General features: G+C 36.2%; 58 protein-coding genes, 1 tRNA gene and 1 pseudogene. 31 read left to right on the top strand and 29 right to left on the bottom strand.

Annotated features, from left to right (window positions below):
* The 3 genes and pseudogenes from C4E06_RS24495 to C4E06_RS24485 all read right to left on the bottom strand — a co-directional run.
* Window positions 1–275: pseudogene (locus tag C4E06_RS24495) on the bottom strand (hypothetical protein); the annotation flags it as partial.
* On the bottom strand, window positions 262–1,260 hold the full coding sequence (locus C4E06_RS24490) for a hypothetical protein (RefSeq protein ID WP_107670983.1): 999 nt from the start codon (window positions 1,258–1,260) through the stop codon (window positions 262–264). The pseudogene C4E06_RS24495 and the gene C4E06_RS24490, both read right to left, overlap by 14 nt.
* A 132-nt stretch (window positions 1,261–1,392) precedes the next feature.
* Complete coding sequence (locus C4E06_RS24485; RefSeq protein ID WP_107670982.1) at window positions 1,393–2,022, bottom strand: cobalt-precorrin-8X methylmutase; 630 nt, start codon at window positions 2,020–2,022, stop codon at window positions 1,393–1,395.
* Between the two features lie 173 nt (window positions 2,023–2,195).
* On the opposite strand from C4E06_RS24485, the gene C4E06_RS24480 reads away from it, so the two are divergent.
* Window positions 2,196–4,499, top strand: coding sequence for a hypothetical protein (locus C4E06_RS24480; RefSeq protein ID WP_107670981.1), 2,304 nt, complete (start codon window positions 2,196–2,198; stop codon window positions 4,497–4,499).
* On the opposite strand, the gene C4E06_RS24475 is transcribed toward C4E06_RS24480, so the two are convergent.
* Complete coding sequence (locus C4E06_RS24475; RefSeq protein WP_107670980.1) at window positions 4,489–5,025, bottom strand: Ycf51 family protein; 537 nt, start codon at window positions 5,023–5,025, stop codon at window positions 4,489–4,491. The two genes, C4E06_RS24480 and C4E06_RS24475, sit on opposite strands and share 11 nt — an antisense overlap.
* Window positions 5,026–5,085: 60 nt before the next feature.
* On the bottom strand, window positions 5,086–5,289 hold the full coding sequence (locus C4E06_RS24470) for a hypothetical protein (protein ID WP_107670979.1): 204 nt from the start codon (window positions 5,287–5,289) through the stop codon (window positions 5,086–5,088).
* Window positions 5,290–5,736: 447 nt separating this feature from the next.
* Between C4E06_RS24470 and C4E06_RS24465 the strand changes: the two genes are divergently transcribed.
* Window positions 5,737–6,102, top strand: a complete 366-nt coding sequence (locus C4E06_RS24465; protein ID WP_107670985.1) for a DUF1815 family protein — start codon at window positions 5,737–5,739, stop codon at window positions 6,100–6,102.
* A 138-nt stretch (window positions 6,103–6,240) separates the two neighbouring features.
* Here the strand turns inward: C4E06_RS24465 and C4E06_RS24460 are convergent, their stop codons facing one another.
* Entirely contained in the window at window positions 6,241–6,690 is a 450-nt protein-coding gene (locus tag C4E06_RS24460) for a photosystem I reaction center subunit XI (protein ID WP_107670978.1), read from the bottom strand.
* Window positions 6,691–6,917: 227 nt separating this feature from the next.
* On the opposite strand from C4E06_RS24460, the gene C4E06_RS24455 reads away from it, so the two are divergent.
* The 3 genes from C4E06_RS24455 to C4E06_RS24445 all read left to right on the top strand — a co-directional run bounded on the left by C4E06_RS24455 (window position 6,918) and on the right by C4E06_RS24445 (window position 8,078).
* Window positions 6,918–7,409 carry a photosystem I reaction center protein subunit XI gene (locus C4E06_RS24455; RefSeq protein WP_107670977.1) on the top strand — a complete coding sequence of 164 codons (492 nt, stop codon included), beginning with the start codon at window positions 6,918–6,920 and terminating at the stop codon, window positions 7,407–7,409.
* Between the two features lie 97 nt (window positions 7,410–7,506).
* A complete protein-coding gene (locus C4E06_RS24450; RefSeq protein ID WP_107670976.1) occupies window positions 7,507–7,623 on the top strand; it encodes a photosystem I reaction center subunit VIII in 117 nt (38 codons plus the stop codon).
* A 209-nt stretch (window positions 7,624–7,832) separates the two neighbouring features.
* Complete coding sequence (locus tag C4E06_RS24445; RefSeq protein ID WP_107670975.1) at window positions 7,833–8,078, top strand: HypC/HybG/HupF family hydrogenase formation chaperone; 246 nt, start codon at window positions 7,833–7,835, stop codon at window positions 8,076–8,078.
* A gap of 4 nt (window positions 8,079–8,082) precedes the next feature.
* Here the strand turns inward: C4E06_RS24445 and C4E06_RS24440 are convergent, their stop codons facing one another.
* Entirely contained in the window at window positions 8,083–8,841 is a 759-nt protein-coding gene (locus tag C4E06_RS24440; RefSeq protein WP_107670974.1) for a response regulator transcription factor, read from the bottom strand.
* 96 nt (window positions 8,842–8,937) lie between these two features.
* On the opposite strand from C4E06_RS24440, the gene C4E06_RS24435 reads away from it, so the two are divergent.
* Window positions 8,938–9,684, top strand: coding sequence for a creatininase family protein (locus C4E06_RS24435; RefSeq protein WP_107670973.1), 747 nt, complete (start codon window positions 8,938–8,940; stop codon window positions 9,682–9,684).
* Window positions 9,685–9,726: 42 nt separating this feature from the next.
* Here the strand turns inward: C4E06_RS24435 and C4E06_RS24430 are convergent, their stop codons facing one another.
* Window positions 9,727–11,511 carry a hypothetical protein gene (locus C4E06_RS24430; RefSeq protein WP_157951235.1) on the bottom strand — a complete coding sequence of 595 codons (1,785 nt, stop codon included), beginning with the start codon at window positions 11,509–11,511 and terminating at the stop codon, window positions 9,727–9,729.
* 266 nt (window positions 11,512–11,777) lie between these two features.
* The gene (locus tag C4E06_RS24425) at window positions 11,778–12,758 is read right to left on the bottom strand and encodes a glycosyltransferase family 2 protein (protein WP_107670971.1); all 981 of its coding nucleotides are present in this window, start codon (window positions 12,756–12,758) and stop codon (window positions 11,778–11,780) included.
* 167 nt (window positions 12,759–12,925) lie between these two features.
* Here C4E06_RS24425 and purM point away from each other — a divergent pair, with 167 nt between their 5' ends.
* Window positions 12,926–13,948: a phosphoribosylformylglycinamidine cyclo-ligase gene (purM, locus tag C4E06_RS24420; protein WP_107670970.1), complete on the top strand. Its 1,023-nt coding sequence runs from the start codon at window positions 12,926–12,928 to the stop codon at window positions 13,946–13,948.
* A gap of 84 nt (window positions 13,949–14,032) precedes the next feature.
* Here the strand turns inward: purM and C4E06_RS24415 are convergent, their stop codons facing one another.
* The 7 genes from C4E06_RS24415 to C4E06_RS24390 all read right to left on the bottom strand — a co-directional run bounded on the left by C4E06_RS24415 (window position 14,033) and on the right by C4E06_RS24390 (window position 19,166).
* The gene (locus tag C4E06_RS24415; protein ID WP_107670969.1) at window positions 14,033–14,242 is read right to left on the bottom strand and encodes a type II toxin-antitoxin system HicB family antitoxin; all 210 of its coding nucleotides are present in this window, start codon (window positions 14,240–14,242) and stop codon (window positions 14,033–14,035) included.
* A gap of 179 nt (window positions 14,243–14,421) precedes the next feature.
* Window positions 14,422–14,775, bottom strand: a complete 354-nt coding sequence (locus C4E06_RS28455) for an LppP/LprE family lipoprotein (protein WP_255412192.1) — start codon at window positions 14,773–14,775, stop codon at window positions 14,422–14,424.
* A gap of 224 nt (window positions 14,776–14,999) precedes the next feature.
* Window positions 15,000–15,110 carry a DUF4377 domain-containing protein gene (locus C4E06_RS29745; protein ID WP_370051357.1) on the bottom strand — a complete coding sequence of 37 codons (111 nt, stop codon included), beginning with the start codon at window positions 15,108–15,110 and terminating at the stop codon, window positions 15,000–15,002.
* A gap of 92 nt (window positions 15,111–15,202) precedes the next feature.
* Window positions 15,203–15,685, bottom strand: a complete 483-nt coding sequence (locus tag C4E06_RS28445; protein WP_232826362.1) for an META domain-containing protein — start codon at window positions 15,683–15,685, stop codon at window positions 15,203–15,205.
* Window positions 15,686–15,796: 111 nt separating this feature from the next.
* Complete coding sequence (locus C4E06_RS29075) at window positions 15,797–17,335, bottom strand: glycine betaine ABC transporter substrate-binding protein (protein ID WP_107670967.1); 1,539 nt, start codon at window positions 17,333–17,335, stop codon at window positions 15,797–15,799.
* 41 nt (window positions 17,336–17,376) lie between these two features.
* Entirely contained in the window at window positions 17,377–18,357 is a 981-nt protein-coding gene (thiL, locus tag C4E06_RS24395) for a thiamine-phosphate kinase (protein ID WP_107670966.1), read from the bottom strand.
* Window positions 18,354–19,166, bottom strand: a complete 813-nt coding sequence (locus tag C4E06_RS24390; protein WP_370051356.1) for an ABC transporter permease — start codon at window positions 19,164–19,166, stop codon at window positions 18,354–18,356. The genes thiL and C4E06_RS24390 overlap by 4 nt, the downstream gene beginning before the upstream one ends.
* A 218-nt stretch (window positions 19,167–19,384) precedes the next feature.
* Here C4E06_RS24390 and cutA point away from each other — a divergent pair, with 218 nt between their 5' ends.
* Both cutA and C4E06_RS24380 read left to right on the top strand, forming a co-directional pair.
* A complete protein-coding gene (gene cutA, locus C4E06_RS24385) occupies window positions 19,385–19,705 on the top strand; it encodes a divalent-cation tolerance protein CutA (RefSeq protein ID WP_107670964.1) in 321 nt (106 codons plus the stop codon).
* 162 nt (window positions 19,706–19,867) lie between these two features.
* Window positions 19,868–21,031 carry a glycosyltransferase family 4 protein gene (locus C4E06_RS24380; RefSeq protein ID WP_107670963.1) on the top strand — a complete coding sequence of 388 codons (1,164 nt, stop codon included), beginning with the start codon at window positions 19,868–19,870 and terminating at the stop codon, window positions 21,029–21,031.
* 82 nt (window positions 21,032–21,113) lie between these two features.
* Here C4E06_RS24380 and C4E06_RS24375 read toward each other — a convergent pair whose 3' ends face one another.
* Window positions 21,114–21,797, bottom strand: coding sequence for a sugar transferase (locus tag C4E06_RS24375; RefSeq protein ID WP_107670962.1), 684 nt, complete (start codon window positions 21,795–21,797; stop codon window positions 21,114–21,116).
* 165 nt (window positions 21,798–21,962) lie between these two features.
* Here C4E06_RS24375 and C4E06_RS28430 point away from each other — a divergent pair, with 165 nt between their 5' ends.
* From C4E06_RS28430 to C4E06_RS24350, 6 genes are all read left to right on the top strand, one after another.
* A complete protein-coding gene (locus C4E06_RS28430; RefSeq protein ID WP_198649002.1) occupies window positions 21,963–22,139 on the top strand; it encodes a hypothetical protein in 177 nt (58 codons plus the stop codon).
* Complete coding sequence (locus C4E06_RS24370) at window positions 22,140–23,192, top strand: DUF3326 domain-containing protein (RefSeq protein WP_107670961.1); 1,053 nt, start codon at window positions 22,140–22,142, stop codon at window positions 23,190–23,192.
* The gene (locus C4E06_RS24365) at window positions 23,185–23,778 is read left to right on the top strand and encodes a CPBP family intramembrane glutamic endopeptidase (RefSeq protein ID WP_107670960.1); all 594 of its coding nucleotides are present in this window, start codon (window positions 23,185–23,187) and stop codon (window positions 23,776–23,778) included. The genes C4E06_RS24370 and C4E06_RS24365 overlap by 8 nt, the downstream gene beginning before the upstream one ends.
* 30 nt (window positions 23,779–23,808) lie before the next feature.
* Window positions 23,809–24,258, top strand: coding sequence for a DUF3531 family protein (locus C4E06_RS24360; protein WP_107670959.1), 450 nt, complete (start codon window positions 23,809–23,811; stop codon window positions 24,256–24,258).
* A gap of 91 nt (window positions 24,259–24,349) precedes the next feature.
* A complete protein-coding gene (gene glcD, locus C4E06_RS24355) occupies window positions 24,350–25,807 on the top strand; it encodes a glycolate oxidase subunit GlcD (RefSeq protein WP_107670958.1) in 1,458 nt (485 codons plus the stop codon).
* A 120-nt stretch (window positions 25,808–25,927) separates the two neighbouring features.
* A complete protein-coding gene (locus tag C4E06_RS24350) occupies window positions 25,928–26,914 on the top strand; it encodes a permease (RefSeq protein ID WP_107670957.1) in 987 nt (328 codons plus the stop codon).
* Between the two features lie 15 nt (window positions 26,915–26,929).
* On the opposite strand, the gene C4E06_RS24345 is transcribed toward C4E06_RS24350, so the two are convergent.
* The 8 genes from C4E06_RS24345 to lgt form a co-directional block, all read right to left on the bottom strand.
* A complete protein-coding gene (locus C4E06_RS24345; protein ID WP_107670956.1) occupies window positions 26,930–27,139 on the bottom strand; it encodes a prevent-host-death protein in 210 nt (69 codons plus the stop codon).
* A 433-nt stretch (window positions 27,140–27,572) separates the two neighbouring features.
* Window positions 27,573–27,731 carry a hypothetical protein gene (locus C4E06_RS24340; RefSeq protein WP_198649001.1) on the bottom strand — a complete coding sequence of 53 codons (159 nt, stop codon included), beginning with the start codon at window positions 27,729–27,731 and terminating at the stop codon, window positions 27,573–27,575.
* Window positions 27,715–28,029: a BrnT family toxin gene (locus C4E06_RS24335; RefSeq protein WP_107670954.1), complete on the bottom strand. Its 315-nt coding sequence runs from the start codon at window positions 28,027–28,029 to the stop codon at window positions 27,715–27,717. The genes C4E06_RS24340 and C4E06_RS24335 overlap by 17 nt, the downstream gene beginning before the upstream one ends.
* Before the next feature lie 104 nt (window positions 28,030–28,133).
* On the bottom strand, window positions 28,134–28,421 hold the full coding sequence (locus C4E06_RS24330) for a hypothetical protein (protein WP_009543140.1): 288 nt from the start codon (window positions 28,419–28,421) through the stop codon (window positions 28,134–28,136).
* A gap of 157 nt (window positions 28,422–28,578) precedes the next feature.
* Window positions 28,579–29,919, bottom strand: a complete 1,341-nt coding sequence (locus tag C4E06_RS24325) for a DUF3754 domain-containing protein (protein WP_107670953.1) — start codon at window positions 29,917–29,919, stop codon at window positions 28,579–28,581.
* Between the two features lie 127 nt (window positions 29,920–30,046).
* On the bottom strand, window positions 30,047–31,207 hold the full coding sequence (locus C4E06_RS24320) for an S-layer homology domain-containing protein (protein ID WP_107670952.1): 1,161 nt from the start codon (window positions 31,205–31,207) through the stop codon (window positions 30,047–30,049).
* A 118-nt stretch (window positions 31,208–31,325) separates the two neighbouring features.
* Window positions 31,326–33,776 carry an HD family phosphohydrolase gene (locus tag C4E06_RS24315; protein WP_107670951.1) on the bottom strand — a complete coding sequence of 817 codons (2,451 nt, stop codon included), beginning with the start codon at window positions 33,774–33,776 and terminating at the stop codon, window positions 31,326–31,328.
* A 109-nt stretch (window positions 33,777–33,885) separates the two neighbouring features.
* A complete protein-coding gene (lgt, locus tag C4E06_RS24310) occupies window positions 33,886–34,716 on the bottom strand; it encodes a prolipoprotein diacylglyceryl transferase (protein WP_107670950.1) in 831 nt (276 codons plus the stop codon).
* Between the two features lie 239 nt (window positions 34,717–34,955).
* Here lgt and C4E06_RS24305 point away from each other — a divergent pair, with 239 nt between their 5' ends.
* From C4E06_RS24305 to C4E06_RS24285, 5 genes are all read left to right on the top strand, one after another.
* Window positions 34,956–36,161 (top strand): tyrosine-type recombinase/integrase, encoded by a 1,206-nt coding sequence (locus C4E06_RS24305; RefSeq protein WP_107670949.1) that lies wholly within the window; start codon window positions 34,956–34,958, stop codon window positions 36,159–36,161.
* A gap of 30 nt (window positions 36,162–36,191) precedes the next feature.
* The gene (locus C4E06_RS24300; protein ID WP_107670948.1) at window positions 36,192–36,761 is read left to right on the top strand and encodes a hypothetical protein; all 570 of its coding nucleotides are present in this window, start codon (window positions 36,192–36,194) and stop codon (window positions 36,759–36,761) included.
* Window positions 36,762–37,057: 296 nt separating this feature from the next.
* Window positions 37,058–39,142: a DUF5906 domain-containing protein gene (locus C4E06_RS24295; protein WP_107670947.1), complete on the top strand. Its 2,085-nt coding sequence runs from the start codon at window positions 37,058–37,060 to the stop codon at window positions 39,140–39,142.
* The gene (locus C4E06_RS24290) at window positions 39,127–40,170 is read left to right on the top strand and encodes a hypothetical protein (protein WP_107670946.1); all 1,044 of its coding nucleotides are present in this window, start codon (window positions 39,127–39,129) and stop codon (window positions 40,168–40,170) included. Before C4E06_RS24295 ends, C4E06_RS24290 begins: the two co-directional genes overlap by 16 nt.
* A 144-nt stretch (window positions 40,171–40,314) precedes the next feature.
* On the top strand, window positions 40,315–40,680 hold the full coding sequence (locus C4E06_RS24285; protein WP_107670945.1) for a hypothetical protein: 366 nt from the start codon (window positions 40,315–40,317) through the stop codon (window positions 40,678–40,680).
* Window positions 40,681–40,881: 201 nt separating this feature from the next.
* Here the strand turns inward: C4E06_RS24285 and C4E06_RS24280 are convergent.
* From C4E06_RS24280 to C4E06_RS24265, 4 genes are all read right to left on the bottom strand, one after another.
* A tRNA-Gly gene (locus tag C4E06_RS24280) sits at window positions 40,882–40,952 on the bottom strand.
* Window positions 40,953–41,031: 79 nt separating this feature from the next.
* On the bottom strand, window positions 41,032–41,985 hold the full coding sequence (locus tag C4E06_RS24275; RefSeq protein ID WP_107670944.1) for an alpha/beta hydrolase: 954 nt from the start codon (window positions 41,983–41,985) through the stop codon (window positions 41,032–41,034).
* 50 nt (window positions 41,986–42,035) lie between these two features.
* Window positions 42,036–42,422 (bottom strand): DUF1499 domain-containing protein, encoded by a 387-nt coding sequence (locus C4E06_RS24270; protein ID WP_107670943.1) that lies wholly within the window; start codon window positions 42,420–42,422, stop codon window positions 42,036–42,038.
* A 268-nt stretch (window positions 42,423–42,690) separates the two neighbouring features.
* Window positions 42,691–43,377 (bottom strand): Uma2 family endonuclease, encoded by a 687-nt coding sequence (locus C4E06_RS24265; protein ID WP_107670942.1) that lies wholly within the window; start codon window positions 43,375–43,377, stop codon window positions 42,691–42,693.
* A 167-nt stretch (window positions 43,378–43,544) separates the two neighbouring features.
* Here C4E06_RS24265 and C4E06_RS24260 point away from each other — a divergent pair, with 167 nt between their 5' ends.
* The 11 genes from C4E06_RS24260 to C4E06_RS24210 all read left to right on the top strand — a co-directional run.
* Window positions 43,545–43,781, top strand: coding sequence for a type II toxin-antitoxin system ParD family antitoxin (locus C4E06_RS24260; RefSeq protein ID WP_107670941.1), 237 nt, complete (start codon window positions 43,545–43,547; stop codon window positions 43,779–43,781).
* 172 nt (window positions 43,782–43,953) lie between these two features.
* Window positions 43,954–44,880 (top strand): NAD-dependent epimerase/dehydratase family protein, encoded by a 927-nt coding sequence (locus C4E06_RS24255; RefSeq protein ID WP_107670940.1) that lies wholly within the window; start codon window positions 43,954–43,956, stop codon window positions 44,878–44,880.
* Between the two features lie 21 nt (window positions 44,881–44,901).
* Window positions 44,902–45,492, top strand: coding sequence for a D-sedoheptulose 7-phosphate isomerase (gmhA, locus tag C4E06_RS24250; protein ID WP_107670939.1), 591 nt, complete (start codon window positions 44,902–44,904; stop codon window positions 45,490–45,492).
* Between the two features lie 10 nt (window positions 45,493–45,502).
* Window positions 45,503–46,072: an HAD-IIIA family hydrolase gene (locus C4E06_RS24245; protein WP_107670938.1), complete on the top strand. Its 570-nt coding sequence runs from the start codon at window positions 45,503–45,505 to the stop codon at window positions 46,070–46,072.
* A gap of 55 nt (window positions 46,073–46,127) precedes the next feature.
* Complete coding sequence (locus tag C4E06_RS24240) at window positions 46,128–47,300, top strand: hypothetical protein (protein WP_107670937.1); 1,173 nt, start codon at window positions 46,128–46,130, stop codon at window positions 47,298–47,300.
* Window positions 47,301–47,304: 4 nt separating this feature from the next.
* On the top strand, window positions 47,305–48,462 hold the full coding sequence (locus tag C4E06_RS24235) for a glycosyltransferase family 1 protein (protein ID WP_107670936.1): 1,158 nt from the start codon (window positions 47,305–47,307) through the stop codon (window positions 48,460–48,462).
* A gap of 2 nt (window positions 48,463–48,464) precedes the next feature.
* Window positions 48,465–49,559 (top strand): glycosyltransferase family 1 protein, encoded by a 1,095-nt coding sequence (locus tag C4E06_RS24230; RefSeq protein ID WP_107670935.1) that lies wholly within the window; start codon window positions 48,465–48,467, stop codon window positions 49,557–49,559.
* A gap of 69 nt (window positions 49,560–49,628) precedes the next feature.
* Entirely contained in the window at window positions 49,629–50,159 is a 531-nt protein-coding gene (locus C4E06_RS24225; protein ID WP_107670934.1) for a hypothetical protein, read from the top strand.
* A gap of 13 nt (window positions 50,160–50,172) precedes the next feature.
* Window positions 50,173–50,508, top strand: coding sequence for a 2Fe-2S iron-sulfur cluster-binding protein (locus tag C4E06_RS24220; protein ID WP_107670933.1), 336 nt, complete (start codon window positions 50,173–50,175; stop codon window positions 50,506–50,508).
* A 291-nt stretch (window positions 50,509–50,799) separates the two neighbouring features.
* On the top strand, window positions 50,800–51,933 hold the full coding sequence (locus tag C4E06_RS24215; RefSeq protein ID WP_107670932.1) for a hypothetical protein: 1,134 nt from the start codon (window positions 50,800–50,802) through the stop codon (window positions 51,931–51,933).
* Between the two features lie 70 nt (window positions 51,934–52,003).
* Window positions 52,004–52,585, top strand: a 582-nt coding sequence (locus tag C4E06_RS24210; RefSeq protein ID WP_198649000.1) for a Uma2 family endonuclease, incomplete at its 3' end; no start/stop codon positions are given.

Here is a 52,585-nt window from a genome sequence, read left to right as displayed (position 1 = left end):
TTATTAAACCAAGTTTCAACTTCTTGAGAAAGTTGTTCAATATCTTGTTCGCTTGTTTTTACTTTTGTTTGCGCGCGGTGAGCAAGGGTAATCATACTATTTTGTAAACTTTTAGGAAGTTTCTCGACAACATATTTTATTTGTTTTTGGACTTGTTCATTTTTCTTTTTTTCCTCCTCATTATTAAACTGTTCTCTAAATTTATTAAAAATAACAGTGTTTTCCCATTCTTCTTCATTATTTGTTTTCTGCTTATTATGATTAGTTTTTTTCAAATTCTCCTCTTTTTATTTCTGAACCATCTAGCTCTAAAAATTGAGCAATATAAATTAGATTTAGCTTCAGTTCGTGACAAAGAATTTCAAAGTTTTTTCCTTCAAAAAATGTGTTTTTTATACTCTTCAAATTTTGGCGAGTTGTCTCGTCATTATCATTATCTAGAATTAATTCATTTAATCTAGCTTTTACTCTTAAAAGACTAACCTCTAATTTATATTTTTGATCAGAAAAATCATCATATATTTCTTTTGTTTCTTTGATGAACTTCTCAAGATTTCTTGAGTCGAGATTCTCTAATTCACTGAGCTTTTTAATCAGTCTCTTTATCACACCTTTGAATTTATCAGAACTGTAACAATGAGTCAGTTGAGGAATTTGTAAGCTTTCTAATAAAGTCGTCGCAAATGTCTCACTAGGAATATAAGAGGGTAAGGTTTTATTTTCTAATAGTTCTGTTCTTATTTTAACTAATTTTTGTCTATTGGTTTGATTACTTTGTTTAAGTAATAATTGATTAAATTTTTGTTTAAACTTGAGTTGAATTACATCCAGAGAATTTTCCTGAATTTTCTTATTGTTAAGAATTTCTTCCATCTCATTTTTAAACTCTGTTAAATCGATATCTTTGACTTGATTGAGTCGTTTAAGTAATTGATTTTTAACCTTAGTTGGTGTATCAACTCTCCATGGATTGGTTGTTTTTACCCAATATGATAGGTTTCCCTGACTTTGATGGTTTAAGTTTTTAATCAAAGGATTATCATATAATTCATCTATTAATTGTTTCGTTTGTTTGATTTCATTGACACTATCTATATCACTTCCCATTAAAAGATACTGAATAGAAGTCTTTAGATGTTTGGCTCTAAATTCTAATAGTGTGCTAATAATTTCTTGAATTTCTGAAGCAATTAAGCTAAGACTAATATAAATAAAAACTAAACCAATTGCAATATCTAACACCAAAGGAAGAATAAGCATTGTTTTATTTTCACCATTTTTTGCTCTAAAGCATCACTCTCTTAAGTGTATTTATTATTCTTGAAAAATCTAAAATACTTGCTAGTAATAATAATCAAGTTTTCAAAAATTATTCATTTATTTTAAATTATTTTAAGGTTTAACGTCATTTTCCCAAGCTAAAACGAGCAAAGCATTAATAATAGCAGCAGCAACGGATGAACCTCCTTTTCTACCTTCTACACGAATTTGAGGCACATCAATTTGTTCTAAGGTCTTTTTTGATTCTAATACAGAAACAAAGCCAACAGGTACACCAATAATTAAACTGGGTTTAAGCTTTTTTTCTTTAATTTGTTGACACAAAGCAAGTAAGGCAGTGGGAGCATTACCAATGACATAAATTCCGTGGGGATATTGTTGATAACATTCTAATAAACCGGTTTCGGTTCGGGTTTTTCCAGGAAGGGGATAAGTGGCTTTTTCTATAGCTGTAATCAGAGGATTTTTGAAAGTTTTACCGACTAAATTAACAATCCCCTGTTTTACCATTGTTACGTCTGTAATAATAGGGGTTTGATGTCTCAAAGCATCAACGGCAATATTAATGGAATTAGGACTAAATTTAAGTAGCTTAATAAACTCAAAATCCGCCGTTGAATGGATAACTCTCCGAGCAATTTGATATTCTAATAAATTCAGATTATGTTGACCAATTTCTCGATCAATAATTTTAAAACTTTCTTCAACAATAGGATGATTTAATGATGATTGTTGATTCATAAATGACCTAATAATATCTAAGCTGCTCAGAACAACTATCAATCTGCTCTATAATATGATCAAAATTCTCTATACTTAGGGTATAGATAACTATAATCTATTGTACCGTTTTTGTACACCCTCTACTATCTATTTTATTGTTTTCCAACTTTTTCTTGCCCTTCCCAAATTCAATGAAACAACGTTATTTAATCCTATTACCGTTTATCCTTTTCTTATTGAAAGGTTCTAACGCTCCTATTTTACATTCTTTTGACATTAAAAAACTTTCTGGTAATATTCATTTAACTTTAAAACATGGGGTTTGGAAATTATGGGAAGAAAAACCTGTTTATCAAAATATTACCCTGGATTTAGTCTGTAATCAAGGTAAATGTGAACCTGAAGTTTGGGGATATGCAAAAAAATTTAATCAAGATGTTGATCATCAAGGAAGCATAGAAAAAAATAACTTAGAACAATTAACAATTAAGGAGATTAAAACTAAAACCTCTCAGGAAGCATGGCAATTAAAAATCACCATGAATATTCGCTCTCATCCTTGGGATACAAAAATATCACCAGCAGTTTATCAGATTGATTTAGTTCCTCATAAAGACAAAATTATTGGCAGTTATCAAGGAAAATATAATCAAAAATTTTTACAAGGTAGTGTCACTGGTAACATTCAACCCTTTTGGCCAGTTCCTATTAATAATCATCAACCTGTAACGGTTCAAGAACATCCGCGTCTTGTCTTTCGTAAGCATCAATTACCATCGGTAAAAGAAGCCGTTAAAACCCCAGAAGGACAAGCTATTATCAAACAACTAAAAGATAATTTAGAAAAGCCTATTTATTATAATGGATATGTGCCAACTGGTGGTTATCATGGTTCTGGATACTGTTTTTTAGCTTTAATTAATAATGATCAAGAACTCGCTGAAAAGGGATGGAAAATAGTAAAAAAATCGATAGAAAATCCTGGCAAAAGATTATTAGAACAGTCTCCTATTGTAACAGGTGTTGCTTTAGCTTATGACTTTTGTTATCCTCTCTGGGATCAAGAAAAAATAACCACTGTAACCCGTTGGTTAGCAGCCCAAACGGAACAATTAGTTAAAGGAGATTCTCCTAATAATGGTTGGAATAGTAATGCCGGCAGTAACTGGAATGCAAGAGCAAGAAGTGCCGCCGGATTAGCTGCTTTAGCTATTTTAAATGAACCCAATCTATCTAATGATGAAATATATCATTATATGAGGACTGCCGAACGTAATATTAAACGATATTTTACCACTGCTTTGGGTAATTATGGTTTCGGAAGTGAAGGGGATCACTACACAACAGAACCCTTAATTTTAACAGTATTTCCTTTTTTACAAGCTTATAAGAATATAATGGGAAAAGACTTAGTTAAAGGTTCACCGGCTCAATGGATTTTACCCCATTATTTAATGCGAATGATCCCTGATAATAATAAGTTAAAGATTACTGCTTATGGAAGACATCGTCACTATGCAGGATCGGCTATTTTTGCCGCAGGTTTAGTTACTCTTCCTCAAGAATTTCTGCCAGGAATTGTTCCAATTTTTGAACAATATTCAGGATTAAAAGGTGATCAAACTTTCGGGATTACTCTACCTCATTATGCTCCTTTTATCTTGACTTTTTATAGTAAAAATAAGGATAATAATCCTCAAAATCCTATTAAACTCTTTAACTATAATTTTGTTGATCAGAAAAAAGGTTTCTATAATTTTAGAAATCAATGGAAAAATGAAGATGATTTTGTCGCTAATATTTACTTAAAAAAAGAACAAATCGGAGGGACTTGGCATTTCCCTGATGTGGGAAGTTTTCGCATTTCTGGATTAGGAGAAACTTGGGCAAAAGCGGGTGAATCTACCACAAAATGGCAAGAAGAAAATGTAGTTATTTTACCTAAAAGTTCCCCGTGGAAAACCGCTAAACCCCTCTTTTTTGTTTCTAATCCTGATGGATCAGGAATTGTTACCCTACAAACTAATACCAATTGGCGCAAAAATAGCAAACCCCCCGTCGGAATTGCTGGTTTACGTTCTTTTGCTGTAGATTATAGTAATGCTTCAGGAGTTCCTGGTTTATTTGTGTTAGTTGATCGTTTTATTGGTAACAATCAAGCTGAAGAGTTTAAAGAAAAAGTATGGATAATGCACACCCCAGGAAAGGTAACCGTTGATAATAATAGTTTTCTGATCCAAGGTGAAACTCAAGCAACCCTGAAAGGAACCTTTATTGTCCCCAAATCGGTCAATATTACGACAGAAAAAACTGAAGAAGGCACTAAAATTATCGCCAGAGGAGGAGAAGAATTTTTTGTTATTATGACAGTGCAAAAAAAATCCCCACCCTCGTTAAACATTACAGGATCGGGGATGACAGCCAAGGTTGAAATCGGAGAACAAAAGATTACTTTTGATCAAGATAGAATTCGCTTATCTACCATTAACCCTTAACAGTGTCTTGATATTTAGATAACTCTTGCATTTGCTTTTTATCAATATCAATGTCCATATTTTCATCCTCTCTCATGGATAGCGATCGCTTGACTTGGCCGATATATAAAGGTAAACTTTTACCCGATTCTGGATGGACTAATGTCCGGGCCCGAATGGTTAATTGATTATCTGCTCCTGCTGTTCTTCCATAGGAAAAATAATCATTAGCCGCTTGTTTTAACGTCGCTTCTAATTCGGTTTCTGTAATAGAAGGTTTAACCACAATGACAACTTGATTCCCTCCATTATCATAGACACGAGAAAAACGAACCGCTCCAGGAATTTCTGTGCGTTCAAATAAACCTAATCCCAAGCCAAATAATCCTACGGTTAGGACGATCATAAAACCAGTAATTCCTACTAATCGAAACCGAATTCCCCACTTAAAGATAAAACCAACAATAGCTAATAAGAAAAAGACAACAGTGGCAATAATAGACCATTGTGTATAGGTTGAAAAACCAAGGGATGTTAATGTTTCCATCAGTAATAAATGATTGATTACATCCCCATATTTTAGCTCAAATTAAGGGCTTATTCTGTTTTAAGGTTGAGAAGACTTCCCCACGGGCCAATCTTGACGGGGAGGAAACGATTGTTCAGAATGGAATATCGTTGCTCCCGGTTCTTCTGGTTTGTTTAAACGTAATGCTGCACCAAACCCCACACCGGCCGCTATGGCGATCGCATTGGTGAGCAAGAGAAACTCTAGGATAAATAACCAAGGACGAGAATTAGATACTTTCATGAACGCCTCCACACCACACAAAGGATTCTGTTATATTTTTGACTAATTACCGATAGAGCTTAGCAAGAGACGCTAAATTTGCCAAGTGATTAAGGAAAGGTTAATTGAACAATTATCTTCATCAATCTTAATTATAAGAATAATAAATGTAAACTTTTTGGCGGAGATGTTACGATAAAAATTCTTGTTAAATTTTTTGAAAACTTAGGTATGAAGCGACTTAGAGAAAAAAATTGCTATTACTTCAAATCTAAAGAGATTAGGACAATTTTCATAGTGTAACTCTTGATACTAGGCAATTAAGAAAAACTAGGTTAGCCTAGTTGATGATGAGTCCAGCTTATCAATTGTTCTTCCTTATATTAAATTGCATCTTTAATCGCTAAATTACAATCTTAAAAAAGTATTAAAGTTTTATAATGAGGAGTGTTATCAGGAGGAAAAGACGTGTTTACTCGATTAGCTCAACAGCATCGTGATTTTGTTAAGGATTTAGTAATGAACCTACAAGCATTAGCTATTGTCCTAGAAAATCGCGGTTATTTAGCTTCTTGCTATACCTGTGGTGGGGAAATGAACAGTGCCTCATTTATGGTAAGTTTAGGCAAAGATCACTTGATCCGATTTCTAGTATCTGACTATGGGATTACCTGGACTGAAATGCGAGACGATCGCGAATTAATGAAATTAGAAGGAGCAGAAGCCATCAGTCAATTACAGGAATTAGCGAACTTGATCAAATATCAAGACCAAAATGAACCTTCAAGCATCATTGATAGCTTATCCTCACAAGAACTTCAAAATATGGCTTAAATGTTGCGAATACAGTTAACCTTACCATTCAACAAAACATCCCCATATCCTTGCTTAAAATCAACAGTGTTGTCCGAACTGTTGATTTTTGTTTAGGGATTCACCCCTAAACAAAACGTGAAACCTAAGATTTTTGCACTAGGTCAAAAATGGGAGTTTAACGAGAAGATAGGCAAAAACCACTCCCCCTAAACCACCAATAAAGAAACCATTAGCAAATTCCCCCCAACCCACAGAGGTGGCGAACTCTTCAGGAACCTCCGGAGTGGTTAAGGTTTCTACTGGTTTGCTTACGTCCACCGAAGCATATAAAGATAAAGCAATCGTTAAAATAGAGATGAGCGCAACGGCCGATAATAAACCCGCCGTGCTTGCGTAGTCAGTGTTACGCAAAGGACCGAGAAGAGCAAACGGTCCATAGAGAAAGTAACCGTGAGCCATCCCCACTTCTAACCCACGACGATGAGGGGATAATCCTTGGCGATAAGCTGGTAAATTTCTGATAAACGCCAGAGACAACCTCGAAGAATTAACGGGAGTGGCTAAATTGCCGATTTGAGGATCTCCACCCGGTTTAATAATATCCATTATGATCAATTGTTTGATTGTGATGATTGCTTACCAGTTCTTAACTTTACCGCTTTTCTTGTTCCTTTTCAGGTCAAAATGTAAAGAATCTTTACTTAGATACAAAAATTAATGAATTTTTTTTACGTTAAAGGCAAAATTAACCTTCCCTTGTCCCTTACTTGCCTAAAATGTAATCTTACAAGTCAAGCTATCTTATTCACCCAAATTAGGAGGACTCAAGAACAATGGCAGAAACTGGATACACCCAGATGGTTAAAGCCTACAAAGATGACCCCTTTGTTGGTCATTTGTCAACCCCTATCTCTGACTCTGGCTTTACAAGAGCTTTCATCAACAATCTACCCATTTATCGTAAAGGACTTTCTCCTCTTGCACGGGGTTTAGAAGTTGGCCTGGCTCATGGTTATTTCTTAGTTGGGCCTGAAGTGGTTTTCGGGACTAACCGTGATTTTCCGGCCGATCCCTATTTAGCTGCCTTCTTAACAGCAGTTGCCATCGTTATTATCGGAACCATCGGACTCAATGCTCATGGTTTAGTTTCTCTCAAGAGTGCCAATGAATGTGCCCCTGGAACCGATGCCATGCAAACCTCTGAAGGTTGGAGTCTCTTTGCGAGTGGCTTTTTCTTAGGTGGCACAGGCAGTGCTTTTATGGCTTATTTCTTGCTGGATAAGTTTTCTAGTATTGATGCAATTTTCCGTGGCTTAGTTAACTAACCATCGCTGAAAACGGTTTAATTCGATTTTCAGAATTTCAAATTTTCGCAAAAGTGCTTGACTCAATTCACAAAACAACTGACAGGAGAAAAATCACATGAATGGTGCTTACGCAGCTTCTTACTTGCCCTGGATTTTAATTCCCGTTGTCACTTGGCTCATGCCAATCGTGGTCATGGGACTTTTATTTATCTATATTGAACAAGAGGGTTAACTTGAGAGAAAATGGAGAATAAGGCATTTTTGATCCTTTAAAATAGTTTTTTCCATTTTCTAGAAGGCTCTACTAAAAATAAGTAGAGCCTTCTTGTTTAAAAACTTATTAAGAATAAGATATTAGAGCCTTTAATTACAGTTTTTTTTGAAAACCTGTGTTACAAGAAAAGTGTTAAGGTTTAATGTTCAATTGAACGAGACAAAAAAATGTGTTTAGCTGTTCCTGGAAAAGTAGTTAGTATTAGCGAAGATGAGCCTTTATTAAGAAAGGGAAAAGTAAGCTTTGGGGGAGTGATTAAAGAAGTCAGTTTAGCTTATGTTCCTGAGGTGAAAATCGATGACTATGTCATTGTTCATGTCGGATTTGCCCTAAGTATTTTAGACCAAGAAGCAGCGGAAAAAAGTCTGGCAGAATTTCAGGAAATGGAAGCTATTTTATCAAGGGAGCAATAATCAACTAACCAAACCGATAACCAAACCCCCGAACGGTAATTAAATATTCTGGTTGACTGGGATCTTTTTCTAATTTTTCCCGTAACCAACGAATATGAACATCAACGGTTTTAGTATCCCCTAAAAAATCAGGTCCCCAAATCTCTTCAATTAATTGTTCTCGTGACCAAACCCGACGGGGATAACTCATAAACAGTTCGAGTAAGCGATATTCTTTAGGAGAAAGGCTAATTTCTTGCTCTCCCACGGTGACCCGACATTCTTGGGTATAAAGGGTAATATCGCGAAATTGTTTTACCGAACTAGCAGAAGAATTGGTTAAGTTTTGACGGCGAATCAAAGCCCGACAACGAGCCACTAATTCTCGCATACTGAAAGGTTTGGTTAAATAGTCATCAGCCCCCACTTCTAAGCCTAAGACACGGTCCGTTTCACTGGCTTTGGCACTGAGGATCAAAATGGGGATAATATTGCCCCGATAACGCAATAAACGGCAGATATCTAACCCGTTGACTTGGGGTAACATCAAATCTAGAATTAATAGATCAAATTCTGTTTCCGTTGTCTTGGAATTTTTGTTTTCTTCTTGTAATAAATTTAAGGCACTGCGTCCATCACTCACGGCGGTGATCTCGTAGCCTTCATCTTCTAAAGCCAAAACGATCATATCGCGAATGACATCTTCATCTTCTACCACAAGGATGCGGTGAGTATTAACAACAGAGGGGTTAGAGGGAATTTGAGGGGTATCGAAAGACAACATAATTAATCTGATTTTTGATTCTATGCCAAGATAGACAACACAACGAAACCGCTAGGATTAAAAATATCCTCATCATTGTTATACCATTGAATCTCCATGTTGCTACATTTAATGACCTGGCCCGAAGTCGAAGACTATTTACAAACCAATACTGGGATCATTCTTCCCATTGGTTCCACTGAACAACACGGACCCACTGGATTGATTGGCACCGACGCGATTTGTGCTGAGGCGATCGCCAAAGGAGTGGGAGAACAAACCCAAACCATTGTTGGTCCGACCATCAACGTCGGAATGGCCTTACACCATACTGCTTTTCCTGGCAGCATGAGTCTGCGGCCCAGTACCCTCATTCAAGTGATCCTTGATTATCTAACCCATTTGACTCAAGCCGGATTTACTCGCTACTTTTTTATTAATGGTCATGGGGGTAATATTTCTCCTTTAAAAGCTGCTTTTTCGGAAACCTATTACCATTTATCGAGTCTCAATATTCCCCAAGCTGAGCAAGTTCGCGCTACAGTAGGCAATTGGTTTATGTGTCGATCTGTCTATCAAAAAGCCAAAGAACTCTATGGCGATCAAGAAGGATCTCACGCCACCCCCTCAGAAGTAGCGGTGACTCAATTTGTTTATCCTGACTCCATTAAAAAAGCAGATTTATCTCCCGATGTTAATTCCGGTTATCCTATCTATGGAGCCAAAGATTTCCGCGCCCATTATCCTGATGGCAGAATGGGGTCTAATCCTGCTTTAGCCACCCCTGAACACGGTCAACAATTGTATGAGTTAGCGGTTAAAGAGTTGAGTGAAAGTTATTTAAAATTTCTGCAAGCTGATTAAATTTCTAATCCTATAGTAGACATGGCTATAGGATTAGAAATATTAAGTAAATTTTTTAAATATATTAGTATTAGATTCTCGGAATCCTTTGCTCAGTAAAAATAGCAAAGACACTATACTAATAAGGCTGACAATTATCCCTAAACGTTCTGCCATCGTGCCTTGATACCAAATTTTAACTTGATAGTTTCCTGGGGGAAGTTGTAGTTGCATTAAACCATTTTCAGAGGGTAAGAAAAAATCTCTTTGTTCTATATCTTTGAGGGGTGGTGTCACCTGAATAGACCATCCTGGATAATAAAATGTTTTGAGATTCACAATAATGTTGGTAGAGTTACTAATACTAACTTCTCTTTTTCCCGGAGTCCAAGATTGTACAGAAACTTGACCCTTTCCTTCCATTAATTTAACCTTTTTATCATAAATTGGTGGAAGTTTCCGACCTCTACCTTTTTCTCCTGGATCAACCCAATTATCTTGAGATACAGTTTTTGGTAGGTATTCTCCGACATCAGTTTGAATATATTGAAAATCGTTATTAAGATAAAATTTTCTTCTGTCCAGACTTATAAAATAATAATTAACCTCTTGATCATACTCTTTTTTAGCTAATAATTCCTGAGAAATTTCTGTCCTATTTACGATTAAATTATCCACATTGTTTAAACTGGTTAAATCAAATTTTAGTAAGTAAAGATTAGCACTTTTATAAACAACTATAAAAAGAGCCGTGCAAAAAGCGAGGATAATTACTTTCTTTTTTAAGATAGGAAATTTTTCGGTAGCCGTTTCAACCGTATAACCAAACAAATAAGGACAAAGGGAAGAACTGACCGCTAAGAAACGCCAAGGAAACTGAATTTTCTGAAAAACGGATATAGTTTCACTAACCCATAAAGATAAATCAGTCATCATAAATAAAGCAAAAGCAACCATTACCATTTGCAAGGTCAATATTTGATTTTTAGTGGTATTTTTTTGCCAGGGACGACCAATAATCAAGGTTGCTAACAAAATTAATCCATTCAAGGCAAAAGCTTTAACAAGAGTTTGTTCCCAAGGATTAGGGGAAAGACGTAACTTAAAGTCAAGAAAACCCTGAACTAACAATCGATTATGATAGGGTTGAAGTCCCCCTGCTGAAACGAGATCCATGTCAGCAATCACAGGCATCACATAAAAAGCGGAAGTTAATAAGCCAATTCCAAGGGGAATAATTAAGTAAAATAATGCTATTTTTAGCTTCATTTTACGAAAAATAACTAAACTTAAAGTACCAATCAGATAAGAGGAGAGTATTGTGACACAGGAAGGAATATGACTGACGAATAAAGCACTAAAAACTAGACTAACGGGAAGATAAGTCAGAAGACTATTTTTATTCAAAGCTCTATAGAGGACAAGCATGAGCCAAGGAAGAAGAGCCATAGCCATAATTTCAGCAGCCGCCCCTCGCTTTAACAAAGAGATAATCAAATAAGGATTAAAAATTCCTAAAAATATGCTTAAAGAACTAGCTAAGGAATTTTTTTTAAAGAGAGTGCGAGCTAATAAAAAAATGCCTAAAGCGTTAAAAAGAATAACAAGGACATAACTACCTTTTAATAATTGACTAGGAAGTGAATAAAACCCAGAAAAAGGAAGGCTTAAAGAGCGAAATAAGGGAGGATAAAAAATGAAAGAACAAGAACCTAAACTATCAAAGGCTGATTCAAACCATTTAGGCATTAACTGCCCTTGAGCAAACTGTTGATTCCAATAATATCCCCAAACAAGGTGTGCATAACCATCATGGGTTTCTAACACATTATAGTTAATGATTACCACTAATGATATCAAAGAAAGAAGGACAGTAATCACTATATCTATTGACCCAAAATAACCTTTTCTCTTCATTGTAAAAATTGGTTTAAACTATTTTTTGCTATTATATTAAACGACACCTAGCTATTTTACACGACTTAGGTCAAAGTTAACTAACTCTGTGAAATTACATTACTTTCGGGACTTTTTTAGTACATCTCTAAGAGAGGAATCTACGGAATTACAGATAAACCCCGAATAAAGATTAACAAGGATTAATGTAGTGTTGCTTATTTGTGTTTGACTACTTCAGATAACCCATGATTATTAAACCCATAACGTTCTCGAACTAAATAAAGGGGGCGTTGTTTGGTTTCTTCGTAAATACGACCTAAATATTCTCCGAGAATTCCTAAGGTAATTAACTGTACCCCTCCAATAAAGAGTATAGTCACCATTAAAGACGCATATCCAGGTACATCAATCCCTAAAATAATCGTTCTAATAATCAGAAAACTGCCATAGGTGAAAGCTAACAAGGATAAAAATAACCCTAAATAACTCCAAACTTTTAAAGGCACTAAACTAAACGAAGTAATGCCATCTAAGGCAAAATTCCATAACTTCCAGTAATTCCATTTGGTGGTTCCTTGGAGTCGGTTAGGGCGATCGTATACGATGTAAGTCTGTTTAAATCCAACCCAAGCAAATAACCCTTTCATAAAACGAGTTCGTTCCGGCATGGTTTTGATCGCGTCTACCACCCGTCTATCTAATAAACGAAAATCTCCCGTATCACGGGGAATGGGAACACTACTGATACGACTAATAATCCGATAAAAGGCGTTAGCGGTTGTTTTTTTAAGCCAACTTTCCCCTTGTCGTGAGCGACGTTTTCCGTAAACAACATCATAGCCCTGTCGCCATTTCTCAATCAACTGTTCAATTAACTCAGGGGGATCTTGTAAATCAGCATCAATAGGAATAATCGCCTGTCCTTGAGCATTTTCTAACCCTGCGGTTAAAGCAATGTCCTTTCCAAAATTACGAGAAAGACTAATAACTTTGACGGCCTGATAACGACGATGATAGTCAATTAAACGTTCTAGGGTTCGATCTTGACTCCCATCATCTATACAGACAATCTCATAAGATAAATCGAGCTGGTTTAATACTGTAAAGAGTCTTTTAAAGAGCAGATCAAGACCTTCCTCCTCATTATAACAAGGCACAATAATTGATATTTCCACTTGATTAAGATTAAAAGACATAAGGTTATCAGGTGCTTTAACAGAGGATACAGATATAAATTATTTAATTATGACACCTTTGCTTTAATGTTGTTTTTTAAGGGTCTGTGTAGCATTTTCCTCAGATGATTGAGACGATATCAGTTACAATGACTGAGTGCAACTTATCCAAGTTTCTTAAGTGTTGTATGGACTATCAAGACGCAGGGGTTAATATTGAGGCCGGTCGTTCCTTTGTCGATAAAATTCGTCGTTCTGTAGAAAGCACCTATAATCCTCAAGTATTAGGGGGATTAGGGGGTTTCGGCGGTTATTTTGAGTTACCTACAGGTTATGAAAATCCTGTGTTGGTCTCGGGAACTGATGGCGTGGGGACTAAGTTAAAAATTGCTCATGCTTTAAATCGTCATCACACCATTGGTATTGATTTAGTGGCCATGTGTGTCAATGATATTTTAACCTCTGGGGCCAAACCCTTATTCTTTTTAGATTATTTGGCCACAGGAAAATTAAACCCTCAACAATTAAGTGATGTGGTAACAGGAATAGTCGAAGGATGTCATCTCAGTGGTTGTGCTTTATTAGGAGGGGAAACCGCAGAAATGCCTGGGTTTTATGGGGTGGGTGAATACGATGTGGCAGGGTTTTGTGTGGGAGTGGTCGAAAAAAGTAAACTCCTCGATGGATCGCAAATTAATACTGGTGATGTGGCTATCGGTTTAAGGAGTAGTGGGGTTCATAGTAATGGCTTTAGTTTAGTGCGGAAAATTGTTGAAGTGAATGGTTTTAATTGGGGCGATCGCTTCGATAGTTTAGGGGATCAAACGTTAGGAGAAATGCTGCTAACGCCTACCCAAATCTATGTTAAACCCATTCTCGAAGCGTTAAACTCAGGGATAGAAATTAAGGGAATGGCCCACATTACAGGAGGGGGGTTACCTGAAAATTTACCCCGTTGTTTAGGAGAAAATAAATCTATACAAATTAATCCCGAAACTTGGCCGATTTTACCCATTTTTCAATGGATTGCTAATATGGGAAACGTCAAAACTTCTGCCATGTTTGATACTTTTAATATGGGGATTGGCTTTGTGATTATTGTTCCCAAAAGTGAATCAAATAACATCATAAAATGGTTTCAAAGTCAAGAAATTGATGCTTATGAAATTGGAGAAGTGATAGAAGGAAATCAAGAAATCATAGGATTATAATGGTTTTATCAAATTAAGTGATCTTTGAAGGATAAGGAGCAATCGAACAATAATCAAATAATAGCGATCGCTCCTTAAATTGATTTAACTCACTTCTACATATTCACATAGGGTTTTAGCATTAGGAAACTCATTACCTTCTGCTTGTAAACCGTTAAGATGATTAGAAATAGAAGCATAAATGGATTTTTTTACCTCTTCTACTGTGTTTCCAACGGCAGAACATTCGGGTATATCAGGAACATAAGCACCGTAATGAAATCTTCCCTTTTCAATAATTACTGCATAACGCATGAGCTATCCTCATTCAAATTATTTTTCTTACCTCAATGTTAATACAGCTTTTCTGAGGCATAACTTAAATTTAAAGAGAATTTGTTAACGGCTAATTACCAACAGTGTCTTCTTTAATAAGGTTAAATTTTCTCTTAAAACCATCATTTATTTTTAAGACTTATTTAACAAATAATGGATTATGCTTCTGTCATGACTTCGGTGGGAATTAAAAGGGGTTTAGCATTTTTGGCTTCAATGTTAAACCATACCTGATTCATCTCAGAAGGACAACATAAGGGATCATCGTTATCATAGCGTTTATATTCTACCCATAAACGAGAAGGACTGGTTAAAAAAATCCGCGCCATATCCCCATCGGTTCGAGAGTTCATCGGTTGAGGGGATAGGGTTCCGGCAAATTGTTCTCCGACAAAAACAAACCCTTGATAACCCAATGGACGACACATTCCATCCACTCCACTCATGGCGGTTATGACTGTGGTGTCATCGTAGGTTTGTCTCGGACCAAATAACTCCCAACCGGCTTTAATAATAGCCTTTTCTGCGGGGGTTTTGGCTTCTCTTAGTTGGTCTTTACACCTATCGATACTGGGGAGTTCAGCATCTATTTTTGGTGCATTAGGAATCTTTTTTCCTATATCATTCCAATTACTGAGTTGCTCATCTAACCATATTTTTGTTCTTTCTTTCGTTTCTTTTTTGCTAATAATTTCAATCAGTGACCACTGAATACTACTACTATCAGCCGGGGGATTTAATTTTTTTTTTGAACAATTTTTAACTCATAAAAATAGCCAGGTTCGTAGTCAAATCCTTCAATGGAACCATAGAATAATGTCCAGTCATCTTCTAAATTTTCTTTGATTTTTAAACATTGTTGACGGGAAACACCTATACAATCTATGGTTTCAGGACTAATATAAACGTTTTTTTCTATAATTTTACTATCATTATTATTTATTTTTTGAATTTTAAGATACCGATCTCTTTTTGTTTAATATAAGCAATTTGTAATTGTCCTTGTGCATTAATACTATAAATTTTTGCCCCTTCTAAAGCTCCTAAAAATAACATTTCTTGATTCATTATTTCTTCAGTACAAGCTTTACGAGTTGCAGCAATTAAACCGACTTTCATCGCATTTTCTTGAACCCCATATCCTGCGGTATAACGGTTACAACTTCCACTGCCTGAAAGGGCATCTTTTTGAAAGGCAATGGTAGAGTTTTCTTTAGTTAAGGCTTGATTTTCAGTCCAATCCATTAATTGCCATTCTGTTCCTATTAAGGGGTTTTTCTTTTGATTTTCTTCTTGATTTTGACTCAAGTTCGATGGGTTTTCATTGGCGATCGCACTTTTAAATGAGTCTAAGAAAATTAGGGAAAATGATAAGATCATTACTCCTTGAATTATTTTTTTTAGTGCATACTGATTAATCATTTTTTACTTAAAACCTTATCAATTAATTCAATGGCTTTCAGTCTTCATTATTATAACAATTTTTTAGACCTTTGCTGACCCCCAATTGTTAACTAAGGTAAACAAGTTAGATTAGGTTAAATTTTTCTCATTTAAGAAATCCTCAACTACTTTATTAACTGACTGTCTTTCTTGATCAACCAGATAGTTAAGTTGTTGCATTTCTTCTGAAGAAATTTGTCCTGATAATTGTTGTATAATATTGTTTAAATTGGGATATTCTTCTAATGTTTCTTGGTTAAAAACGGGAACGGCTTCGTAGGGAGGAAAATAATTTTTATTATCTTCTAACATCTCTAACTTAAGAACACTAATTAGTCCATCGGTAGAATTTCCGGCTACTAAATCAACATTATTCTCTGCTAATGCACGATACATTAAGCCTAATTCCATGGTCTTAGGTTGTCGGGCAAATTGCAAATTGTAGGTCTTAGAAAGTCCAGGATAACCGTCTTCTCTGGCTAAAAATTCATAACTAAATCCTGCTGTCCATTCAGGGGTATATTTAGCAACATCGGAAATCGTTTCAATGTTATATTTTGTGGCATCTTCTTCTCTAATTAAAATAGCATAGGTATTTTCAAATCCGAGAGATGGCATTACTTCTAATTGAAATTCTTGATCATAAACTTCCTTGACTTCTTGATAAACAAGATTAGGATCACTGATGGGTTTTCGTTCTAAAATAGCAGTAAAAGCGGTTCCTGTATATTCGACATAGCCATCTATTTCTTGTGCTTTAACTGCTTCATGACAGATAAAGGTTCCCCCCAAATTAAAGCGACGATCTACTTTTAAATCACTATTATTTTCAATTTGTTGAGCTAATAGTTCTCCTAAAATAATTTGCTCAGTAAAATTTTTTGAACCGATAATAATCTGTCCTTGTGATTGATTAATAAAACTGAAAACCATAAATATAGATGAGACAATTAAAAGAAAAATAGCTAAAAACTTTTGTTTATTTTTTTTCTTTTTTGTATCCGTTTGTGTCAAATTATTTTCTAACCAACCCAGTCCCCAATCTACTAATAGAGCAATAATAGCTGAAGGAATAGCACCAGCTAAAATCATAGTATTATCGACGGTAGACAGTCCTCTAAAAATAAAAACCCCTAACCCTCCTCCTCCTATAGCTGCTGCAATCGTAGCAATTCCAACACAAATAACTGCAGCAATTCTTACCCCTCCTAAAATAACTTTTAAGGCTAAAGGTAATTCAATTAAAAACAAAATTTTCAGCGGATCTAATCCTAGGGATTTGCCGGCTTCTTTGACTCCTTTTTTAATTTGAGTAATACCAATATAAGTATTTTTGATAATCGGTAACAAAGCGTATAAAATCAAAGCAATAATTGCAGGTCTTTTTCCAATTCCTCCTAAAAAAGGGACGGTAATTAAAAAGCCAAACAAGGCTAAACTCGGAATGGTTTGCACTGCATTGGTTACTAATAAAATAGGATTGGCTAGTTTGGGATAGCGACTCATTATAATTCCCAAAGGAATACCTATTCCAGTGGACACTATCATGGCAATTAAGACTAATGTTATATGTTCTCCTGTTCGTAATAAAATGACCGATGTGGGAGGAATTGAAACAAATAAATTCATTCTTTTACCTAATACTTTAGATGGCTAAGAGATAATGACTCTTAAGAAAAGTGCTGAAAACTTTCAGTTAAATTTAGAGACTGCTGTTGTTTTCCATCTATTAATTTTACCGATTTGTCTTCGACAATTTTGCCAATAATTTTGACTTCTTTTCCTATGATCTCAACCAGTTTCTGTGCTTTTTCTTCGGCTAAACATAAGACTAATTCAAAATCTTCTCCCCCATATAACACCCAATTTAAGGCTTGCTCTGAACTAAACCACTGTGATAATATAGATACGCATGGTAAAGAGGATAACTGTATCTGTGCGCCCACCCCACTCATGGCACACATCTGTACAACGGCATCTCCTAACCCGTCGCTACTATCCATCCCGGTAATGGTATGAGTATCCATAATCTCCCAAAGATGGGGAAGCAAGTCTAAACGGGGTTTAGGGTATTGATGCGCCTTAATCAGTCTATCCTGAATGTCTTGGCCGAGATGGTTGGCTAAACTAGGGTTGAGCAATAATTCTAACCCTCCTCGTGACATACCATGATATCCCGTGGTGATAATAACATCTCCCGGTTGAGCAGTTGAGCGTTTAATAATGTGATGGGGGTAAACTTGACCTAAAGCAGTAATACTAACCGTTGTCACTTCAGAGCGACAAATATCGCCCCCCACAATGGGTGTGTTATATTCTTCTAACAGATGGCTCATGCCTTCGTACAATTGTTCTACCCAGTCAACCGCAAGATTTCCAGGTAAACTTAACCCCACAGTAATTCCCACAGGAGTAGCTCCCATGGCGGCGAGATCAGATAAATTAGCAGCGATCGCACGCCAACCCACCGAGTCAGGGGGGGTTGTGGTTTGGCTAAAGTGTATCCCATCGACTAAAACATCAGTGGTAACCACTAATTGTTGTTGAGGATCGATAGATAATACTGCCCCATCATCCCCAATTATATCATGGGGACAAAAAGACTTTAACTTTTTGAGCAGTCCTTGTTCCCCAATATCCTTAATTTTCATCGTTTATTGCGTAAAGTCGGGTTAAACATTTCACTAATCCCTTCCCCGATAAAAGATAATCCCACAACCATCGATGTCATGGCCATTCCAGGGAATAAAGTTGTCCACCAAATACCGGTTGATAAGTCCGGTAAGGCTTCTTTGAGATCATGACCCCATTCTGGAACTTCTTCGGGTAATCCTAACCCCAAAAAGCCTAAACCCCCTAATACTAAAATAGCATCAGCAGCGTTTAAGGTAAAGACTACTGGAACACTTTGAATAACATTTAAAAATAAATAGCGAGATAAAACACGGGTAGGGGTTGCTCCCATGGCTTTTGCTGCTTCGATAAATAACTCATTTTTAACACTGGTGGTATGATTACGAACGATTCGATAATATTGAGGAATGTATGCAATACTAACGGCAATGGCTACATTCAAAATTCCCCGTCCCAAAATAAAAGCCAAAGTTACGGACAATAATAGACCAGGAATAGTATAAATAGTATCCATGAAAAACAATAATATTTTATCAGTTTTTCCCCCTAAATATCCACTAATCAAGCCAAGAGGTACACCGATTAACATGGATAAAAAGGTGGCTAAAAAAACCACCTTTAAAGCTGCTTGTGAACCTAAAAGCGTCCGAGAAAATACATCATATCCTCTAACATTTGTGCCGAACCAATGACGGAAACTCGGAGATTCTCCAGGAATATTACTTAATAAATCCGTGGGATCTTGCAGAAAGCCAATTGCTTGTAAAATAGGCGCAAATAAGGCGATAAATAACCAAAATAATGTAATTAATCCACCAAGATACATTAATTTTTGAGCAAGACTCAAACGGGAAAAACGCCCCACTGTAGATTTTGATGTCACCATAAGCTAATCTTTTAAAATAAATAGATTCGAGAAAATTGTAACTCATTATGACAAAATGCAGAACCATTATATGGTCACTTGATTTTATTCTGGTATAATCTAGATTGTTAGTTGTTCAATATTCAAAGTTAACTGTAAGTGAGATATAAAAATCGTTTATGGATTCACCCTTTATTGTTGTGATTACAACAACATCAAATAAAGAAGATGCCCATCAAATCGCTAAAACTTTGTTAGAAAAAAAACTAGCAGGTTGTATTCAAATTCTAGGCCCTATGAGTAGTCATTATTATTGGAAAAATGAACTCTGTCTCGATGAAGAATGGATTTGTTTAATCAAAAGTAGCCAAAACAATTATCAAACCCTAGAAAATACCATCACTGAAATTCATCCTTATGATGTTCCTGAAATTATTAGTTTACCGATTGTAGAAGGAAGTCAAGGGTATCTAAGTTGGTTAAATCAGCAACTTAAATAATATGAATCATTAAGCATCTTTTAGATAATATTTTCTGTTATGACTTTTACAAATTCTTTAACTCAATTCTGATTGATCTTTATTGACATTAAGGGTTGTAGTCTTTATCATACAAAACTCAAAGAAAATGATGTTAATTCTTAAAATTATCTGTTAAAGTCAATGAAAAAGAAAATTTCTGTGCTGGCACCAGATTTATCGGGAGGAGGGGGGACTCGGGTTTATTTATTAGCGGAAGTTTTGCAAAAACTCGACTATGATGTAACAGTTTTGGGGTTTGCTTTCCGTCAACCCCTTTATCCACCACCACCTTCTTATTTAAAGGTTGAATGGATACCAGGTAGTGATTATCCTCAATTTATTTTAAAGATTTGGCAATTATTGCAAAAAATTGATGGGGATATTATTTATGCGGTGAAACCTAGACCCACTAGCTTAGGAATTGCTATATTAAAAAAGCTACAGAGTCGTAAACCTGTTATTTTAGATATTGATGATTGGGAAATGAGTTGGTTTGGGGGAGATAACTGGAAATATTATGTTAAACCCAAACAACTGTTAAGAGATATCATTAAACCTGATGGTGTATTTAGAAATCCCCAATATCAATGGTATTTAAAATGGACTCAAAAACTAATTAAATATGCAGATGCTATTACTATTAATACTAAATTTTTAAGCAATAAATATGGAGGAACTTATTTACCTCACGGGAAAGATATAACTCGCTTCAATCCTGATCACTTTTCCCCCCAAAAAAGTAGAAAACAGTATGGACTGTCTGACTATAAAATTTTAATGTTTCCTGGAACAGTTAGACCCCACAAAGGGATTGAAGATGTACTAAAAGCTATGGATTTACTCAATTGGGCAGATTTAAAATTAGTATTAGTGGGTGGAAGAGTGATTGAAGATGGTTATGTCAATAACTTACTCAATAAATGGCAACATTGGATTATTAAATTACCCCAACAACCTCCCGAAAAGATGCCCGAAATTGTCGCAGCCGCCCATGTAGTTGTGGTTCCTCAAAAACTAACCAGTACGTCTGAAGCGCAATTTCCCATCAAGTTAACCGATGGGATGGCCATGGGAAAACCAATTTTAGCCACTAAAGTCGGGGATATTCCTGAAATTTTAGGGGATACCGGTTACTTAGTTGATCCCAGTTCCCCTGAACAGTTGGCCCATCAGATTGACTGGATTTTCAATCATTTAGAAGAAGCACAAAGCAAAGGTCAAAAAGCAAGAGAAAGGTGCATTCAAGCATACAGTTTACAGTCAATGGCCACAATTTTATCTCAAATTCTAGAACCGTTTTGTTGATAATTATTAATGAATGAATAGGTGTTCGGTTAAATTGGATAAGATTGTGTTGTGTGAGGCCAGTTACCAAAGAGAAAGAAAATTAGTAAGCACCTGTTTTATTGAAGACAACTAGGACAGTTTTAACAATCAAATGGAGGTCATACCATAAAGACCATTTATGTTGATAGCTAAGGTCTAGTTTGACAATATCTTCAAAATTTTTAACGCTAGAGCGCCCATTGACTTGCCATTCGCCGGTTATCCCAGGTTTGACATTAAGGCGTTGCCAATGATGAGGGTCATATTTTTCCACTTCATCTACGGTAGGAGGACGAGTTCCCACTAAACTCATATCTCCCATTAAAACATTCCAAAATTGGGGAAATTCATCGAGACTGGTTTTTCTCAAAAAAGCCCCTAAACAGGTAATACGAGGATCTTTAGTATTCTTAAAAATGTGTCCCTCGGCTTCATTTTTGACTAAATGTTTCATTTTATCGGCATCAACCACCATAGAACGGAATTTCCAAATGCGGAAGGGACGGCCATGTAAACCGCAACGAACTTGGCTGTAAAGTAAGGGGCCAGGGTCAGAAATGGCCATGATTACCAGAATAGGAATAGCAATCATAAGGGTTATCATTAATCCGACTAATGCCCCAATAATATCGATGCCTCGCTTAAGTTTACTATTAATCGAAGGATGAAAGGTGTTAAAGGGGTAAGTTGTTTGTGTCACAGCTAAAGAATGGGATTTTTGCTCTAAAAAACTATATGCTGTCATGGGTTTACTAAATCGGTCTTTGCTCTCTTGATTACCAGAATAAAGGAAGGATGTTAGTTTTCGTGTTAGCGTTCATGTTATTTTTTGTATAACTTTGTCGATAAATTTAGGTTAAGAAGACTGATAAACTGATCATTATCTGTAAGTTATGAGATCAAACCAATTATGACAACCCACTTTATTGAAGCCGAAATCGATCTTCAACAAACCCCCTTAACCACCAAAGAAGCCGTAGAAGCGGCCTTACAAGAAGAAGGGGAACCTCTGCGCTGGGCGATAACCAAGGTAGATAAAGACAAACAAACGGCCCAAGTCGAAGCCATTGTTACTAAGGATAATTAATTGAATCATCGTCCTTATACGGCTGTACTCATCGTTCCCACTGGCATTGGGGCGGCCATTGGCGGTTATGCAGGGGATGCTTTACCCGTAGCCAAAGCCATGGCCAAAGTCTGCGATCGCCTGATCACCCATCCCAATGTTCTCAACGGGGCGCAACTCTATTGGCCCCTCGACAATATTTTTTATGTCGAAGGGTACAGCTTAGATCGCTTTGCTCAAGGAGACTGGGGTTTAAACCCTGTTCATCAAAACCGAGTGGGACTCATTTTGGATCGAGGCATCGAACCGGAGTTAAGAACCCGTCATCTTCAAGCAGCAGATGCCACTAGAGCCACCCTAGGACTGACCTTAACCGACTATGTGGTCACAGATAGCCCCTTACAAGTAGAATTGCGTACAGCCCATTCTGGGGCGAGTTGGGGAACCATTGGCCACCCCGATAGTTTACTGAGGGCTGCCGAAAAATTGATCACTCAAAGTAAAGCCGAGGCGATCGCCGTTGTGGCTCGATTTCCTGATGATATTGATAGTTTAGTCTTAGATAATTATCGTCATGGCCAAGGGGTTGATCCCTTAGCCGGTGCAGAAGCGGTGATTTCTCACCTCATTGTCCGTGAATTTCGTCTTCCCTGCGCCCATGCGCCCGCCCTAGAACCGTTACCGGTAGATGAGACCATCTCCCCTCGGGCTGCAGCCGAAGAGTTAGGCTATACGTTTTTACCCTGTGTGTTAGTGGGGTTAAGTCGTGCGCCTCAATTGGTTACTCAACCTCATCCCTATAGTATCTGGTCTGATCAAGTGGATGCACTGGTCATTCCTGAGACGGCTTGTGGTGGTAGTGCCATACTCAGTTTGAGTCAAAGTAACACCCGTATCATCACCGTTACGGATAATACAACGGCCTTGAATGTTACCCCTAAAGACTTGGGAATGGAGGCAATTACGGTAAACTCGTATTTAGAGGCGTTGGGTGTTTTGTCCGCTCATAAAGCCGGCATAAGCATTGATGCCTTACGTCCTGTTGTTCGCTCTATTTCTCAAGCCTGTGACTAATCCAAATTCCTCTGATATGGAACCGTTAACCCGTACCCAAATTTTAGTGGTGATGGGAGTAACGGCCATTATTTTGTTGATTATTGCTAAAGTCTGGCAATACTTTGGCTCCATTGCTTTAATCAAAATTCAATTGTCCACTGATGGGCTACTCTATGGGGCTGCTTTAGCTGGTGTGATCATTGCTACGAGTAGTATCGTTTATCGGCTGTGGCCAGCCTATCGTCAAAGTGCCGATGCTTACCTAGAATTGGTGTTAAAACCTTTAGTTTGGCCCGATTTAATTTGGTTAGGTTTATTACCTGGCCTTAGTGAAGAATTATTGTTTCGTGGGGTCATGTTACCGGCTCTAGGATACGATTTACTAGCGGTTATTTTATCGAGTTTAGTGTTTGGGGTATTACATTTAAGTGGTTCCCAACAATGGCCTTATGTCGTTTGGGCCACCCTAGTGGGATTTGCTTTGGGTTATAGTGCGATCATGACTGATAATCTATTAGTTCCCATTACCGCTCATATTATTACGAATTGGCTATCCAGCGCGCTCTGGAAGTTTAATAATAGAACCAGTGATGCGTCTTCTTAATGAGTTGTTTCAGTTAATATTTACGGTTGTATGGAAGTTCAATTTAGAGAGTTTAATCCTTTTGATCTCTGGATTTGGTTAGAGTTTGAAACTGTCCCTTCTCCTATGGAAAGACAGTATGTAGAAGAGGTCTTTAATTCCTGGTTTTATTTAGGTAAATTGGGCGGGTTTAATGCTGAAAATCTGCAAGTGCAAGACATGGGGGTTGAAATCAGTTATATGGATTACGATACCAAAGTATCCGATGACATGATGATGGCCCCCATGCACAATATGGCAGAATTTGAATACGAAGGGGTATGGGGTCGTTGTTGGTTTGATCTCGGCACCAGTGATTTAATTGCCCTTGATATTTTGATCAATGCTTTGACTCAATTAAGTCAAGAATTAATTGTTATTAAAAAGTTAATTGTTGGCGGAGAAAATGAAGATTGGCCAATTGCTAATAAACGCCAGGCAATGTTTGCAGAAGAGAATTAACCTAATTTTTAAATTATTAATTAGTAAGCTATTTATTCCCTGAGATCGAAGAAATCAGCTACAATAAAACACAAGAATCAATCATAACCCCATGTTATTAAATCGAATTTTTAACGACACCGATAAAAAATGGCGACCGGTTATCAAAGCCTTAGAAGCAGCTATTGGTAAAGACGGAGTTGTTCGTCGCAAAGAAGAACTATTAACCTACGAATGCGATGGCTTAACCGCTTACCGTCAACGGCCAGCAGTCGTCGTGTTACCTCGTACCACAGAAGAGGTGGCCGCGGCCGTTAAAATTTGCCATGATTATCAAATTCCTTGGGTGGCCAGAGGAGCCGGAACCGGTCTATCCGGCGGCGCGTTACCGGTCGAAGATTGTGTTTTAATTGTCACCGCTCGCATGAAACAAATACTCGACATTGATTTAGAAAATCAACGGGTGACGGTGCAACCAGGGGTCATTAATAATTGGGTCACTCAAGCAGTCAGTGGTGCCGGTTTTTATTACGCGCCGGACCCTTCGAGTCAAATTATCTGTTCGATTGGGGGTAATGTAGCCGAAAATTCCGGAGGCGTTCACTGTTTAAAATATGGGGTGACAACCAATCATGTTTTAGGCTTAAAATTAGTTATTCCTGATGGGTCAATTATCGAAGTTGGGGGTAGTATTCCTGAAATGCCAGGTTATGACTTAACCGGCTTATTTGTGGGGTCGGAAGGAACGTTAGGGATAGCAACAGAAATCACGTTAAAGATTCTCAAAACCCCTGAAACAATCTGCGTTGTTTTAGCTGATTTTACGGATGTTGAATCTGCCGGACAAGCGGTGGCTGATATTATTAGTTCGGGTATCATTCCTGCTGGTATGGAAATTATGGATAATTTCTCTATTAATGCGGTAGAAGATACAGTGAAAACAAATTGTTATCCACGAGATGCTGCCGCCATTTTATTAGTCGAGTTAGATGGATTAGGGGTTGAAGTGGCAGCTTATAAAGAAAAAGTTGCTCAAATTTGTCGTCAAAATGGCTCAAGAGAAATTACCGCAGCCAATGATTTAGAAACCCGTTTAAAACTGTGGAAAGGCAGAAAAGCGGCCTTTGCTGCTGCGGGTAATATTAGTCCTGACTATTTTGTTCAAGACGGAGTAGTACCCCGTACCCAACTGGCGAATGTTCTCGAAAAAATTGACCAATTAGGGGCAAAACATGGTTATCGAATTGCCAATGTTTTTCACGCTGGTGACGGTAACTTACATCCTTTAATTTTGTATGATAATTCCATTCCTGGACAATGGGAAGAAGTAGAAAAATTAGGGGGAGAAATTCTTAAACTTTGTGTAGAATTAGGAGGCAGTCTATCAGGAGAACATGGTATTGGTTCGGATAAAAATGAATATATGACCTATATGTTTAATGATATCGACATAGAAACCATGCAATGGGTAAGACAAGTGTTTAACCCCGATAATTTAGCCAACCCTGGTAAACTTTTTCCCACTCCTCGAACCTGTGGAGAAGCAGCCAATGCAAAAAAAATGTCTTGACGTTTCCGCTAGAAAGTGTATGGTATTATTTCTTACTATTAATTTTAGCTGATAGTTAGAGTCCTCAACTATAAATTACACTTCTGACTTCTGACTTCTGACTCCTGACTTCTTTTAAATATGTCCCAACTGAATTATATTTATACTTTATTTGTCAGTAACCTGCTAATTGCTTTACCCTTTCTTCTCTTGGGTATTGTTGTGTCTAGTGGGTTATTAGTCTTTGTTGATGAACATCAATTGGTTAATAAATTACCCCGGACTCGTATTTTAGCCGTCATTATTGGTAGTAGTTTGGGGTTTTTGCTTCCTGTGGGACAATATGGCAATATTCCCATTGTAAGACGATTGTTATTGCAAGGTTTACCCATTCCTTTATGTATTAGCTTTCTTATTGCTTCCCCTACCGTTAACCCTTTTGTTATTAATAATAGTTGGGAAGTTTTAGGAGATCATCCTAGATTGGTATTTTTAAGAATTTTGGGGGCGTGGTTAATTGCTATTATGGTAGGTTTAGTTTTTAGTGCCTATCCAGAAAAATCTGTCATGATAGATGAGTCATCTTCTGTTCTTAAAAGTCGTTCTAGTTTGGTTAATTCAGGGACTATTTTAACACCTTCAGAGGATTTTCAACCGTTTCATCGTGCTGGTAATTTAATTTATGAATATCAAGGTAATATTAGGACTTCTGTAGGAATTTGGCAACAATTTTTATGGTTTTTTGAGAATATAATTAAAGAGTTTATTGAATTAGGAAGTATTCTTACAGTTGGAATCGCTATCTCTACTGTTTTTCAGTTTTTTATCCCTCAAGCACAACTGTTTCAATGGGGAGAAAACCCTTTAAATCAAATATTGATTATGATATTATTTGGTTTAGTAATCTCTCTTAATTCCCTGGGTTCAGCTTATTTTTTAGTTCCTATTTTATCTTCTGTGTTATATGGTTCTGCTTTAGTTTTCTTACTATTAAATTCTCTGTTTAACATTTCTAGTTTAATTTTATTGCTCGGAATAATACGCATTAAGTTTGCTAGTTATATATTTATTTTGACAGCACAGTTAATTTTAGTTTTGGGTTTAGTTCTTAACTTTTATATTAGTTGATAATATTGGTTTATATCATTTAAATGCGTTTAGAATATCCTCTGGTAACGGATCATCAAAATTCTCTGGAACAGTAAATTCTCCAGCACATAAACCAAATGGCCGTAATTGCTGATTATTTACAATTGGTTTAAGTTCATCCATCAAACGAGAAGCGATCGCATCTTGTTGATGGGGAGGAAGTTTTTTTAGTTCTGTGATGACTTTTTCGAGAAGTTCAGTCATAGGTTTTAGGCGATCGCATATAGTACATTTATTGATTATTTTAGCTTAATACCTCAGAACAGTTATGTGGTCTTTGAAAACATAAAAAAACCCCTATCTACAGTAGGGTTTATAAACAAGTTTGGTATTAAATTCTATTTCTTCTTAGCTTTGGCTAGTTTGAGGTTCTAGACGTTCTGGTATAGCTTCTATAGGTTCTACAAAGCGTAGATTATCTAAACCTATTCCATCAGGGACTAAATCCCTATTTAATCTTACAGATAATATGTCTTCATCTGTACTAACAATTCCCATAAACAAAATATTATTTTGTTGAAAGTTTAATGGAGGTGCTTGAAAAGTTCCTAATGAAATACCAGTTCCATTGTTCGTCTAATAACCAGTTGGTTAATAGACACTTTTTTTTACAACCATCTTATGGCACTAACTATAGTTAACCTTTTGCTACGGTATCTTGTTCAGGTAAAATCACCTTAGCATTTTCCCACATCTCATCAGAAATAGGTTGAGCATCGGGATCATCTAGGGCGTTTTGTTCTATTTCCTCATCCGTCATAGCATCAACCCGATCCCAATCAGTTTGACCCTTCATTGCTGCCCATTCTTGGAGAGTTACTCTCGTAATATTTTCTTTGTTCACGTTTGTTGGCCTTCCTAGCACTGATTATTCTTTTGATAGAACCCCGTTGGGTATAAACGACATAAAGAACCCGTCCCTCGATTTGTCCCAGTAAGATAGTTCTGATTTCTCCATAGTCTTTACGGTTGTCTATGAACTCAATAATGGGATTACTTAAGATTGGTCTGATGTCAGCAAAGTCTATCCCATGTTTTTCTATATTAGCTTGACGTTTGTTTTCGTCCCACTCAAAAACTTGGGGAATATTCATCTATGATCGTTCTTTCTATCATAAATCAAGGCAGTTTATTCCCCGTTTCCTAAAAGTGATAAGTTTTGCTTATAAAAATAGCATGGTGGCCATCCCAAAAATGGTTACGGTTGATCCTCGTTTTGGGGAGTTAAGCGATCAAGGATTTGCGCTAAGCGATCCTCTATCTCCTCAATGTGACGAATATAATCAGCTTGAACCTCGTAAAAGTCCCTTTGTGCGGCTGATAATCTAGCCATCCACTCAAAAATACGGCGACGATCCTGCGCCCATTCTTTTCGCTCCTGCGCTCTTTCTTTTCGATCTTGTGCTACGGCATCACTTAACGCTTCAATGGATTTAGCATTAGATTCGACAATCTTTTCTATTCGGGTTAATCTGTCTTCTGTCATCGTGTTACCATCATATTAGTAAGTTTGTAGATGTCTCCTTGGTAAGTGCCAGGGGACTATTTTTATTTTAAGGCTGATCCTACCAATCAATATTAGTGATTATCATATATACTGAGGAAAATCCAAGATTTTTATTGCGAGAAAACAAGAAATCTTTTTAACATCCATTGTATTGAAAGGCATTATCCCAAACATAGTCTAAAATCATTTTTGATTGTTCTAGAGATAAAATATTGATATTTTCTTGCTGATCATAAGATAATAAAGAAACTTCTTTTATTTTATTTTCATTGTTATCTTCATAAACAATTTTTCCTCTAATTTTTTCTAAGTTATTCAGGGGTCCATGTATATCAAAATCAATGGCAATACCTAATTTTTCCATCATCCATTGTTCAATTTTTCTATCCAACTGTTCAGGGGTTAATTGTTCTTGACTGGTTAAGAGATTATAATAGACTAAAATAATTTCTTTACATTCTTCTTCTTCTGCAATATCGGTCAATGCTTGAAAAACACTAGCATTATTCGCTAAATTCTTAAAAAATAAAGTATCACTAACTTCTTTTTGAAATTTAATTTCTTTGCTTTTATATTTAGTATATTGTTTAACAGCAAATCCTCCTAATGTCACAGCTAAGGATAAAGTTGCCACTAAAATAGGCATAATATCACGAACTTTTTCCTTGTCAACCTCAATAGATTGTACAACAGAATCTGCTCTAAGTAAGATAAAAATAGCAACAATAATCAGTAAAATATTAGGAACGGCTCGCAATATTAAAGGAACGGCTGCACCAATAGCAGGAACACCAAACATTAATTTATCTTTCCAAGTCATGCTAGTTTTAATATTAGGAAAAAGAAGATCAAGATCAAGTTTTGGTATATTTTTATAGAAATAAAGATACATTTTGCCTGGTGTAAAGTTAAGGTCTTGATATTTCTTATCTTTTTTGGCTTTTGCTTGAAAATATCCTGAACCTTTAAACTTAATTAATAAAACAACTCTTTCTAAAATATCAATAATTTTTTCTTGCTCAAAAAACTTAAATTTTTTGAGGGTAATTGTTTTATTAATATCTCCCCGATAATAACAATATAAATGTTCAAAATCATCAAAGTCGACATCTGTTTGTAAATTAATTAAAGATTTTGCTTGCAAAGATTTCTGGATAATTTCATCAGGAAGTTGAATATAATTAGCTCTTTCTAAAACATATTTAAACCCTTGAAGTACATTATTTTCCATCTCTTCATACTGTTCTAAACTTGGTTCTTGTAACGTTTTTACATCAGAATTAGGGTTAAAAACAGTATAATTATCTTTGATTTTTTCCAAAGTATAATGAAAGCGAAAATGAAAAAAAGCAGTTAAAATATCACAGAATTCTTGAAATAATTTAATATCTTTGTCTTGAAGTTTACCGTCTTCAAGACAAAGATTAATGATATCTGTACGACGAAAAGGAATAAATGATTCTCGAATATCAGACATATAGCAATCAATAATTAATTATGAGAATAAAGTCTGAGTCGAAGGCAAGAGGCAAGAGGCAATGGATAGTAAACAATATCTCATCAATCATTTTTTCTTGTTGTAGGATAATAAAAAAACAGATTAATTATTCATTATTTATAGATAATACATCTTCAGCCGAAAGTCCATCCCCTTGATAGCCAAAATACCATAAACTAGCAGCAGCTTCAGGTAAAGTTACCCCTTTATTGGGTTGAAATAGTGTGGTATATCCGAAGACACGCCTTACATTTGATTGTTCGCCATTTTGAAAATCTGCATATAATGCTTGTATGGCTTTTGTATCTATTTTCGTTGTATCTTGAAACCCCCAGGTTTCTTTGATATTATCAATAGAAGCTTGTGGTAATCCTTTGCCCATGTCTAAAGGCACTTTCCAGGTAACTAAATCTTCTCTGGTTAAAGGGTTATCGGGACGGAATAAAGAAGCACTACTATTTCCTGTTAAGGGAGAGGGAATAATTCCAGCTTCCGCTAACCCTTGAATAACCGCAAAGTCGGGGTCATTACTCGACACATCAGAAAAAGCAGGTTTAGCAGTTTCAACCCCTAATCTAATTTGTTTAGCAGGGTTATTGTCATAAAATTTATTATAAGTTTCCACTAACCATCGTGCATAGGTTCGACGGTTAATAATACCGCTTTCTTTAACGGTTTTATTATCAGTATTATTCAAGTTAACTGTCCCTAACTGACGAACATCTGCGACGTATGATTTTAAAGATTGAGGTACGTTTTCTAAATTGGTATTATTATCATTTTTTGTTTGAGAAGAGGTAGGTTTTTCTTCTGTGTTTGATGCAGTTGAACCATTTAAGGTTTGATAACGAAGAGAATAATCTGTATTCCCATTACTAGCAGAAAGAAAAGATAATTGTACTTCTAATCCATCTTTTTGAGCAATTAAGGTATTATTTTCTTCATTAAACGGTTGACTGATTTCCCAGTTATTACGGTTGAATTGTTCTTGATAAAACTCACTAATTTGACCAATAGAATCAGAAGATGACCAGCGAATTAACCCTTTTTCATTGGTTAAATTCTCAGAAACTTCTTGTACTTCTGAGTTAGAATATTGAGGAATGGTATCAGGAAAACTATTAGGAATTTCTAGGGGAGATTGTGTAACATCCTCTTGTTGTTCAGCGAGTTCAGGATTAGGAGAAAAGCGATTTTCTAAGTCACTAATATTACTACAAGCGGTAACAACAGGAAAAAGTAAGCTAAGAATGAGATAACGATACATAGTCAATCAGAATGTAGAATTTAGAATGTAGAATTTAGAATTACCCACCCCTGAAGTTACAGGGTTGAAAGCATTTTTTTAGGTCAACTTTTTTCAATCATGAAATGTCATGTAACAATTAAGCTTGCTTATTATTTTGAGGTTCTAGGGCTGCTTTCGGATAAACAATTCTTTGGTGATGAAACTGTTGCCAAACCTTCACAAACACCTCAGCAATAATGGGTAATTCCTCATATTTAATCCCACTATCTTTTAATTGATTATCTCGCCAACGGGCTTTAAAAATCTTTTGAATCATAGCTAAAGCGGTTTCTGGCGTTGCTTCTTTTAGAGAACGTAAAGCCGCCTCACATCCATCAGCTAACATGACAATGCCGGTTTCTCGTGACTGAGGAATGGGGCCAGCATAGCGAAACGCTTCTTCAGCAATCATTTCTGTCCCGTTGCGTTCCGCTTCTTGTTTAGCTTGATAATAAAAATAAGAAATGAGTAAAGTCCCTTGATGTTCAGGAATAAAGTCACGAATGACTCTAGGGAGACCATATTTATTGGCCATCACCAACCCTTCTGAAACGTGCTTTTTAATAATCTCCACACTCACCCAAGGGTCATTAATTATATCGTGTTTATTGGGGTTACCCATTTGATTTTCAATAAAGCCCATGGGGTCGTGCATTTTGCCGATATCATGATATAAAGTACCGGCGCGAATCAACTCTACATTACAGTGTAATTCACGGCCGGCGGCTTCAGCCAAACAAGCCACAAAGAGAGTGTGTTGAAACGTTCCAGGGGTTTCGGTGGCTAAGCGTTTCAGTAAGGCACAATTGGGGTTAGCCAACTCCACTAAACGAATAGGGGTCACTAAATCAAAGAGACGTTCTAAATAGGGAGAAACCCCTAACGCCATGACACTCCAAGCAATCCCCGATAATCCATAAATGATGGCTTCAGGTAACACCACAGACCAAATGGTACCGGCCACAGGGGCAACAATGAGATAACCGATAAAATAGAGACTCCCTTGTACCAGTCCCACCACACCCCCTAAACAGGCCAATTCATCCCGCGATCGCAATCTCCAAGCCACAGAAGCGGCCAACAGTCCCCCGGCAGTTCCGGCTAGGACATAACTCCAGTTAATGGTGGTGGCGGCAAAGGTGGATAATCCACTCAATAAGACCACTTGAGTGATAGCCAAGGTGGGCCCATAAAAACTACTGGTCAGCAGCCCCACAGCCGGCAAATTAGTGTAACCGAGATTGAAAATCGCTAATAGGGGGGTACTCAAACTTAACAGACAGAGGAGGACATGATCTCGGCGACGCATGGGGCGATGAATTTTGTGACTCACCACGCAAAAAATAGTGACTGTTCCCATGACAATCACCGCAACAATGCCTAAACCGATCCAATTAATCCCCCGACGACTGAGTTGAAAACTATCTAAGAGAACAAATTCTTCTTGGGTAATTTTTTCCCCTGCTTCGACAATCACATCTCCTGCTTTGACTTCGACAATGACCGGTTCGACGGCCTGGGCTGCTTGTTCGGCCCTTTGTTTAGTCGCCTCTTTATCGACTGTCAAATTATGCTTATTTTGCAAAATTGTCATTAATAAATCAGTAATGGCACCTTGAGGTACCGATGAGTCCGCAGATTCTAGCTGATTTTTAATAATTTCGTTGAGCAAATAATCTGGCATTCCGGAGGGGAGTCCTTGTAATAAAATGCGATTTAACGTCAGGTTTAAGGTTTTTTCTGTGGTTTGCCAGGTGTTATCGTCCAGGTTGAGAAATATCCCTAATAATTCTGGGGTTAGATTGGATGTTTTAGCGTTTAAGACTTCTCGTTTCGCTGCATGGTAACGTTTACGAGATTGTTCGATAGTGTCTAAGAGGCCTTTTAGGGTTGTGGTTGATGTGGTGTTTTCATAGTTTTTTAACTGGGTTATGGCTTCTTTGCCTTGGGGGGTCAGGTTGTCTGCTGTTTGGGCGTTGTCATTCAGTAAGGTTGAGCGAATGGTTTGCGATGTTTTTTCATCAATGCTACGCAAATATTGTTGAGTTGCAAGAGGAATAGAGGACACACTAATAAAAGGAAATGCGCCGACTTCTTGACGAAATTGTCTAATTTCAATAATCGTTTCGGTTAATTCCCCTTTGAGTTGGCTGGTGAGTTGAGCATCTCTTTGCAAGATGGGAATAATCCCTGTGCGAACTTCTTTGCGCTTTTCTTCGGTGGTTTTTTCATCTTCAAAGGTTCCATCTTTGGGAGCCACCACTTTGACAGGGGAAACGGTTCCTACCGATAGTTGAGGTTGGTTATAGAAGCGATAACCAATGACACTGGTAAGAGAGATGACAGTTAGTCCCCACATCAAAGGTGGGTGAAGTTGACGGAGGGGCTTTGACTTATGTAATTTGTTTAACCAGTCGGACTGATAAGGGGGTTTAGAGGGGACTTTTTTGCTTAGACTTTGAGCTTCTTGCAGAGGGGAACGACGACCCTTTTTATACTGTTGTCGTAATTTCTCGAGATTTCTTTTTAACAATTGTAGCGTTTTCATATTGTGTGAGGTCAATGTAAAAACATCAAACGAGATTTCTTGGATAGTCTTGTTTATTTCCTAAACCAGACGCTACGATCTAGTGAGAATCGGCACCTGTCTCAGGAGACTATTGAGGGGAAACCACGTCTGGTAAAGGTTTCTTTAAACGATATAACCACACTAGCCCCAAAATCCCTACACTAATCATAACTAAACTAATAACCTGTGCCACCCTCAATGGTCCTAACATTAAACTATCTGTCCTTAATCCTTCTATCCAAATTCTGCCACAACTATAAGCGATTAAATACACTAGGGATAAGGTTCCGACAGGGAGACGGTTAGACTGTTTTAATCCCCACAAGAATAAGGATATGAGCAGGATAAACACCATAATATTCCAAGCCGACTCATAGAGAAAGGTGGGATGAAAGTATTCAGCGCTCAGATATTCGACGGGGCGGTTATTAATGGGTATATAAAGCTTCCAGGGTAAATTAGTGGGGGCGCCAAAGGCTTCAGAATTAAAGAAATTGCCCCATCGGCCGATAGCTTGTCCTAATGCCAGAGAGGGAACTACTAAATCTCCCAATTGCCACACGGAAATTTTGTTGATACGAGCAAAAATGAGGGCGGCTATGATGCCACCAATAATCGCGCCGTGAATGGCTATGCCTCCTTTCCAGATGGCGATGATGTCTTCAGGGCGTTGAGCGTATTCTTGCCACTGAAAGATTACATAGTAAAGTCTGGCACAAGGTATGGCTGCTATGACCAGCCAAATGGCTAAATCCCCAATTAATTCAGGGTTAACGTGACGACGTTTGGCTAACCATTGAGACAGGGTTACCCCAATTAATACCGCACTAGCAATTAAAAAACCATACCAACGGATGACCAGTGGACCTGCTTCAAATAAGATGGGACCCGGAGACTGAAATTGAAACCCTAAAAGCATAAGCGATCGCCATTTTTCCCATGACATCTGAACATACTTATCATATCCTTTTTAATAAAGCGGGTGGGGGGAATCGAACCCCCATCATTAGCTTGGAAGGCTATCGGTTTAATCACGCTAAAACCTTTTAAAATAAAGACTCTTCCCCCTAACAGTCTAAAGTTTTTTTGAAGTGACTGTCATTTGACTGTCAATCGTGCTATGGTTAACCATAATCTTTATTTATGGATTAATGCTTTATGCCTTGGAAGAAAGTCGAAATTGAAGGCCATGACTATCAAGGTCAATGCACATTAGGCGTTCAACGAGAAAAGCTTATTATCGTGTTCTCAAGGACTCTTTTTGGAGGTAAACAGAAGACTTTATCCCTTAACCTATCTGATACCCCTGCTAACCGTACAATCGCCTTTAATAAGCTTCGAGCGATACAGAATGACATCGACTTAGGCCGGTTTGATGCTACCCTAGAGCAATACAAACCCCAGGTAAAACAAAAAGATTATCTTCAATTAGTTTCTGATCTTTACCCCGATATTAGTTTATTAAGTTTGTGGGAAAAGTATTTTGAATATAAGCGGTTGAGTCTTAAAGAAACCACAATTCATTATCTAAAAACATCTGTAGAAAATTATCTTAAAAAATCAGGTATTAAGTCTCCCTATGAAGCATTAGAGTTACGAGAATGGCTGATTACTCACACGACTCAAAGTATGGCTAAACGGGTTTTAACTCATATTAATGCTGCTTTTAAATGGGGACTAAAGCATAAGTTAGTCAAAGGACTTAACCCCTACGAAGGTATGGCCAACGAGTTAGTCCATAACTATCAAGTTGAAACTAAACCTAATGCCTTTACTCCCAAAGAAAAAGAAGCAGTTATTAACGCTTTTCTAAATCATAAAGGCAACTGGAATAAAAGAGGTTATACAGGTTATTCTTATCGTCATTATGCTAACTTTGTTAAATTTTTATTCTTTACAGGATGTCGACCTAATGAAGCCATAGGGTTAAGATGGGGAGACATTTCCACTGATTTTAAAAAGATAACTTTTGATGGTGGAATCTATCAATTAACCAATGGTAAAGCCGTTAGAACTAAACATAGTAAGAATAATCGAAAAAGAGAGTTTCCTTGTAACTTAGAACTTCAAGAAATTTTATCATCTATCAAACCCAAAGAAGTGAATGAAGATGACTTAATTTTTCTGTCTCCCAAAGGTAAAAATATTAATTATGGAAACTTCTCTAGTAATGCTTGGAAGAGGCTTGTTGACCCCATAAAACCGAATACAACTCCTTATTGTTGTCGTGATACTTTTATTACTGAACAGATAGCAAAAGGGGTTAATCCTGCTATTGTTGCTAAATGGTGTGATAGTTCTACAGCAACAATTGAAAAGCATTATTTTGACTCTCTTAATATTTCTCATATTCTTCCTCAGTAACTTTATTTTTTTACAAGAGTGTATTGCTTTATGCCATCTAGAATTAAGCTTAATGTCCGTGCTACCCTTGATGAAAAGGATTTTGAGTTATTATTAGCCTATGCTGAGGAAATGAAATTAAGTCAAAGTCGTGCTATTGCTCTATTACTTACTAAGACTTTACAGGTAATGTATAAGGATAAGGAAAGGATAGCTAATTTAGATGATTTAACTACCGTTGATCAAGTTGTCAAAGAAGCTCAAAAGGAAACCATTGATCTAGAATCCCTTGAGTTTTTGTTAAGACATTCTATCGCTAGTATGAAAGACGTAAAAGACCAACATCAAAATATTTTGCATAAGCTAGACTCAAACATAGATTCAATGGAAAATTATCGTCAAGAAATGACAAGTTTTAGGTTTGATTTTTTGCAGTTTTCTAATGAGTTTCAGAATTTTAGAAATGATTTTTTTAACTTTAAAAATGAACTCTCTCAGATGGTTAACAATTTTCAAATGACCATTCAACAGGAGATACAAAATCTATGGTCGCAATTATATCAATTAGTACAACCTATTCAAGATAGTTTACAGCGATTGGCAAAAATATTTAGAGTATAAGGAATAATGGTAAATTATACTAAAATTTGACTACTAGATTGAAAGTGTTAAACACTCTGTTAGACAATGTTAAACAACTTGTTAAACGGAAAATTGAAGCTTCTTTATTTGTGTTAAACAGTCTGTTAGACAAATTGTTAAACACAAATAGATAAAACAATAGCGAGCTTAATTATAGGCTCGCTTTACATAAGTGTTAAATTTTTTAGATACTCTAATTATATTTTTGTAGCTTAATTTTAAATGGGTGTATAATACATCCAAGTGTTAAATTTTTTAGAAACCAATAAACAAATATGCTGAGTAATAGTGTTTCTCACCATAATTACTATGGTAACACAAGTGTTGCCTCTTTGTCACATCATATTTCACGCCTCACCCGTTCCGGAAAAAGTAACCCCTGTCCAATATGTGATAGAACGAAAGATGCTGATTGTTGCTTTAATGATGAGGTTGTTTTTTGTCATTCATTTGTAGATGTGGATGCCCAAAAATTAGGATATGTTTACCGAGGCTCCCATGAAAACGGAATATGGGGACAATATTTTCCTCAATCCGATTGGCCGCCATCATCTTATAAACCATCTAAACGCATAACATCTAAGAAGTCATCTAAAGCTAACTCATCTAACCTATCTAACCCATCTAAGTCTTTATCTCAGGACAGTTTCAAGGCGATCGCAACATTACCCCAACCACTGAGACGAGAAACCAGTATCCCTAAAGCCATTAAAAAACCGTCTAAAGTCCCTAATCAAGCCATTACAACCGTTTACCCCTATGGATTGTGTGATCACTCATGCCTCCCTAACTTAGAGGATGTTCTTGAGTCAACAGACTGGTTAGGTTATGGGTATGTAGTTCGATATGATTGGGTCAAAGAAATATTATCTCATAGTATAGATGATAATACCTATAAAAACATATATGAACTTACCCAAAATGTCCCCAAAGATAACAGACAAAAAACGTTTAGACAATGGCATACTTCTGAACAAAGGGAAGTAATTAACGGGAAAGGTAATCATTTTTGGCTCCCCTATCAATTTTATCTAATTAATCGATATGGTAAAGGGAAAACATTAATTATCAGTGAAGGGGAAGAAACTGTCCACGCCTTGGGAGATTTAGGGATTTTAGCTACAACTTGGCAAGGGAGTAACTGGACAGAAAAAACCTTACATCCTAGTGTTGAGTTGTTAAAAGCCATTGGGATAAAATCCCTAGTTTTTATCACAGATAATGATGAGGAAGGGGATAAAAAGGCAAAGAAAGTGTTACAGGTTACTCGTAATCTGGACATTCCTTGTGCCACCCTTCCCATTAATAAATTGTGGTTAGAATGCCCCAAAAAAGGGGATATAGCCGATTATTTGAGGGAACACAAATCTATGAATCAAGATGATTTTATCCGTAAACTAGAGGAACAAATACATTACTCAACCGCCCTTAAAGAGCAAGATGATCTACTGAGTAATTTAGAAGTGGAATCTAACATAAGAGGGATTGAGGTTAATGTTAATAATGATGATCAAATTAGTTGGGTTGAGCAAGCATTTTCAGACTTCTTTGATGATGATTACTGGATAACAGTAACGGGAATTATGCACAAATGGAATGGTAAGTATTATGAACCAGTCGAAGATGTCTTACTAGAGTCTCAAGTGAGTCATTACTTACGAGAAAATATGCCCAAAAAAGCAACCCCAACTAATCTTAATAATTTGATAAAATGGGCTAAAATGATAACAGGAGTCTTACCTAATCAGGTTAATACATCTGGTATCAATCTAAGTAATGGCATATTAGAAATTGAGTGGAAAGGTAAACAACCGTCACCCGTTTTAGTTGCTCATTCACCATCACGACTTTACACCTATTGTAGTGACGCTAAATATAAACCCGATGCTGATGACACTGATTGTAACAAGCTTTTAGAAGTTTTAGATCCTGATCAGCGAGACATCTTCCTTAAACTGATTGGGGCTTCTCTTGACCTTAATACCGTGAGAAAATATCAGGGAAGAAATATCAGAGCAACCTTATTATTAGGGGAAGGAAGTAATGGAAAAGATGCCCTAAGAGAAGTCGTTAAGTCAATGTTTGGTAACACAGGTATGACATCCTGTACCTTAATGGATTTCAAACAATATGACACAGGACGAAAGTTTCCATTATCAATTTTGGGGACTAATCCTAAAATTAATTGGTCAAGTGAGAATACGGATTCTGTTAAATTAGACCATATTCAAAGCTTAAAGCAAGCTATTACAGGGGATAGTATTGACGTTGAAAGAAAAGGTCAAGATGGAGTCTCATTAAATCCCTCTTGTTTATTTATTTTTAATGTTAATAAACCCCTAAGTTGGGAGGGGAACTAGAAGCAATTAAGTCTCGTTATGCTGTTCTCTCTTTTAATAAAGTCTTTAAAACTAATCCTGACCTTACCAAAGGGGAATTAAAGGCTGAGCCTCGGTTCAAATATGACCCTCAATTTATTATTGAAAAGGTTGTCCCTGCTTTTCTTAATAAGGTCATTGATGGGTTAATTCGATTAATGACAGAAGGGATTGACTATCAATGTACTGAGGCGGTCATAGATGCTATTCGTTGTGAGTCTAATCACCTACATCAATTTTGTCAGGATGTTGGCTTAACTTATGTTCCCGATGGAGAGATATGTGTTAATGACATTTGGACTAAGTTAGAACAATGGTACTTAGAGGATGGGACGTTAGAGATTGATGAATCTGGGAATAAACCTAAACGAGTTTGGCACGACCTCCCCAAAGGAGACAAAGTAATTAAAGCCCCTAATCAGATTCGTTCACGGTTCCTTGAGTTATTCCCTAAAGTCAAAGCCGGTAAAAAGCGTGACAATAAAGTTTACTTGACTAACATAGGCTTTTTACCTCAACTGGCTTCGCAACCTTCTCCTACAAGGATCACAGGCTATTCAACTGATTCGCAATTGCCTATTCATGCGAGTCAATTGGCTATGCAGTCTGATGATAATTATTTGTCACATACTTGTGGCTCTAATAATACTACAGCCCAAAACCAGGAAAATAATGAGGAGTACAAACAAACGCCTAGTCAATTGCCTATTCATGCGAGCCAAGTGCATAGCCAATTGAATAGCCTACAACCCTTACAGGAGAAGACTGCGAAGCCAGTTTACCTAAAATCACCTACTGATAATCAGCCATTAAAAAATTCCAGTAAAGACAACTTTGTAACATCAAATGAGTCACACAAATACTACAAACTAGGGGATAAAGTGATTGCTCCTGGTAACAAAAAAGGGGTGATCATTGAACTGACTGATCAAGATGGTTATACGACGGTCAAATTAGAAGATGGAAGGCTGGTTTATTGGCCTCAAGGTAAATTAGAACCTTGTGAGTAATTTGTCCCTTGACAGTCATCTTTGATGGGTGACTGTCAACTCATTTAAAACACTTGTTTAACACCTGTTATTACCTTTGTACTGAACATAAGACCATAATGGTCTTCCGTTAATTAACAGCCTAGAGACTTTTGTATTGTTACTATGGGCAATTATCTCAAACCATCGGGGCCATTTCCTCAAGCAACGAAATATTCAATCTTTGCTTATGGTGTTCAAGAACGTGACTATCGTCGGAATTATACCAATGGTTACATTTCGGCTACAGAATATTGCAGAAAAAACAATATTTCTCGTTATAACTTGCGCTATATGGCAAAAAAACAATGGATTATGGTAACTAAAACTCGAAAGTCAAGAATAATGGTTAAAAATAGAGAAGAATGTCAAGAACTGATAGATGAATATATAGCAAAACTTCATCAGCCTAATTGGTACGGCGGTCGTAGAATTGTTAGCCGATACGATGAAAATTACTATCCAGGATATACAAGGGTTTCAGAAGATTAGAATTAGGAGCAGACTATATAGGGCGCATTTTAACTTTAGGAGCGGACAATTGGGTGCATTTTAACTTTTACTAGCAGTCAAATGACAGTCAAGGCTGACTGTCATCTGACTGTCAAAATGCCCTTGATTTCTGCCCTTTGCGATTTCCCTTCGATGGCTCAAACCCTATTGAAACCGTTGATATATCTGGATTTAGACACAAGCGGGTGGGGGGAATCGAACCCCCATCATTAGCTTGGAAGGCTAAGGTTTTACCACTAAACTACACCCGCAAATTTTTGTATTTTTTCAAGCTTTATTATACTAACACACACAAGTGTCATTGACAACTATCAATTTTCAAACCTTCCTTTAGGGGATGGCCTTTTGCGCTGACAACTGTTTCATCAATGCGGGCCACCCAAAAAAGTTGGGTAACACAGTTTCCATCCGTCCTGACCAAGATTCTTCACTGTGTTGACCGATGGGGTCTTCTACCACAAATAAATTTTCGTTATAGCGATAACCAAATTTATTGATTAATAAATCTCGCATTTCCCGGCCTCTTGCGGTTGCTCTGGCTTCGATAAAAGAATTATGATAACCTCCTTCTCGAATGAGTCCCCAATCTAAATAAATTTTCGGTTGTAATTGGGGATCTTGTAAGGTTTTTAAGCCAGCAAACATCAAGGCTGAATATTCTAGTGACCCTAATAAGTCTCCTGATAAATCTAAGAAAGAAGGGTCAATCATTGAGTCTAATCCTACCCAAAAAGAAGGAGACAAGGCGGCCACACATTTGAATTGCTTAGGGTGTCTTATGGCTGTATAAAAAGCCGCTAATCCTCCATGAGATGACCCCAAGACCATCGAATTTTCGGGGCTAGAAAGGGTACGATAATTATTATCAATAAATGGCTTAATCTCAAAAGCTAGATAATCAGAATATCCTGTTAATCCCCCCCAATTTCCTTCTTTAATCGGGGCATGGGTGTATTCATAATTACGGTCAATGGGACAAATAGCTACCACAATCACGCGCCGAATTTGATTGGTTACATATAACCGTGTCAAAATCTGCCCCATGTTCCAACTTTTATAATACTGACCCCCAGAAAAAAAGGCGGTATCTCCATCATTCATATAAATGACGGGATAGCTTTCCTGGCTATATTCATAATCTCTGGGCAAGAATACATGAATTATTCTCCGTTTAGCATCTATATCGGATTGCTTAAAATTATCATAAGTGTGAAAGTAACCTGCCCAATGTCCTTGATCATGATACCAACCATTTTGTCCGCCTATTGTGAAGGGTTCAGCCATTAGATTTTAAAATTAAAGTTTTGTTTTTTTTTGTTTTCTAGACTAGAATTTTAGTGATTTGCTTCAATTTTACTTCTAATTTCTTCGACTCGTTTACGGTTAAGGCCTAAGTCGGATTTTCCGAGACGAGAGGCAGAGCGAACATGGATAACATTTTGACCTGAATCAAGATAAAATTCTACATCATCAACAAAACCCATTAAAGGGGTTTGAAATTCAGCATAAAGATAGTCATTGGTTTCTTCAATAATGGTAGTTCTCTCCATACTTTCAACGATCTTTTTTAACTCACCCATAGAAATCATGGGAAGGGGAGCAATTTTTGATTGTGCATCCGAACTTTGACTATTGACACAGTTGGGGGTTCCTGGACAAGCGGCTAATTTACCATTTTTAACTCCTAAATTATTCGGTCTTGTTCCTGAAAAATTAAACATAATTTTCTTTCCTTTCAATTTTTTTTGATCTTGATCTTTTGGGATTTTTTTGACACCACTAAGGTACGAGTGATCCTAAACCCTTCATTTCTTGAGAATGAATGGAAGATAAACACCGCAACAATACTGTATTAGTTTATCAAATTACTGACCTATAAGATAGTGTAGAATTTAGAATCTAAAATTTAGAATTGAGAATTATTATAGAAAATCAGGAAGATAAAGAAATATTTTTAGCTAAAATTTAAAGTTTAAATTAGTTTTTAAACTAATCATCAATAGATATTTTTTTGTCAAATTTCATATGCTCAGATGTTTCTATTCCTTGTTTTAAACATTCTAAAACTCTGGCTAAGTTTCCATTTAATAAGGCATTTGTATCTAACCACAAACCCTGATAAATCTCACTTTTAATAATCCCATTTTCATCTGCTTGTAATTTAATATATTTTTCTTCTTTTAATCTAAACCAATCAATTTCATTATCATCTACTCGCCACACTAAATATTCTTGAACCTGATTACGTCTATAGGCTTTAAGTTTATCATGTAAATCAATTGATACGGTACTTGCTGCAATTTCCACGATTAATTCTGGCGCACCCTCTACATATCCATCTTCAGTAATTATTGATTGTCCATCCTTTTCTATTCTTAATAAAGCATCGGGTTGGGGTTCATTTTCGGGATCTAATCTTACTGTACAATTATCTCCTATTTGAACACCATTTGTATAAGCTTCATAAGTTCCTAACCAAGTCATAATACGACCATGAGGATTACCATGTTTATTAATTCTTAAAGGAGATCCCATATAAACAATACCTTCTATTAATTCTGCTTTTTTAACATGAGTCATTTGTTGATAACGGGTTTCAAACTCTAGACGAGTTAAGCGATCGCCATTTTCTAACGGGGGAATATTTACGGTAGATTTTGTGATACTTTGTGTCATGCTTTTTACCCTAAACTCTGTTTCTACTATTTATAAATAATCTATTATATTCTTATTTTTTAGTTGATGCTGATGTACAGATTTATATATATTATACTAACTTCTAGGCAAAAAGGTTAAAATATTTATAGAAGAAGTTCTCGTTATCATCAAGAGAGTCAAAACTAATGAATATTATCCTTAATCCTAAACTAGAAAATATCATTCAAAAACAAATTACTTCTGGTAAATATACCAGTATCGATAATGTACTCGAAGAAGCTTTAAATTTATTAGAAAAACGTAATGAATATGAGCAGTGGGTTGAAGAAATTGGGCAAAAAATTGACGCAGCAGCGCAACAATTAGATGGAGGGGAAGGAATCGATGGAACAACCGCTATTAACCAATTGTCTTTTCATTGAAAGTTGCCTCATATGGGAAAGTTTTTTACTTCTTTTGTATATCGCCTTTAAGTTGTAACATACTGCTTATATGCTTTGACTTGGCACTCTTTACAAAACGTTACGTCACGGTTATAGTATGCCTACTTGACCTCTGTTAATCAGACGTTAATGTTGTTCATAGGATATGACTATGAAAATCTTAGTTACCGGTGCATCGGGGTTTCTGGGGACTAACTTATGTTCTCAACTGGAAACCCAAGGCCACGACTTAATCAAATTAAACTCTAAAAATTGCGATCTGACACAACCAGACCCGTTATTAAACTTTAACAATGTTAGCTATGATCAAATTTATCATTTAGCGGCCTGGACTCAAGCAGGGGACTTTTGTTTGTACCATCCAGGGGAACAATGGATCATCAATCAACAGATGAATACTAATGTTTTAACCTGGTGGCAAAAACATCAACCCCAGGCTAAATTTATTTGTATGGGAACAAGTTGTGCCTATGATCCCGACTTACCTTTAGTAGAAGAAAATTATCTAACAGGGATGCCCATTAGTAGCCTATTTACTTATGCCATGACCAAAAGAATGCTCTATGCAGGACTTTTGGCCTTAAATAAACAATATGGCTTAAAATATCTCTGTTTAGTCCCTTCTACTTTATACGGGACGGGGTATCATACCGACGGTCGCCAGATGCATTTTATCTTCGATCTGATCCGTAAAATTATTCGCGGTAAACTGTATGATGAACCGGTTATCCTATGGGGAGATGGCTACCAATCACGGGAGCTTGTCTTTGTGGAAGATTTCGCTAAGATTGCGATGGAATTAGCCCAAACCGTTGACAATGACTTAATTAACATCGGTGCAGGGGAAGAATTTCCCATTCGTCACTTTGCTAAACTCATTTGTGAAGATGTGGGATACGACTTCAATAAAATTCAGTTTGACACCTCCCGTTATGTGGGAGCTAAGTCTAAATGCTTAGTGGTGGACAAACTTCAGCAATCTTTACCCAATTTCAGCTTAACTCCATTAGAATTAGGATTAACGAAAACAATTGAGTGGTTTTGGCAGGAGCAAGAAAAACTTGTCCCTGCTCATTAACTGATATGTGAGGAAGGAACGGTGAACTATTGGATTCAACATAGGCTAAATAGCCTACAAGAAGCGTTTAACCCTAAATACTGTCGCGCTTTAGAACATACTATTGGTGTTGTTAGCCGACAGTTTGAAGCAGGGAATAAACTGTTAATCTGTGGTAACGGTGGCTCGGCGGCCGATGCTCAACACATTGCGGCGGAGTTTGTCGGAAGGTTTCAACTGCATCGTAAGGGGTTACCTGCGATCGCATTAGGCACAAATCCTGCTACCTTAACAGCATGGTCGAATGATTATGAGTTTGAGACAGTTTTTGCTCGTCAAGTCGAAGCATTTGCTCAACCAGGGGACATTCTCTGGGGTATTTCTACCTCTGGAAAGTCTGCTAATGTCATTCGTGCAATGGAAATGGCCAAAGATTTAGGCTTAGTCACCATTGGTATGGCGGGTAACAATGGGGGAATGTTAAAGGATTTAACTGATTTTCCTTTATTTGTCTCCGAATATCATACCCCTTATATTCAAGAAATTCACTTGATCACTTATCATCGTATTTGTGAACAGGTGGAGGCACAGTTATTTGCTAAAGCCGGTTTAGAAGCACAAATCGCTGTTTAATAAGTGTAATATGACCACAACTCTTACCCCTTATACACAACTCCAAAAGGCTCTATTTTTGGATAGGGATGGGGTTGTTATCAAATATGTTCCTTATTTAAGTCAACCGGAACAAGTTAAGCTTCCTCTGGGTGCAGGGGAAGCTTTAAAACAATGGCAAAATGCTGGTTATTTATTAATTTTAATTACTAATCAAGCGGGAGTAGGTAGAGGTTACTATAGTTTAGAAGATGTAGAAAAGGTACACAATTATATTATTGATGAATATGGAAAGTTTGGGGTAATATTCGATGATATTTTTGTATGTCCCCATCATCCTCAAGATAATTGTTTGTGTCGCAAACCCTCTCCTAAAATGTTAATCGATGCTTCTAAAAAACATGGTATTTCCCTATCTCAATCTTTTTTTGTCGGGGATGCTCCTAGTGATATAGAATGTGCTATCAATGCTGAATGTCACCCGGTTTTAGTCTTAACAGGAAGGGGACAAGAAACCAGACAAAAAATTACTGAATATCCTAAAAAAGTTGAAATTTTTGATAGTTTACAGGATACAGTTAAATTGATGCAATTAACCTAGGGGTTTAATATATTAAACCTCTACCATAGTATTAAACCCTAATAAATAATTAACCATGACTCAAGATGAGGGAAAGAGATTATCGCCGATATTTGTATCATTAATTCCTAATTTAATGGAAGGTGAAGGTCATATTCTTCCTTATCATCAAGCCGTTAATAAAGCGGTGAATCAGTTAGGATGGGAACATAAAATTGCGGTTCCTGTTGATAATAACGTTAACAAGTTACCGTCGGGGTGGGATGAGGGTTTGAGTAATGATGATTTAGAAAAAGAAGGCAATATTGTTGATAAATTTTTACGAATTAAAGGAACTTGGAAATTAGCTCAAAGTATTAAGAATTATCTGGAAAATAAAGTTATTAACCAGTCGGAATTATCGGTTATTTTTTTAGAAAGATTTATTCATTTACAATTATTTGCTTTATATCTGGCCTTATTATGGGTTCCTACTGATAATTTATCGGTTTGGTTGTTATATAGAAGGGATACTCATAAAGATAAAACTCGCTTTATTTATAAGTTTCTTAATCGTTTAATCAAACAACAATTACAACCCGAAAAATTTAAACTTTTAACGGATAGTGATTTACTCGGTCAATCTTTATCAAGTTACTTTGAAGAATCGTTTATGGTTATGCCGATTCCTCACACTGATATTAGTCATTGTAACATAAATTCTCTTGATTCGTCTCATATTTTATGTTGGTGGCCAGGTTTTCCACGGGAAGAAAAAGGATTGAATATTATCAAAAATTTAGTCAATTATTCAGGAGAAAATACCCAAAATATTAACTTAGTGTGTGCAGAAAAGACGCAATTAAAATCTGTAGAAAATGGGGTTAATTTGAAATTAATTGATAATCATTTAAACAGAGAACAATATTATCATTGGTTTGGGTTAAGTCAAATCATTTTATTACCTTATAGCTTTCCTGCTTATGAAGGAAGAACATCAGGCATTTTTACAGAATGTGTGATGGCTGGAAAAACGCCTTTAGTTACGAAAGACACATGGATGGCTTACGAGTTAAATAAACATAATTTACCAGAATTAATTATTGATTGGCAAGATCCGGTAGAAGTTTTTGACACTATTATAAAAGTTGTTAAAAGTGACATGATTCAAGATAAAATAAAAAAAATGCAGCGAAGTTATGAGCAATTTCATAGTGTTGATAATTATGCCTGTGTTATGAACAAAGTTTACCAAGAAATGATTATTTAGGATCATGTTTAAAGTTTGTATTGATGCAACTCCCGTTAGAGGAAAATTAACTGGTATTGGGGTTTATACCCTTAATTTAATTGAAGCATTATATCGACTGCAAGAGGAAGAAAACTTTATTTTAGATATTTATTTTCATCCTTCTGTAAAAAATTGGTTAAAACGAAATTTATCAACACCAGAACTATTAACTCCATATCTTGAAGTTTCTTCTGTTCCTATTCCAGTTAGTGTTGCTCATTTATTAGCTAAATATGCCCCTTTTATCTTACCTTATTTTGAAAAACATTTAGATAAACCGGATATTATTCAAGGAACTGATCATTATATTTTTCCCTATAGAAAAGCAACTAAAATCATGACGATTCATGATTTAACGTTTATCAAGTTTCCTCAATATTCAACTAAAATTGTTAAAAGTTATTTAGAAAGAATTAAACGCTGTTTAAGTTGGACAGATGCGATTATCACCTTTTCAGAAAGTACCAAACAAGATATTATCGAATTATTAAATATTGATCCTAATATTATCTATGTAACCCCTCAAGCAAGTCGTTATTCCCCTGACTATTTAACCCGTCAAATAGTCTATGATAATCGCAATGTGGTTGATTATTATTTATATAAACCCTATTTTTTGTTTGTCAGTACCTTAGAACCTAGAAAAAATATTTTAACTTTAATAGAAGCGTTTGAATATCTAAAACAAAACTATAAAATCCCTCACCAATTAATCTTAGTAGGTAAAAAAGGCTGGAATTATCAGGATATTTTAGATAAAATAAATACATCAGAATTCAAAGAAGATATTCAGCATTTAGACTATATTTCTGATGAATTAGTGGCTATATTTTATAGTCAAGCAGAAGCTTTTATTTATCCTTCTTTTTATGAAGGGTTTGGCTTACCTGTACTTGAAGCAATGACATTCGGTTCCCCTGTTATTACGTCTCATACTTCTTCTTTACCCGAAGTTGCAGGAGATGCAGCCTTATATATTGATCCAACTGACTATTATCAATTAGCACAAATAATGTTAAAAGTAGTAGATAATTCAACTTTAAGAAAAGAGATGATTAATAAAGGTAAAATACAAGCAAATCAGTTTTCTTGGAAACGAACAGCAGAAATGACTCTAGATGTCTATCAATCTATTATTTAATAATGAATTATCAATCAAACTTACTGATAAATTTATCTCTCTTATTATCAAAACCAACAGGAATCACTGTTTATGCTAACAATGTTTTTCCTTATTTAAAATCTTTAGAACCGACTTTACTAGCATCACACCAATACCAAGATTTTAAAACTTATTTAGTCCCTGATAATTTAACTCCAGAACAAGGAACAAAAGGACACTTAAACCGCTTACTTTGGACACAATTCAAATTACCGAAAATTTACCAGAAATTACAAGCACCTTTATTATTTTCTCCTGTTCCTGAAGCCCCTTTATATAGTCAATGTCGTTCTGTGGTAATGGTACATGATCTGATTCCTTTACGCTTTCCCAAAAAAACATCCCCTTTAACTCCTTATTTTAAATATTATATTCCCCAAGTCCTCAAACAAGCTGAACATATTATCTGTAATTCTCAAGCAACGGCTAAAGATATTTCTGACTTTTTTAATATACCTTCTCACAAAATAACTCCTATTTTATTGGGGTATGATCATCAACATTTTAAACCTTTAAAAATCAATAAAGAGGCTGTAACGGTTCCCTATTTTCTCTATTTAGGTCGTCATGATCCCCATAAAAATGTTAGCCGTATTGTCAAAGCTTTTGCTAACTTAAAAAATTATCAAAATTATCAATTATGGTTAGTCGGACCAACGGATAAACGTTATACCCCTAAATTAATAGAACAAGCTAAAGAATTAGGTATTGAAAAACAACTTAAAATCCTTGATTATGTAGCCTACGAAAAATTACCTAGAATCTTAAATCAAGCCTTAGCATTAGTGTTTCCTTCTTTATGGGAAGGGTTCGGTTTTCCCGTAGTTGAAGCCATGGGTTGTGGGACTCCTGTTATTACTTCAAACCTCTCTTCTTTACCCGAAGTTGCAGGAGATGCAGCTTTATTAATTAACCCTTATAATGTAAAAGAAATAACAATAGCAATGGAAAAAATTGCCCAAGATGACGAGATGAGATCGCAGTTAAAAACCCTTGGTTTACAACAAGCTAAAAAATTTAGTTGGCAAACCACAGGACAACAAACACTAGACCTTTTGAAGAAGGTTGTTAACTAAAAGTTAACCTGATCACCAATATTCATATAGATTCTCACAATCAATACTTCACTTAAACCATCAATAATTATGAAACAGTTACAACATAAACCTTTCCTCTATGTTGCTAGTTTAGTAACAGTTGCCTCTGTTGTTGGTTCGGCTTCTGTAGCTAATGCTGCTACGTTTAACTTCTCTTTTAGCAATGAAACGGGTTCAGTGCCAGGTACAGTCGAAGGTATGATTGAGTTACCGGATGGGGATGGCGTTTTAGCTGCGACTTCTGTAATCGTTACCTCTGCGCCGAGTGAAGTTTTGCCTCCCAGTGGTATCAATTTTGTTCCTAATGCACAATTCAATTCTTTTGAAGTGGTTAATGGAGAAATTGTTAATTCAAGCGTTAATTTTAGTTTTCTCAGCACCACCAGTGATTTTACTTTAGACTTTTTTGGTTTAGACTTGGTGATATTAACTAATGAAGTGACTGGGGATTTTGTCCAAGCTAGTATTGAGTCAGTCAATTTTACTGATGTAACATCGACTCCTGAGCCAACTTCTATTATTAGTTTACTGGGGGTAACTGTTTTAGGAATTGCTAGTCAATTGAAGAAAAAAGCTTAAAAAAGTCAGACTTATGATTAAAATTACTGCACAGGGAAAAACCATTACTTGTGATCAAGGAGAAAATTTACGCCGTGTTCTTCTTAAAAACAATATTGATCTATATAATGGTCAAGCCAAAATGATTAATTGTCGGGGAATTGGAACCTGTGGAACTTGTGCCTTAGAAATAGAAGGTTCAGTATCTGAAGCTAACTGGAAAGATCAAGCAAGACGTTCTCTACCTCCCCATTCTTTAGAAAAAAATCGTCGTTTAGCTTGTCAAACTAAAGTGTATGGCGATTTAAAATTAACTAAGTATGACGGGTTTTGGGGAGAGGGGGATAATATAGTGTGGACGGCTGAATAAGGAATAGGCTTTTAGGGATAATTAATCAATTATCCCTAACGGTTCAAAAGAATAAAAATTAAACAGCATTAAAGTAGGGTGGGTTAGACGGCTATCATTCAGGTTATTACGAGAATATAATAATCCGTCGTAACCCACCATTTTAGTTAAAATAATCCACTACTTAAAATTGTCTTAAAAAGAAGAAAATTTAATTTTTCCCTCTGATTGAGCAAGGTCTCCAAAATCGAATAAAATTGAAGATAGGAGGGACATCCTCAATAGATAGTGCATCAGGGTTGTCATTTAAGTATGTCTGATCTTATCTCCCCTCAAGAAAAAGCATATCTTACTAACGTCATCTCTGAAATCTTCCTTGAGTATGACGCACAAGTTGACAAAAAAGAAGTAGAAGTTTTCTGCACTAATTTTGTTGAACAACGGGATAAAATACAAGAGCTAAGTATTGTTATTGATGAGGTTAATCTCGGTTTAAATACCATTGATTCTCTAGAAAATTATCATCGGGATTTAACCAATGCTCAAAAGAAAGGTAAATCAAAAGTCAATTGGTTAAAAGCAAACCTCAAAGCCATTACTAATATTAAAGATATCAGAAAAATTGGAGAAATTGTTCAATCCATTCAAGCTGAATTAATTAACTCTAATAATCAGCATCTCAGTTCTTTATTAGATGAAAATGTAGAACTTTTTCCAGAAATATCACCAGGGGAAATTACGAGAATTGATGAGGAGACAGAAGCGGTACAAGGGTTACTGGGTAATGTTCAAAATAACTCTTTACTCACTACCCTTTCTTGTGTGCAACAGATTGAATCTGTTGTTGAACATCTTGACACTAATAATCAAAATGTAAGCCAAGTTGCTAAGGATTGTTTTGAGGGAGAATTAGGGAATGATAGTGAGTTAGTAGCAAAAAAATTGGTCACTTGTGGTGTTATTGTTGCTGATAATGAAGTTCCTATGGAAGCACTTGAGGGGATGGATGCTCCCCAAATTGCTATTGTAGTGGATATGGGAATTACTATTGCTAAAGTAGCCTACAAATTGGCTCAAGGTAAGATGCAAGTCAATAAAGCAATGGACTACATTTATGATCACTTTGTTGCTGCTATTGGTACTGTCACTCAAGCAGTGGTACAGTTACAAACTCAGTTAATGGGAACGCAAATTGGGGCTATACTAGGATCGATATTTGGCCCTGTGGGAACCCTTTTGGGTGGTATTGCAGGTGGGGTTCTCGGTCGGTTAGCAGGAAATCCTATCGCTCAAAGTATTAAAAAAGGAGTGGTAAAAATAGGTCAGTTTGCTAAGGAAAGTGTCATCAAAGTTGTCGATACAATGAAACAAGTAGGTCAAGAAATTGGCAAGAAGGTGATAGAAGGAGCTAAGAAAGTGAAGAAATTTCTTACAAACTTGTTTTGATAACTAACGTTACGTAGAAGGAGAATGAATTAAGCTAATATTATAATATAAAAAAAGAGGAGATTAATCAATGATGATATTACTAACAGATAAATTAGCATACCTCAAAACTCTGGTTGATTTGGTGAAATTAAAAGAGAGTGAATCTGAGCAGATTTTTTTGTTTAATAATATTAGTTGGCAACAATATGAAAATTTACTGCAATCTTTAGAAGATAATGCTGGAATTAGGTTGAAATATTGTGAGGAAAATTTAGCGATTATGTCACCGAGTCGTCGTCATGAGTTTGATAAAAAAATTATAGCAATGCTATTGGAAACTTATTTTTTTGAGCAGGAAATTAAGTTTTATCCTTTAGGTTCAACTACATTAAAAAAAGAAAATATAAACAGAGGAATTGAGCCAGATGAATGTTATTGTCTTTATGGTAATAAAGATATTCCCGATTTAGCAATTGAAGTTATTGTTACTAGCGGTGGTCTTAATTCTTTAGAGATTTACAAAGGTATAGGTGTTAAGGAAGTTTGGTTTTGGGAAAAGGAAAAATTAACAGTTTATAGCTTAAATAATGGAGAATATACAAAAGTTAAGCAAAGTCAGTTGTTACCTAATCTAGATTTGGATTTATTTGCTAGTTTTATTGGTTATGAT

This window comes from Cyanothece sp. BG0011, from assembly GCF_003013815.1.
Lineage (GTDB): Bacteria > Cyanobacteriota > Cyanobacteriia > Cyanobacteriales > Microcystaceae > Crocosphaera.
Note: the sequence above shows the minus strand (reverse complement) of the source record. Positions and strands in the feature narration are given on the sequence as shown.

Bases quoted from the DNA above. Each gene is read 5' to 3' on its own strand.
- C4E06_RS24490 (WP_107670983.1), bottom strand. From the start codon at position 1,260: ATGCTTATTCTTCCTTTGGTGTTAGATATTGCAATTGGTTTAGTTTTT.
- C4E06_RS24485 (WP_107670982.1), bottom strand. From the start codon at position 2,022: ATGAATCAACAATCATCATTAAATCATCCTATTGTTGAAGAAAGTTTT.
- C4E06_RS24480 (WP_107670981.1), top strand. From the start codon at position 2,196: ATGAAACAACGTTATTTAATCCTATTACCGTTTATCCTTTTCTTATTG.
- C4E06_RS24475 (WP_107670980.1), bottom strand. From the start codon at position 5,025: ATGGAAACATTAACATCCCTTGGTTTTTCAACCTATACACAATGGTCT.
- C4E06_RS24470 (WP_107670979.1), bottom strand. From the start codon at position 5,289: ATGAAAGTATCTAATTCTCGTCCTTGGTTATTTATCCTAGAGTTTCTC.
- C4E06_RS24460 (WP_107670978.1), bottom strand. From the start codon at position 6,690: ATGGATATTATTAAACCGGGTGGAGATCCTCAAATCGGCAATTTAGCC.
- C4E06_RS24455 (WP_107670977.1), top strand. From the start codon at position 6,918: ATGGCAGAAACTGGATACACCCAGATGGTTAAAGCCTACAAAGATGAC.
- C4E06_RS24450 (WP_107670976.1), top strand. From the start codon at position 7,507: ATGAATGGTGCTTACGCAGCTTCTTACTTGCCCTGGATTTTAATTCCC.
- C4E06_RS24445 (WP_107670975.1), top strand. From the start codon at position 7,833: ATGTGTTTAGCTGTTCCTGGAAAAGTAGTTAGTATTAGCGAAGATGAG.
- C4E06_RS24440 (WP_107670974.1), bottom strand. From the start codon at position 8,841: ATGTTGTCTTTCGATACCCCTCAAATTCCCTCTAACCCCTCTGTTGTT.
- C4E06_RS24435 (WP_107670973.1), top strand. From the start codon at position 8,938: ATGTTGCTACATTTAATGACCTGGCCCGAAGTCGAAGACTATTTACAA.
- C4E06_RS24425 (WP_107670971.1), bottom strand. From the start codon at position 12,758: ATGTCTTTTAATCTTAATCAAGTGGAAATATCAATTATTGTGCCTTGT.
- purM (WP_107670970.1), top strand. From the start codon at position 12,926: ATGGACTATCAAGACGCAGGGGTTAATATTGAGGCCGGTCGTTCCTTT.
- C4E06_RS24415 (WP_107670969.1), bottom strand. From the start codon at position 14,242: ATGCGTTATGCAGTAATTATTGAAAAGGGAAGATTTCATTACGGTGCT.
- C4E06_RS28445 (WP_232826362.1), bottom strand. From the start codon at position 15,685: ATGATTAATCAGTATGCACTAAAAAAAATAATTCAAGGAGTAATGATC.
- C4E06_RS29075 (WP_107670967.1), bottom strand. From the start codon at position 17,335: ATGAATTTATTTGTTTCAATTCCTCCCACATCGGTCATTTTATTACGA.
- thiL (WP_107670966.1), bottom strand. From the start codon at position 18,357: ATGAAAATTAAGGATATTGGGGAACAAGGACTGCTCAAAAAGTTAAAG.
- C4E06_RS24390 (WP_370051356.1), bottom strand. From the start codon at position 19,166: ATGTATCTTGGTGGATTAATTACATTATTTTGGTTATTTATCGCCTTA.
- cutA (WP_107670964.1), top strand. From the start codon at position 19,385: ATGGATTCACCCTTTATTGTTGTGATTACAACAACATCAAATAAAGAA.
- C4E06_RS24380 (WP_107670963.1), top strand. From the start codon at position 19,868: ATGAAAAAGAAAATTTCTGTGCTGGCACCAGATTTATCGGGAGGAGGG.
- C4E06_RS24375 (WP_107670962.1), bottom strand. From the start codon at position 21,797: ATGACAGCATATAGTTTTTTAGAGCAAAAATCCCATTCTTTAGCTGTG.
- C4E06_RS28430 (WP_198649002.1), top strand. From the start codon at position 21,963: ATGACAACCCACTTTATTGAAGCCGAAATCGATCTTCAACAAACCCCC.
- C4E06_RS24360 (WP_107670959.1), top strand. From the start codon at position 23,809: ATGGAAGTTCAATTTAGAGAGTTTAATCCTTTTGATCTCTGGATTTGG.
- glcD (WP_107670958.1), top strand. From the start codon at position 24,350: ATGTTATTAAATCGAATTTTTAACGACACCGATAAAAAATGGCGACCG.
- C4E06_RS24350 (WP_107670957.1), top strand. From the start codon at position 25,928: ATGTCCCAACTGAATTATATTTATACTTTATTTGTCAGTAACCTGCTA.
- C4E06_RS24345 (WP_107670956.1), bottom strand. From the start codon at position 27,139: ATGACTGAACTTCTCGAAAAAGTCATCACAGAACTAAAAAAACTTCCT.
- C4E06_RS24340 (WP_198649001.1), bottom strand. From the start codon at position 27,731: ATGAAGGGTCAAACTGATTGGGATCGGGTTGATGCTATGACGGATGAG.
- C4E06_RS24335 (WP_107670954.1), bottom strand. From the start codon at position 28,029: ATGAATATTCCCCAAGTTTTTGAGTGGGACGAAAACAAACGTCAAGCT.
- C4E06_RS24330 (WP_009543140.1), bottom strand. From the start codon at position 28,421: ATGACAGAAGACAGATTAACCCGAATAGAAAAGATTGTCGAATCTAAT.
- C4E06_RS24325 (WP_107670953.1), bottom strand. From the start codon at position 29,919: ATGTCTGATATTCGAGAATCATTTATTCCTTTTCGTCGTACAGATATC.
- C4E06_RS24320 (WP_107670952.1), bottom strand. From the start codon at position 31,207: ATGTATCGTTATCTCATTCTTAGCTTACTTTTTCCTGTTGTTACCGCT.
- C4E06_RS24315 (WP_107670951.1), bottom strand. From the start codon at position 33,776: ATGAAAACGCTACAATTGTTAAAAAGAAATCTCGAGAAATTACGACAA.
- lgt (WP_107670950.1), bottom strand. From the start codon at position 34,716: ATGCTTTTAGGGTTTCAATTTCAGTCTCCGGGTCCCATCTTATTTGAA.
- C4E06_RS24305 (WP_107670949.1), top strand. From the start codon at position 34,956: ATGCCTTGGAAGAAAGTCGAAATTGAAGGCCATGACTATCAAGGTCAA.
- C4E06_RS24300 (WP_107670948.1), top strand. From the start codon at position 36,192: ATGCCATCTAGAATTAAGCTTAATGTCCGTGCTACCCTTGATGAAAAG.
- C4E06_RS24295 (WP_107670947.1), top strand. From the start codon at position 37,058: ATGCTGAGTAATAGTGTTTCTCACCATAATTACTATGGTAACACAAGT.
- C4E06_RS24285 (WP_107670945.1), top strand. From the start codon at position 40,315: ATGGGCAATTATCTCAAACCATCGGGGCCATTTCCTCAAGCAACGAAA.
- C4E06_RS24275 (WP_107670944.1), bottom strand. From the start codon at position 41,985: ATGGCTGAACCCTTCACAATAGGCGGACAAAATGGTTGGTATCATGAT.
- C4E06_RS24270 (WP_107670943.1), bottom strand. From the start codon at position 42,422: ATGTTTAATTTTTCAGGAACAAGACCGAATAATTTAGGAGTTAAAAAT.
- C4E06_RS24265 (WP_107670942.1), bottom strand. From the start codon at position 43,377: ATGACACAAAGTATCACAAAATCTACCGTAAATATTCCCCCGTTAGAA.
- C4E06_RS24260 (WP_107670941.1), top strand. From the start codon at position 43,545: ATGAATATTATCCTTAATCCTAAACTAGAAAATATCATTCAAAAACAA.
- C4E06_RS24255 (WP_107670940.1), top strand. From the start codon at position 43,954: ATGAAAATCTTAGTTACCGGTGCATCGGGGTTTCTGGGGACTAACTTA.
- C4E06_RS24245 (WP_107670938.1), top strand. From the start codon at position 45,503: ATGACCACAACTCTTACCCCTTATACACAACTCCAAAAGGCTCTATTT.
- C4E06_RS24240 (WP_107670937.1), top strand. From the start codon at position 46,128: ATGACTCAAGATGAGGGAAAGAGATTATCGCCGATATTTGTATCATTA.
- C4E06_RS24235 (WP_107670936.1), top strand. From the start codon at position 47,305: ATGTTTAAAGTTTGTATTGATGCAACTCCCGTTAGAGGAAAATTAACT.
- C4E06_RS24230 (WP_107670935.1), top strand. From the start codon at position 48,465: ATGAATTATCAATCAAACTTACTGATAAATTTATCTCTCTTATTATCA.
- C4E06_RS24225 (WP_107670934.1), top strand. From the start codon at position 49,629: ATGAAACAGTTACAACATAAACCTTTCCTCTATGTTGCTAGTTTAGTA.
- C4E06_RS24220 (WP_107670933.1), top strand. From the start codon at position 50,173: ATGATTAAAATTACTGCACAGGGAAAAACCATTACTTGTGATCAAGGA.
- C4E06_RS24215 (WP_107670932.1), top strand. From the start codon at position 50,800: ATGTCTGATCTTATCTCCCCTCAAGAAAAAGCATATCTTACTAACGTC.